This is a genomic window from Acidovorax sp. SRB_24 (genome assembly GCF_012931925.1).
In genome coordinates this window covers 26,427-84,097 of the sequence record NZ_MWOM01000010.1, presented here as the reverse complement: position 1 = coordinate 84,097, position 57,671 = coordinate 26,427, and the positions used below count along the sequence as shown (strand labels likewise).

Sequence of the window (57,671 nt, the reverse complement as noted above, 5' to 3'; positions counted from 1 at the left end):
TGCTAAAGTGACCGCCTCTTTTGCTGCCGCCCCTGCATGTCCGCTCCGTTTGAACACCACACGCCCATGATGGCCCAGTACCTTGCGCTCAAGGCCGGGTATCCCGAGACGCTCCTGTTCTACCGCATGGGCGATTTTTACGAGCTGTTCTTCGCCGATGCCGAGAAGGCCTCGCGCCTGCTCGACATCACGCTGACCCAGCGCGGGCAGTCGGCCGGCCAGCCGGTGGTGATGGCGGGGGTGCCCTTCCATGCGCTCGAAAACTACCTGGCGCGGCTCATCAAGCTCGGCGAATCGGTGGCGATCTGCGAGCAGATCGGCGAAGTGGGCGCCAGCAAGGGGCCGGTCGAGCGCAAGGTGGTGCGCGTGGTCACGCCCGGCACGCTGACCGATGCCGAACTGCTGTCCGACAAATCCGAGTCGCTGCTGCTCGCCGTGCACCAGGGCGCGCGCGCGCGCTGCGGCCTGGCGTGGCTGAGCGTGACGCAGGGCCGTGTGCACCTGGCCGAGTGCGCCAGCGACGAACTGGGCCCGTGGCTGGCGCGCATCGCGCCCAGCGAGCTGGTCTACAGCGCCGGCGTGACCGAGCGCTTCGAGCAGCAACTGCAGGCGCTGCGCCAGGGCGGCGCCTTCGCCTGCCCGCTGTCGCCGCGGCCCGACTGGCAGTTCGACGCCGGCCTGGGCGAGCGCACACTGCGCGAACACCTGGGCGCCGCCAGCCTGCAGGCCTGGGGCGCGCAGGACCTGGCCGAGGCGCACGCCGCCGCCGCCGCGCTGCTGCACTACGCCGAACACACGCAGGGCCGCCAGCTCACCCATGTGCACAGCGTGCAGGTGCAGCGCGCGGGCGAACTGATCGACCTGCCCGCGAGCACGCGGCGCAACCTCGAACTCGTCAGGACGCTGCGCGGCGAAGACGCGCCGACGCTGCTGTCGCTGCTCGACACCTGCATGACGGGCATGGGCAGCCGCCTGCTCAAGGCCTGGATGCTGGAGCCCCGGCGCGACCGCAGCGAAGCGCGCCAGCGCCTGGCCGCCACCACGGCGCTGCGCGGCGCCGGCAGCGGCGGGCCCTGGCAGGCGCTGCGCGCCGCGCTCAAGGGCGTGGCCGACGTGGAACGCATCACGGCGCGCACCGCGCTGCGCCAAGTGCGCCCGCGCGAACTCGTGGCGCTGGCCAAGACGCTACAAAAAGCGCAGCTGCTAGCGCAAGCTGGTCCTGCGTCTGAGCCGTTTTTGATCCAAATTTTTGCGGCACTGCAGCCGCCACCGGGCTGTGCCGAGCTGCTGCAGCGCGCCATCGCCGAAGAGCCCGCGGCCCTGGTGCGCGACGGCGGCGTGATCGCCGGCGGCTTCGACGCCGAGCTCGACGAACTGCGCGCCATCCAGACCGACTGCGACGCCTTCCTGCTGGCCCTGGAAACGCGCGAGCGCGCGCGCACCGGCATCGCCAACCTGCGCGTGCAGTTCAACAAGGTGCACGGCTTCTACATCGAGGTCACGCAGGGCCAGGCGAGCAAGGTGCCGGACGACTACCGCCGCCGCCAGACCCTCAAGAACGCCGAGCGCTTCACCACGCCCGAGCTCAAGGCCTTCGAGGACAAGGCCCTGTCGGCGCAGGAGCGGGCGCTCTCGCGCGAGAAGTGGCTGTACGAGCAGGTGCTCAACCAGCTGCAGGCGCATGTGCCGCAGCTCACCCGCCTGGCCCACGCGCTGGCCACGCTCGATGTGCTGTGCACCCTGGCCGAGCGCTCACTTACCTTGAACTGGTGCGCGCCTCAGTTCACGCCCGAACCCTGCATCGACATCGAGGCCGGGCGCCACCCGGTGGTCGAGGCGCGCCTGATGGAGACCGGCGGCGGCGCCTTCATTGCCAACACCACGCGCCTGAGCCTGAACACGCGCATGCAGGTCATCACCGGCCCCAACATGGGCGGCAAGTCGACCTACATGCGCCAGGTGGCGCTGATCGTGCTGCTGGCCAGCGTGGGCAGCCACGTGCCCGCCGCCAGTTGCCGCCTGGGGCCCATCGACGCCATCCACACGCGCATCGGCGCGGCCGACGACCTGGCCAATGCACAGTCCACCTTCATGCTGGAGATGCTCGAGGCCGCGCAGATCCTGCACGCCGCCACGCCGCACAGCCTGGTGCTGATGGACGAGATCGGCCGCGGCACCAGCACCTTCGACGGCCTGGCCCTGGCCAGCGGCATCGCCACGCAGCTGCACGATAAGACGCGTGCCTTCACGCTGTTTGCCACGCACTACTTCGAGCTGACCGAGCTGCCCGTCAAGGCACGCCACGCCGTCAACATGCACGTGGCCGCGGCCGAATCGGGCGCCGACATCGTGTTCCTGCACGAGCTGCAAAGCGGCCCGGCCAGCCGCAGCTACGGCATCCAGGTCGCCAAGCTCGCTGGCATGCCGGCGCCGGTGCTGCACCATGCGCGCCACGCGCTGGCCGCGCTCGAAGCGCGTGCCGGCGAGGGCGAGCTGCAGGTCGACCTGTTCGCCGCCCCGCCCGAGCCCGCGCAGGCCCACGGCCCCGGCCCGCTGGAGGCCGCGCTCGCCGCCCTCGAGCCCGACACCCTGAGCCCGCGCGAGGCGCTCGAGGCGCTCTACCAGCTCAAAAGGCTGGGCGCGAACTAAGGCCCGCCGCGCCACGCCGGGCACCGGCCCGCAGGCTGCGCTGCCGGCCAGGCGGTTTGGCATCAAATCTGCCTCTGACGCTTTCGGGACAAGCGCTGGCAGCTATTCTTTTGATACTAGGCAGGGGCGCCACGGCGGCCCGCCGCGGTGGCTGGGAACGGGTTCAGGTTCCCGGGGCGCGGCACTACACTGCCTGCCTCACCCTTTTCCTGCACCCCCATGACGTATTGCGTCGCCATCAAACTCAACGCCGGGCTGGTTTTCCTGTCCGACTCCCGCACCAACGCCGGGCTCGACCAGATCAGCTCGTTTCGCAAGATGATGGTCTACGAAAAGACCGGTGAGCGCTTCATGGTGTTGCTGTCGGCGGGCAACCTGTCGATCTCGCAATCGGTGCGCGAAATCTTGCAGACCACCCAGCTGACCGAGCGCGACGAAGCCGAGCCGCTCACCATCTGGAACGCCCGGAGCCTGTTCGACGCCGCGCGCGTGCTGGGCGCGGCCGTGCGCCATGTGCACGAGCGCGACGGTGCGGCGCTCAAGCGCGCGGGCGTGGACTTCAATGTCTCGCTGGTGCTGGGCGGGCAGGTCCGCGGTGAGGGCATGCGCCTGTTCCAGGTGTATTCGGCGGGCAACTTCATCGAGGCCACGCCCGAGACACCCTACTTCCAGGTGGGCGAATCGAAATACGGCAAACCCGTGCTCGACCGCGTGCTCACGCCCGACACGCCGCTCGACGAGGCGGCCAAGTGCGCGCTGGTGTCGATGGACAGCACGCTCAAGTCCAACCTCTCGGTGGGCCTGCCGCTGGACCTGGTGCTGTACGAAGCCGACCGCTTTGCCTCTGACAAGATCGTCTGCATCGACGAGAGCAACCCCTATTTCCGCATGCTGCACGACAGCTGGGGTGACAAGCTGCGCCAGGTGTTCGACAGCATCGAAGACCCCGAGTGGAGCGGCAGCACCAGCACCGTGCCCATCATGGTGCCCACCGCGCGCTGCAGGCCGCTGCAAAAAATCACCACCCCGCGCGACAAGCTCGTCTGAGCGCTGCGCTTCCCCTCCCATTCGGCCCCCTGTCCATGACCCAGATCGTCTTTTCGCACGGCAACAGCTTTCCGGCCGGCACCTACCGGCTGCTGTTCGATCACCTGCGCCAGCGCGGCTTTGGCGTTAGCGCCGTGGACCGCTTTGGCCACGACCCGCAGTACCCCGTGACCAGCAACTGGCCGCACCTGGTGCAGCAGCTGGCCGACTTTGCCGCCGCGCAGGTGCAGGCATTGCACGAACCGGTGTACCTCGTGGGCCACTCGCTCGGCGGCATCCTGAGCGTGATGGCGGCTGCCCGCCACCCGCAGCTGGTGCGCGGCGTGCTGATGCTCGACTCGCCGCTGATCGGCGGCTGGCGCGCCACCACCGTGGGCATGGCCAAGCGCGCGCAGGTGGTGGGCGCCGTCTCGCCCGGCCGCGTGAGCCGCCAGCGCCGCATGAGCTGGGCCAGCAACGAGGAGGCGCTCGAGCACTTTCGCAAGAAAAAGGCCTTTGCGCACTGGCACCCGCAGATGCTGCAGGACTATGTGGAGCACGGCCTGCACGACGAAGGCGGCCGCCGCGTGCTGGGCTTTGACCGCGCCGTGGAAACCGCCATCTACAACACCTTGCCGCACAACCTGGGCAGCCTGCTGCGCCAGAGCCCGCTGCGCTGCCCTGCGGCCTTCATTGGCGGGATCGCGTCGGTCGAGATGCGCCAGGTCGGCATGGCACTGACGCAGCGGGTGACGGCGGGTCGCATCACGATGCTCGACGGCGGCCACCTGTTTCCGATGGAGCAGCCCCTGGCCACGGCGGCGGCCATCGAGGCGTCGCTGCTGAATCTGGCCGCGCTGCCCCGCGCCTGAGCCCAGGCGCAGCGCTCAGCGGCAGCAGCGGTAGGCCACTCCGGCAGAAACGCTGTACGACGTGGCGCGCACGGTGAGCGGGCTGCGGCGCGCATCGCCGCGCAGCTGCGAAACGCCCACGCCGCCAAAGGCCACCCAGTGGCGGTTGAGCGCCACCATCAGGTCCATGCCCGCATCCACCCCGTACAGGCCGCCGCCCGGGTCAAAGAAAGGCAGAGGACTGGTCGTGCCGGCGGCCGAGGCCGGCACGCCAAAACGGCCGCGCATGTAGGTGCCGTCGGCAAATGCCGCACCCACGCCCATGCCCAGTTGGGTTTGCGCCGTGATCGGCAAGACATAGCGCAGGCCGACATTGCCCTGCGCGCCACCGCTGCGGCCCAGCAGGTCTTGCGACAGGCCCGCGCCCAGGGACCAGCGCTCGCTCAGGGCGTAGCCCAAGCCCAGGCGGCCGCGCAGGGTGGAGCGCACTTCGGGCAGTCCGGCCAGCCGCAGGGCGTCGGCGCTGCTGCGTCCACCGTCGATGCGCAGCGACGCACTGAAGCTCAAGCGCTCGCGCTGCGCCAGGGTGACGCTGGCGCCGCCCTCGCGCGATTCGATGCCGTAACCCATGAGGGAGCTGCCGCGCGACGAGCTCAGGCGAAAGCGTCCGTATTGCAGCGCCAGCACTGGCCGCAACGCGGTCTTGCGCTCGTCGCTGCCGGTGTACGCGGGACCCAGGCCCACCGCCGCACCGAGCACATAGTTGAGGCGGTTCGCTGCGCCCTCCGGCACCACCGGGTCCGGGCCGGGGTCGGGCACGGCCCGCAGCTCGGGGGGCAGGTCAGCAGCCGGCGCGATGGCCAGCACGGGCCCCGGCCCCTGCCCGGGCGCCGCCTCGGCCCCGCCCTGCGCCTGCGCCTGCGCGGACAGCCATCCCCCCAATCCGGCCGCCAGGCAGGCGGCCACGCCGGCAGCGCGGCGGGCGGAGGGGATGGAGGCGTTCATGGCCGCATTATGAGTCCGCCCAGCGCACCCAGCCCATCCACGCCGTGACGAGCACCACGACGCCAAAAACGATGCGGTAGTAGGCAAAGGCGACAAAGCTGTGCGTGCTGATGTAGCGCAGCAGCCAGCGCACGCACAGCCAGGCACTCAGGAACGAGAACAGCAGGCCGATGGCGAAGATCGGCAGATCGCTGGCAGACAGCAGGGCGCGCTCTTTGTAGAGGCTGTACACGCCGGCGCCGATCAGCGTCGGGATGGCCAGGAAGAACGAATAGTCGGTCGCCGCCTTGCGCGAGAGCCCCAGCACCATGCCGCCTATGATGGTGGCGCCGCTGCGGCTGGTGCCCGGCACCATGGCCAGGCACTGCACCAGGCCCACCTTCAGCGCATCGAGCGGCGTCATGTCGTCCACTTCCGGCACGCGCGTGGCGGTCGCCGGGCGCCGCTCGGCCCACAGGATGATGAAGCCGCCGACGATGAAGGTGCTGGCGACCACCACCGGGGTGAACAGATGCTCCTTGATGGCCTTGCCGAACAGCAGCCCCAGCACCACGGCGGGCAGGAATCCGATCAGCACATTGAGCGCAAAGCGCTGCGCCTGCCGCTCGGTTGGCAGCGCCACCAGCGTGGCCCGGAGCTTTTGCCAATAGACCAGGATCACCGCGAAGATGGCGCCGGTCTGGATGGCGATGTCGAACACCTTGGCCTTGGCATCGTCGAACCCGAGCAGCGAGCCCGCCAGGATCAGGTGCCCGGTCGAGGAAATGGGCAGAAATTCGGTCAGACCCTCGACCACTCCCATGATGGCGGCCTTGCCCCACAACACAACGTCCACTGGTACTCCTTGAAATAAGTGGTGGGATTATCCGCGTGCGCGCGGCTCACGCAGGCGCACCGCCCCACGGCGCCTGCCAGCCGCCGCCCAGCGCCTGCACCAGGCTGGCCGCGGCCAACTGCCGGCTGACCTGCAACTGGAGCAAGGCGCGGCGCGCCGACAGCGCCGACACCTGGGCCGTCACCACCTCGGTGTAGCTGACCTGGCCTTCGCGGTAGCGGTTGAGCAGTTGCTGCTCGGTGCGCTCGGCGGCAAACACCGCTTCCTGGCGCAGCGGCTCCTGCTCCTGCAGTGTGCGCAGCGCGCTGAGCTGGTCTTCGACGCTCTGGAAGGCGGTCAGCACCGTCTGGCGGTACAGCGCCACCTTGGCGTCACGGCCCGCCTCGGCGCCCTGCACGCGCGCGGCAATGGCGCCGGCATCGAACAGCGTCTGCGCGACCGAAACGCCCAGCGACCACACGGCGCCCGACGCCCCGAACAGCCCGCTGACGCTGGAGCCAGTGCGCCCGAGCGAGGCGCTCAGGCTCACGCTGGGAAAGTAGGCCGAGCGCTGCACGCCCACCTGCGCATTGGCCGCCGCCACCGCACGCTCTGCCGCAGCAATGTCGGGCCGGCGCTGCAGCAGCGTCGACGGAATGCCGGGCGGCACCGCGGGCACCGTGGTCTCCCACGGCGCCGGGGGCAGCGAAAAATCGGCCGGGGCCACGCCGGTCAGCACGGCCACCGCGTGCTCGAAACGGGCACGGTTCTGCCGCGCCGTCGCCAGGTCGGCGAGCGCGTTGGCACGCTGCGTCTGCGCCTGCAGCACATCGGTGCGAGCGACCACGCCGGCGGCGTAGCGGTTCTGCGTGATCTGCAGGCTGCGCTCGTAGCCCTCCACCGTGGCCAGCAGCAGGGCGATTTCGGCATCGGCCTCGCGCAACTGGAAGTAGGCCGCCACCAGCGCGCCGACCGCCGACAGGCGCGCGGATGCGAGGTCGGCCTCGCTCGCCTGCGCGCCGGCCGCGGCGCTGTCCACCGCGCTCCCCAGCCGCCCCCACAGGTCGGGCGCCCAGTCCGCCCCCAACGCCGCCTGCACGGCCGTGCCGCTGCGGCTGCTGCCGCCGCCGCCCGCGCGCGATGCGCCGGCCGACGCCCCCAGCGACGGAAACAGCGCCGCGCGCTGCTCGCGCACCAGGGCCTGCGCCTGGGCATAAGCGGCCACGGCGGCGGCGATGTTCTGGTTGGACAGCTGCACCTGCACGGCCAGGCGGTTGAGTTCGGCGTCCTGGAACAGCGTCCACCAGGGCCCGCGGTCGAGCGCATCGGCGGGGGCGGCGGGCTGCCACAGGGCCCCGGCCTCCTTGAACGCGACGGGGGTGGCGATGCCGGGGCGCTGGTACACCGGTGCCACGGAGCAGGCGGTAAGCGCCAGCGCCAGCGCCAGGCTGGACAGGCGCGCCGTGCGGGTGGCATAGGCCCTGGGCGGGAGAAGGCTTGCGTGAACAATCATGGGGGCTTTGCGTCAGGGGACCGCAGGGCTGCTCGAAGCGGTGCGGCTCAGTTGTTGTTCGTTGGGGGCGGGACGGCGCAGCTTGTCGAGCAGCACATAGACCACCGGCGTGGTCAGCAATGTCAGCAGCTGGCTGGCCACGAGGCCGCCGATGATGGCCACGCCCAGCGGCTGGCGCAGCTCGGACCCCTGGCCAAAGCCGATGGCCAGCGGCAAGGCGCCCAGCGCCGCCGCCAGGGTGGTCATGAGGATGGGCCGAAAGCGCAGCATGCAGGCCTCGCGCACGGCGGCCAGCGCCGTGAGGCCTTGGGCGCGCTCGGCCTCCAGCGCGAAGTCGATGATCAGGATCGCGTTTTTCTTCACGATGCCGATCAGCAGGAACACCCCGATCAGCGCAATGATGGTGAATTCCATCTTGAACAGCAGCAGTGCCAGCACCGCCCCGACGCCGGCCGAGGGCAGCGTGGTGAGCACCGTGAGCGGGTGGATCAGGCTCTCGTAGAGCACGCCAAGCACGATGTAGATCACCACCAGCGCCGCCAGGATCAGGAACAGCTGCTGCCCCTGCGACTGCTGAAAGCTCAGCGCCGTGCCCTGGAAGCTGCCGCGCACATTGGTGGGCATGGCAATGTCGGCCTCGGCCTGCGCAATGATCTGGCGCGCCTGGCCGAGCGAGGTGTTGGCCTCCAGATTGAAGGAGATGGTGGTGGCCAGCTCGCCGTCCTGGTGGTTGACCGAGGTCGGTGAGGCCCGCTCCACCACCCGCGCGATGGCGCTGAGCGGCACCATGGTGGACGGCGTATTGCTCAGCACCTGCCCGGTGGACGCCCCGCGCTGGCCCGGGTTGGCGGCCATGCCCACCGTGCCTGCGGGGTTGGCGGCGACAAAGATGTCGCCGAGCGCGGGCGGACCCTTGGTGTATTCGGGCGCCCATTCCATGATCACGGAATACTGGTTCAGTTCGCTGTAGATCGTGGCCACCGTGCGCTGGCCAAAGGCGTTGTAGAGCGCACTGTTCACTGCTGCGGCGCTGACGCCCAGGCGCGAAGCGCTGGCGCGGTCCACCTCGACATAGGTCTCGACGCCGTTGTCGGCCTGGTCGGTGTCCACATCGGTGAGCAGCGTTTCCTGGCGCAAGCGGTCGGCCAGGCGCGTGGCCCACAGCCGCATGTCGGCCAGGTTGTCGCTTTGCAGGGTGTACTGGTAGCTGGAGTTGCTTGAGCGCCCGCCCATGCGCAGGTCCTGCACCGGGTTCAGGAACACGCGCAGACCGGTGATCTGGTTGAGCTGTGGGCGCAGCCGGTCGATGACGGCCGGCGTGCCGTCGCTGCGCTGCCCCACGGGCTTCAAGTTGACGAACATGAAGCCGCCGCCGGCGCGGCTGCCGCCGGAAAAGCCCACCACCGTGTCCACGGCCGGGTCCTTGCGGATGATGTCGACCGCCTGGCGCAGCTTGCGCGCCAGGGCATCGGACGAGATGCTCTGGTCGGCCCGCAGGCCCGCATTGAGCTGGCCGTTGTCCTGCTGCGGGAAGTAGCCCTTGGGGATCTTGGCGAACAGGTAGACGTTGAGCCCGATCACGGCCAGCAGGACCAGCAGCACCAGCGCCTTGCTGGCCAGCGCCCAGTCGAGCGCGTGGCCGTAGCCGCGCAGCATGGCGTTGTAGCCGCGCTCGGCCCAGCGCGACAGCGCCGACGGCGGCTTGTCCTGTCCGGGCGCGCGCAGCAGCCACGCGCACATCATGGGCGTGGTGGTGAGCGACACCACGAGCGAGATCATGACCGCTGCCGACAAGGTGATGGCGAACTCGCGGAACAGCCGTCCCACCTGCCCTTCCATGAACAACAGCGGAATGAACACGGCCACCAGCGACAGGCTGATCGACAGCACCGTGAAACCGACCTCGCGCGCGCCCTGCAGCGCCGCCGCCATGCGGTCCATGCCGGCCTCGATGTGGCGCGTGGTGTTCTCGAGCACCACGATGGCGTCGTCGACCACGAAGCCGGTGGCCACGGTGAGCGCCATCAGGCTCAGGTTGTTGAGGCTGAACCCGAGCAGGTACATGATGGCGAAGGTGCCCAGCAGCGACACCACGGTGGCCACCGCCGGGATCACCGTGGCGCGCGCCTTGCGCAAGAACAGCCCGACCACCAGCACCACGAGCGCGATGGAGGCCATCAGCGTGAACTCGATTTCGCGCAGCGACGCGCGGATGGAGTTGGTGCTGTCCGACGCCACGGCGATGTGGATGTCCTGGGGCAGCTGCGCCTGCAGTTCGGGCAGCAGGGCACGCACGCCGTCCACGGTCTCGATGATGTTGGCGCCGGGCTGGCGCGTGACCAGCACGATGATGGCCGGCTCGCCGTTGAACAGGCCCAGGGTGCGCGTGTTCTCGACCCCATCGATCACCCGCGCCACATCGCCCAGGCGCACGGCCGCGTCGTTGCGCCAGGCCACCACCAGCGCGGCGTACTGCGCTGCCTTGCGGGCGGGGTCGGGGGTGTAGATCTGCAGGCGCCGGCCATCGCCTTCGATGGCGCCCTTGGGGCGGTTGGCGTTCGAGGCCTGGATGGCGGCGCGCACGTCTTCGGTGCTGATGCCGTAGCGGTTCAGCGCAAAGGGCAGCAGCTCAACGCGCACGGCGGGCAGCGAGCCGCCGCCGATCTCGACCTCGCCCACGCCCTCGACCTGCGAGAGGCGCTGGCTCACGATGTTGGAGACCGCGTCGTAGATGGCGCCCGGCGAGCGCGTGGGCGAAGTCAGCGCCAGGATGACCACGGGTGCATCGGCCGGGTTGCGCTTGCGGTACGTGGGGTTGCTGCGCAGCGTGGCCGGCAGGTCAACGCGCGCGGCGTTGATGGCGGCCTGCACTTCGCGCGCGGCGCTGTCGATGTTGCGGCTCAAATCGAACTGCAGGCTCACGCGCGCCGAGCCGTTGGAGCTGCTCGACGTCATCTCATTGACGCCGGCAATGATGCCCAGGCGGCGTTCGAGCGGCGTCGCCACGCTGGTGGCCATGGTTTCGGGGCTGGCGCCCGGCAGCGACGCCGACACCGAGATCGCCGGGTAGTCCACCTGCGGCAGCGGCGAGACCGGCAACAGGAAGAACGCGGCAATGCCCGCCAGCGCCAGGCCGATGGTCAGCAGCACCGTGGCTACGGGCCGCTCGACGAACGGGCGCGACAGGTTCATGGCGCTGCCCCGTGCTGCACGGGCGCTTGCGCCGTGCCGTGGCCCGTCCAACGCCGGCCCAGGCGGTCAAACGCCAGGTAGATGACGGGCGTGGTGAACAGCGTGAGCAGCTGGCTCAGGACCAGGCCGCCAAAAATGGCCAGGCCCAGCGGGCGCCGCAGCTCGGCGCCGTCGCCCCAACCCAGCATCAGCGGCAGCGCAGCAAACAGGGCGGCCAGCGTGGTCATCAGGATCGGACGAAAGCGCAGCAGCGCCGCCTGGTGGATGGCCTCCTGCGGGCCCATGCCCTGGTGGCGCTCGGCGTCGATGGCGAAGTCGATCATCATGATGGCGTTCTTCTTGACGATCCCGATCAGCAGGATGATGCCGATGATGCCGATCACTCCGAGGTCATTGCCCGAGACCATCAGCGCCAGCAGCGCGCCCACGCCGGCCGAGGGCAGCGTGGACAGGATGGTCAGCGGGTGGATGTAGCTCTCGTACAGCACCCCGAGCACGATGTAGACGCACACCATGGCCGCCAGGATCAGCCAGAGCTGGCTGGAGAGCGATTTTTCATAGGCGCCGGCCGCACCCAGAAACTCGATCGACAGCGCGGCGGGCATGCCCATGTCGCGCGCCGCCACCTTGATCGCGTCCACCGCGTGGCCCAGCGACACGCCTGCGGCCTTGTCGAAGCCCAGCGTGGCCGCCGGGTACTGCGCCACCCGCGTGATCTGCAGCGGGGCCAGCTGCTCGCGGATGGTGGCCACCGCATTCAGCGGGGTGGCGCCGCCGCCGCTGCGCAGTTGCAGCGTGCCCAGCGCGGCGGGGGAGTCGAGATGCTCCTGCTGCGCTTCAAGGATCACCCGGTACTGGTTGGTTTCCGTGAAGATCGTCGAGACGATGCGCTGGCCGAACGCGCTGTAGAGCGTGTCGTCCACCGCGCTGGCGGTGACCGACAGGCGCGAGGCCGTGTTGCGGTCGATGTCCACATAGGCCGACAGGCCTTGCGCGTCCGCATCGGTGGTGGCGTTGCGCACCTCGGGCACGCTGTGCAGGCGCTCGACGAGCTTGCGCGTCCATTCGTTGACCTGCGCCGCGTCCACGCCGCCGATCGAGAGGCGGTATTCCGTGGGCCCCGTTTCGGTGTCGATGGTCAGGTCCTGCGTGGGCTGCAGGTACAGCGTGACACCGGCCACGGCCTGCACGCGTTCGCGCAGACGCTGCATGGTGGCCTCCTGCGCGCCGCGCACAGGCTTCAAGTTGATGAGCATGCGTCCCGAGTTGAGCATGGTGTTGTTGGCCGCATCGACGCCGATGAAGGAGCTGAGCGACTGCACCTCGGGGTCTTGCAGGATGGCGCGCGCAGCCGCCTGCTGCAGGGCCTCCATGCGCTCGTACGACACGTCCTGCGAAGCCACGATGCGCGCCTGCAGCTGGCCCGTGTCCTGCGTGGGGAACAGCCCCTTGGGAATCACCACGTAGAGCAGCACGGTGAGCGCCAGCGTGAACAGCGCCACCACCAGCGTCGCGCCCTGGTGGCGCAGCACCCACTGCAGCCAGCGGTCGTAGCGGACCACCACGCGGTCGAAACCGCGCTGGATGGCGCCGCCCACACCGCGTGCGGCCGCGCCGTGCGGCTCGCTGCGCAGCCAGCGCGCCGACATCATGGGCACCAGCGTGAGGGAGACCACGGCCGAGATCAGGATGGTGATGGCCAGCGTGACCGCAAACTCGCGGAACAGCCGCCCCACCACATCGCTCATGAACAGCAGCGGAATCAGCACCGCGATCAGCGACACGGTGAGCGAGATGATGGTGAAGCCGATCTGCGTGGCGCCCTTGAGCGCGGCCTGGAACGGCGGCTCGCCCTCCTCCAGGTAGCGCGCGATGTTCTCGATCATCACGATCGCGTCATCGACCACGAAGCCGGTGGCAATCGTCAGCGCCATCAGGCTCAGGTTGTTGAGCGAGTAGCCCAGCAGGTACATCAGTCCGCAGGTGCCGATCAGCGAGATCGGCACCGCCAGGCTGGCGATCACCGTGGCGCGCAGGCTGTGCAGGAAGAAGAAGATCACCAGCACCACCATGGCCACCGCCAGCAGCAGTTCGACTTCGACGTGGTGGACCGAGGCGCGGATGCCCGTGGTGCGGTCGGACAGCACCTGCAGCTTGACCGACTGCGGCAGCGCGGCCTCCAGATCGGGCAGCTGCCGCTTGATGTTGTCGACGGTGGCGATCACGTTCGCGCCCGGCTGGCGCTGCACGTTCAGGATGATGGCCGGCGTCTCGTCGGCCCAGGCGCCCAGGCGGTTGTTTTCGGCGCTCTCGACCACGCGGGCCACGTTGACCATGCGCACCGGTGCGCCGTCCTTCCAGGAAATGATCAGGTTCTTGTAGTCATCGACGGTGAGCAACTGGTCGTTGGCGTTGATGGTGTAGGCGCGCTGCGGCCCGTCGAAGCTGCCCTTGGCGCTGTTGGCATTGGCGCTGGCGATGGCCGTGCGCAGCGTATCGAGGCCGATGCCGTACGAGGCCAGCGCCTTGGTGTCGGCCTGGATGCGCACGGCCGGGCGCTGCCCGCCCGCCAGCGTGACCAGTCCCACGCCCGGCACCTGGCTGATCTTCTGCGCCAGCCGGGTGTTGACGAGGTTCTGCACCTCGGTCAGCGGCAGCGCACCGGAGCTGATGGCCAGCGTGAGCACTGGCGCGTCGGCCGGGTTGACCTTGGCATACACCGGCGGCGCGGGCAGGTCGGTGGGCAGCAGCGACGCGCCGGCGTTGATGGCCGCCTGCACCTCCTGCTCGGCCACGTCCAGCGCCAGCCCCAGGCCGAACTGCAGCGTGACGATGGAGACCCCCGCCGCGCTGGTGGAGGCCATGCGCTCGAGCCCCGGCATCTGTCCGAACTGGCGCTCCAGCGGCGCGCTCACGGTGCGGCTCATGACCTCGGGGCTGGCGCCGGGGTACAGGGTCTGCACCTGGATCGTGGGGTAGTCGACCTCGGGCAGCGCCGACAGCGGCAGCAGGCGAAAGCCCACCAGGCCGGCCAGCACGATCGCTACCATCAGCAGCGCGGTGGCAACGGGTCTTTCGATGAACGGGCGGGACGGGCTCATGGCAAGCGGCCCGGCTCAGGGGTTCTGCGCCGGGCGCTGGCGGCGCTGGCCGCTGGCGGCGGCACCCGTGCCTGTTCCGGCCCCTGCGGCGCGCGCCCCGGCACCCTGCCCGCCCTGCCCGGGCAGCTGCACGGTGGCGCCGTCCTTGAGGCGGTCCCCGCCCTCTGTCACCACGCGCTCGCCCGCCTTGAGGCCGTCGGTGATGGCCATCTGGCCGCCGGCGGTCTGCCCGCGCTTTACCGGCCGCAGCGCCACCGTGCGGTCTTCGTTGATCACATAGACGAAGTCGCCATTGGCGCCGGTGCGCACCGCAGTCACAGGCACCACCACGGCCGACAGCGTGCGCAGCAGCAGCTGCACGTTCACGAACTGGTTCGGAAACAGCGCGCCGTCGGCGTTCTCGAAGCGCGCCTTCGCCTTGACGGTGCCGGTGGCCGTGTCCACGAGGTTGTCGAGCGTGGCAAAGCGCCCGCTGGCCAGCGCGCGCGTGCGCGCCCGGTCCCAGGCGGTGGCTGCCAGGGAGGCGGCGCCGGCGCTGGCCTGGATGTCCTGCACACGGTCCTGGGGCACGGAAAACTGCACATCGATCGGCGTGGTCTGGGTGATGGTCGCAATGCCGGTAGCGGTGCCCGAAGCCACGTAGTTGCCCGCGTCCACGCTGCGCAGTCCGATGCGCCCGGCCACCGGGGCGGTGATGCGCGTGTAGTCGAGGTTCAGGCGCGCGCTGCGCTCTTGCGCCAGGTCGGTCGTCACCGTGCCTTCGAGCTGCTTGACCAGCGCGGCCTGGGTGTCCACGTCCTGGCGCGCGATCGAGTCCTGCGACAGCAGGGTGCGGTAGCGCGCCAGCGTCAAGCGCGCGTTCTCCAGCTGGGCTTCGTCGCGCTGGCGCGTGCCCTGGGCCTGCAGCAGCGCCTGCTCGAAGGGGCGCGGGTCGATCCGCGCGACCAGCTGGCCCTTCTTGACCCACTGGCCTTCGGTGAACAGCACCTCGGTGAGCACTCCCGACACCTGGGGCCGCAGCGTCGCCGTGGTCACGGGCGTCACGGTGCCCAGCGCGTCGATCAGCACCGGAATGTCGGCTACCTTGGCCACGGCCGCGCCCACGGTCACCGTGGGCGCACGGCCACCGCCCGGCCCGCGGGGTGCGCCCCCGGCGTCGCCGTTGGCGCGCTGCACCAGGAACCAGGCCGCGCCCCCCAACACCGCCAGGGCCAGCAGCGCCAGCAGCGCCCCCAGCCAGCGGGCGCGCCGACCCGGCGGGCGGTGGCCGGGTGCGGGCGCGGGGGAAATGGAGGGCGCTTCGGGGTCGTGCGGATTCATGGCGGTCCTGTTCGTGTTCTGGGGGTGCAGTGCGTGCCGGCCCGGCATGCAACGCACCATCGTAGAACGACAAACCCGGCTTTGTTGCGACGCCATTGCGAAGATACGTAAACCTGGGGGCATCGGCGGGCCCGCAGCGCAGCGCCGCCACTGGCGCCGTGCCCGGGCGGTCCACGGCGCCGCGGCGGCATTTCGTCGCACGGCGCTGGCGCGCTGCGGCGCCCCTGGGCACAGTGCACAGCGTCACCTCGCCGAAAGACCGCCATGCCCATGACACCTGCCATCGCCATCCACCTCTGTGCCGCGCTGGCGGCCACGGCCCTCGGGCCCGTGGCGCTGTGGGCACGCCACGGCCGCACGCCGCGCCCACGCCTGCACCGTGCCTTTGGCTATGCCTGGGTCACGCTGATGCTGGCCACCGCACTGTCGGCCCTGTTCATCCGCGACCCCGCGCTGCCGAACATCGCCGGCTACACGCCCCTCCACCTGCTTGTGCCGCTGACACTGCTGGGCCTGGCGCTGGCCTTCCGGCACCTCGCACGGCGCAACATCGCGGGCCACCGCCAGGCCATGCAATGGACCTATGTGGGGGCCTGCCTCGTGGCCGGCGGCTTCACGCTGCTGCCCTCGCGCACCCTGGGCCGCCTGCTGTGGCCGCTGCTGCTGCCGGCCTGACGCCTTTTCCACCGCCCTTCCGCCACCTTGCGAGGACACGCCATGCACACCCCTTCTTCCCCCGATGCCATCGAGACCCTGGCACGCAAGCGCGCCGGCGCCCAGTTGGGCTGGATCGTCCATGCCTCCATCTACGTGGCGGTCAACCTGTTCCTGGCCGCGCTGTCGGCCCACCAGGGGCGCGCCTGGGCGCTGTTTCCCGCGCTCGGCTGGGGCCTGGGCCTGCTCGTCCACGGTGCGGCGGTCTGGCTGGCGCAGCCGGGCGGCACGCTGTACGCACGGCTGCTGGCGCGCGAGCGCACCCGCCTGCACAGCGCACGCCCCACCGACCGGCGCTGAGCCGCCCCACAATGGCGGGCACTTCCACCCGACGCGATTTCCGCATGCCGCATTTCGACCTTTCCGCACTGGCGCGCCACGGCCTGGTCACGACGGTGCTCTGCTGCCTCATCGCACTGGTGCTGGCGCTGGGGGGCCAGGGCGCCTGGGACGTGCAGTTGGCGTACGCCCTGTCGATCGGGCTGACCAGCTGGCTGGTCATTGACCTGGGCCGGCTGTGGCTGAGCCGGCACGCGGCCATTCCGTGGCCCGCGGGCTGGCGCGGCGGCGCCCTGGTGCTGGCCGGCATCGCCACCGGCATGGCCGTGGGCACGGCGCTGGGCAATGCCTACAGCGGCCGGCCCCTGGGCGGGCTGGACCTGTGGCAGCGCCACGGCGGCGCGGGCGCGCTGCTCATCACGGTGGCCGCCAGTGTCGGCATGTCGGTCTTTTTCTACCAGCGCGGCAAGTCGCAGCACCTGCAGGCGCAAATCGTCCAGGTGCAGCGCGACGCCGCCGAAGCCCGCCTCAAGCTGCTCGAAGCACAGCTGGAGCCGCACATGGTGTTCAACACCCTGGCCAATCTGCGCGCGCTGATCGCCACCGACCCCGTGCGTGCCCAGGACATGCTGGACCACCTGATCGACTACCTGCGCGCCACGCTCTCGGCTTCGCGCGTGCCGCTGCACCCGCTGGCCGAAGAATTCGAGCGCCTGCGCGACTACCTGGAGCTGATGGCCGTGCGCATGGGCGCGCGCCTGGCCTATGCGCTGGAGCTGCCCGACGATCTGCGCGCCGTGCCGGTGCCGCCGCTCCTGCTGCAGCCACTGGTCGAAAACGCGATCCGCCACGGGCTCGAACCCCAGGTGCAGGGCGGGCGCATCACCGTGCGCGCCAGCGTGATCTCTGGCGCGCCGCCCCGGCTGCGGCTGCAGGTGCAGGACAGCGGCGCGGGCCTTGGCCCACTCCCCGCACTCCCAGAGGCCCCGGGCCGCCACTTTGGCCTGGCCCAGGTGCGCGAACGCCTGGCCACGCTGCATGGCGCCGATGCCACTCTTGAATTGATAGCTGAAAGCGTAGGCGGGACCAACGCTACCATCACTTTTCCCTTGAAAACCTGAGCACATGAATACGCCCGCGCCGCGCGCCCTGATCGCCGAAGACGAACCGCTGCTGGCCGCGGCGCTGCAGCACGCACTGGCCCGGGCCTGGCCGGCGCTGCAGATCGCCGCCACCGTGGGCGACGGCCTGAGCGCCGTGCACACGGCGCTGGCGCTGCGCCCCGACGTGCTGTTCTTCGACATCCGCATGCCGGGCCTGAGCGGGCTGGACGCCGCAGCCGAACTGGCCGATGCCTGGCCCCAGGAACAGCCGTTTCCGGCGCTGGTCTTTGTCACCGCCTACGACCAGTACGCCGTGCAGGCGTTCGAAGCCCAGGCCGTCGACTACCTGCTCAAGCCCGTACAGGCGGCACGGCTGCAAAAAACAGTGCAAAAACTGCAGCAAACGCTTTCCCACAAAGCGCCTAAAGCTATGGATTTTGAAGCAACACTGGCCCAGCTGCGCCAGCTGCTTGCCGCCCCCGGCCTGGCGGGCATCGCCGCACCGCCCGCACCGCCGCTCACCGTGATCGCCGCCGGCCACGGCACGCAGATCCACATGGTGCCGGTCGATGACGTGCTGTACTTCGAGGCCGCCGACAAATACGTGCGCGTGCTCACCGCCGCGCACGAGTACCTGGTCCGCACGCCGCTCAAGGAGTTGGCCGCGCAGCTGCCGCCGCAGCAGTTCTGGCAGGTGCACCGCGGCACGCTGGTGCGCGCCAGCGCCATCGCCACCGTGGCGCGCGACGCCGCCGGCCGCCTGCAGCTAGCGCTGAAGGGGCGGCCGGAGCGGCTGACCGTGAGCCGCCTCTACGCCCACCTGTTCAAGGCGATGTAGGTCCCCCTGTCCGGGTCATTCGGCGGGCTCGGGCAGCGCAACCACCTCGGTCCACGGCACGCCGGGCAAGGTGCCGTAGTGCGCGACGACGATGGCGCGGCCCGGCTGCGCCGCGCTCGCTGCGAGCGCCTGGCACAGGTAGCGCACAGAAGGCTGGTCCAGCCCCGCCACCGGCTCATCGATCAGCGTGAGCGCCGCGCCCGAGGCCAGGGCCGCGGCCATCAGCACCTTGCGCTGGCTGCCGGCGGACAGCTGGTGCAGGGCCTTGTCCAGGTGCGGCTGCAGGCCCCAGCCCTGCACATGCGCGGCCAGCGCCGCGGCGTCCCAGGCGGCATGCTGCGCCGCCAGCTCGGCCCACCAGGCGCGCGCGCTCAGCGCATGCAGGGCGTCGGAGCGCGGGTCTTGCCAGAACACCTGGTGCCGGTAGGCCTGCGCCTGCGGGGCCACACGCACACCCCGCAGCACCCAGTGGCCCTGCTGGGCCGCCACCGCGCCGGCCAGCAGCCGCAGCAGCGTGGTCTTGCCGCTGCTGTCGCCGCCCTGCAGCAGCGTGGCGCCGCTGCGCACGCTCAGGCACCAGTCCGTGAAAAGTACGCGCTGCGGATAGCCAAAGCACAGGCCGTCGACCTGCAGCACTGGGCTTGCCTTGTCCATGAAATCTCCTTCGTGTTGGAACGGCGGGGCACGCCCATTCCCGCCGGCGCGGGTTTGCAGGACAATGCCTGCCCGCCCCATCCCATCCCATCCCTCTCAGGCATGCCATGACCCTGCGCTACCTCGATTTTGACTACAGCGAAGACGGCGAAGGCACAGGCACCTGGGATGCCATGGCCTCGGTGCTGCCCGCGCAGCTGAACGACCTGCTGGCCGAGGTGGCCCAGGTGCTGGACTGGGCGCACCGCGATTTTGCCGGGCAGCGCGGCCCCATCGAGGAAGGCGCGGACTGGGACTACGACCTGCAGTGCGTGCAGGAGGTGGTGACGCCGCAGGAACTCAGCTACGACGAGGCCACGCGCCAGATCACGGCGCACTGCGGCGCTCCCGGCGCGCCACGCTACACGCTCACGCTCTCGCTGTGCGGCAGGAAGGTGTTTGGCGAGACCTTGCGCCAGCGGTTCGGCCTGGACTAGCCGCGGTCCACCGCTCACGCCGCGGGCAGCGGCGCCACGGCCGCGGCGCTGGGCGACGGCAGGGGTGCCCGCGCCACCACCACATGCAGGCTGTCGCCCCCGGTGTCGGCCAGCGACAGCCACGCGCCTTCGGCCAGGGGGAAGGCACCGCGCGCGCGCGCGCGCTCAAGTTCGGCCGTCGCGCTGGCGGCGCACACAATGAATTCGTGCACGCGCCCGTCGCGCCGCAGGGTCACGGCGACGCTGGGCCAATGCGAAGGCAGGCGGGGCACGAAGCCCACCTGGCCGGGACGCACGCGCAGGCCGCAGATCGACTCGACCGCCGCACGGTGCATCCACGCGGCCGAGCCCGTGTACCAGCTCCAGCCGCCGCGCCCCACATAGGGGGCATGGGTGTAGACATCGGCCGCCATCACATACGGCTCGATGCCATAGACCGGCCCCTGGTCCGGATCGGCCGAACGGTGTGCCGGGCTCAGCTGCGTGAAGGTGCGGTAGGCCCCGTCGGCGTCGCCGAGCTGCGCCTGGGCCATCAGCTTCCAGACGCCGGCGTGCGAGTACTGGCCCCCGTTTTCGCGCACCCCGGGGGGATAGGCCTGGATGTAGCCGGCGTACGGTGTGGCGTGCTGCAGCGGCGGGTCGAGCAGGCGGTTGAGGCCATGCGCCTCGTCCACCAGCCAGCGCGCCGCCGACGCCATCGCGGTCTGCTGCTGCTCCGGCGTGGCGGCCCCCGACAGGACGCCCCAGGCCTGGGCGATAAGGTCGATGCGGCACTCGTGCGCGCGGTGCGTGCCCAGTGGCGTGCCATCGTCAAAAAACGCGCGTTGGAACCACTCGCCATCCCAGGCCCTGCCTTGCAACGCGGCCTGCCAGCCGCGCGCGGCGGCCTGCCAGCGCCGCGCGCGCTCGGGCTCGTTGCGCGCCAGCGCCACGGGCGCGAAGCCGCGCACGAGATCGCACAGGAACCAGCCCAGCCACACCGACTCTCCGCGCCCCTGATCGCCCACGCGGCTCATGCCGTCGTTCCAGTCGCCGCTGCCCATGAGCGGCAGGCCGTGGGCGCCGACCGCCAGGCTGCGGTCCAGCGTGCGCGCGCAGTGTTCGTACAGGCTGGCCGAGAGCGCGCTCACCTCGGGCACGAAGTAGGCGTCCTGCGCAGCAGCGGGCACCGGCGCGCCCTCGAGGAAAGGCACGGTCTCGTCGAGCACCGCAGCGTCGCCGGTCATGGCGACGTAGCGCAGCGCCGCATGCGGCAGCCACAGCAGGTCGTCGCTGCAGCGCGTGCGCACGCCAGCCCCCGTCGGCGCATGCCACCAGTGCTGTACATCGCCCTCGGCGAACTGCCGCGACGCCGCCAGCAGCAACTGCGCGCGCAGCATGCGCGGCGCCGCCACTGCCAGCGCCATCGTGTCCTGCAGCTGGTCGCGAAAGCCGAAGGCCCCGCCGGCCTGGTAGAAGCCCGCGCGCGCCCACAGGCGGCAGGCCACGGTCTGGTAGAGCAGCCAGCGGTTGGTCAGCGCGTCGAACAGCGCGTCGGGGGTGTGCACCGTCACGGCCCCCAGCAGTTCACTCCAGTGCGCGCTCACGGCGGCCTCGCGCTCGTCCGCCGTGTGCGCCAGGGCCTCGCGCGCCAGTGCCAGGGCGGCCTCGCGCGTGTCGCCATGGCCGAGCACGAACACGCACTCGCCCTGCGCGCCCCGGGGCAGCTGCAACGTGGTGGACGCGGCTGCGCACGGGTCCAGCCCGGTGCCCGCGCGCGCGCCGAAGTGGTCGGGCACGACGCGCTGGCCGCGGCTGTCGAACAGTTCGCGCCGGTCACACGTCCAGTCCACCAGCCGTGCATCGGCCGAACCCACGCGCTGCAGCGCAAAAAACGCAGTGCAGCCGCCAAACCCTGCGTGGCCGTCGCTTTGCGTGGCCAGCAGGACATCGGCGGCGGCGTCGCCCGCACGCGTGGCCGGCAGCGCTGCGCGTGCCGTGTGCACCGACTGCCGGTCCAGCCGCTGCGCGCCCATCACCCACTCGAGCATGCCGATGGCGCGAAGCTGCACAGGGCGCGCACCGCGGTTGCGCACCGCGATGCGCACCTGCTTGAGCGGGCGGTGGGCGTCCACGCACCAGCTGGCGAGCACCTCCACGTCGCCGCGCTGGTGGCGCAGCGTGGTGATGCCCTGGCCGTGCTCGACCGCATAGACGGTGTCGGCGCTGCCCGCGCCGGCGCCGACGTTCCAGACCTCGCGGCTGCGCAGGTCCTGCAGCCAGAAGCACTCGCCCCCGGGGTCGGTCACGGGGTCGTTGCTCCAGACGGTGAGCTGGTGCAGCCGGCTGTTGCCGGCCCAGCTGTAGCCTGCGCCCGCCTCGGACACCTGGGCGCCAAAACCCGGGTTGGCGAGCACATTGATCCACGGGCGCGCGGGGCGGCGCACGGGCGACACGTCAAAGCAGTAGTTGCCGCTCGCGCGGTCAAACCGCCCGGTCGGCGCGCCGCCGGACAGGGTGCCCAGGGCGACCGCGGGCAGAGCCACAGACTGCTCCATGCGCGCGTCCAGCGCCGCGTCGTGCCATTCGACCAGCTCGCGCACGTGGTGGGCGAGCGAGCGCCCGTCCGCATTCAGGCGCAGCCGCGCCAGCGCCGTGAACGTGGCCTGGTCGTCCGGGGTGACGTCGCTCGCATGCAGCACATGCAGGCCGCAAGCGCGCTCGGGCGCGGTGGAGCCGATGGCGTAGCGCTCGCGCAGCGCCTGCAGCTCCCGTTGCAAGGGCATCAGGTAGGACCAGGGTTCGGCATTGACGAGGATGAGGTCGCACGCCAGTCCACCCCATGACCACAGCCGCAGCGCCTGCACCAGGGAGCGCACCAGGCGCAGGCCATGCGTGGCGCTGATGTCGACCACGATGCACGGGCGGTCGCCCGAGATGCCATGGCGCCACAGCGTGCGCCGGTCGCAGCGCGGCGCCGCGCTGCCCGCGCCATACATCGGTGGCCGCGCGTGCAGCAGGGCGAGTGCGCTCGACAGGGTCTGGATGGCGCCACGGTCGTCGGCCGAAAGGGCCATTTCGCGCAGTCGCACGCTGGCAAACATGGCCGACATCAGTGCCGAGCGCTCGATGGCGGCCGGCTGGCGGTAGCGGTCCACCAGTGTCTCCAGCGCTTCGCGGCTGGCCGCGGCTGCCGTGGCCCAGGTGAGGCGCGCGCTGGAGTGGGCCGCCACTGTGATCTGCACCGACAGCGCGGCGATGGGGTCCAGGCCGGTGACGGCCGCGCCCGTCCCGCGCGCCGCTCCCTGCGCCAGGGGGTGGCCGGCGTCGCGGTTGCGGCCGAGCCAGCGGGCGCGATCGGTCTGCACCTGCACATGCGCCAGCGGATGGTCGCAATGGGCCATGAAATGCACCGCGTGCATGGGCTCCTGATGCTCGACATGGGGCTTGCGCGCCAGGTACAACGCCAGGTCTTCGGCATCCCATTCGGCCTGTACGAACAGGTTGGCAAACGCCGGGTGGGCTTCGTCGGCACGGGCCCCGAGCAGGGAGACCTCGAACATCGACAGCACCTCCAGCGTGATGGCCTGCGCGGTGGGGTTCCAGAGCTCGACGCGGCGCAGTTCGATGTCGTCCTCGGGGCTCACCCACACCGTGCAGCAGCTGCGCAGATCGGGCCACTGGGCATGCAGGCGCAGTTGATCGCTGTGGAAGGAGGCGTGGTAGTGGGCGTGCGGATCGGGCGCCGGGTGCTGGCTCAGCGACACGGGCGCGCCCGGGGCGTCGGTCCCGTGCCGGCGCAGATAGAGGAAGCTGCCGTGGGCGTCGCGCAGCGCATCGTCACGCCAGCGCGAGACGTCGGCCGCATTCCAGCGGCTCCAGCCCGCGCCATTGGCGCGCAGCGACACGCTGTAGCGGCCGTTGGACAGCAACAGCGTCGGCTGCAGCGCCCCGTCACCGGGCACCACGTCGCGCGTGGCGCTGGGGCCGGATTCGCTGCGCAGGAGCGCACGCGGCAGGGGCTCGGGGTCCTGCAAGCGCGAGACTTCGCGCGGCACGCGCTCTTGCAGCAGTGCGCCGACGGCGCACAGCCGCGCCTCGCCCATGGCCCAGCGCCGGGGCGCAGCGTCCAGGAGCACATTGGCCAAGGCCACGAGGACCATGCCCTGGTGGTGGGCCATGTAGGTCTGCACGCGGGTGACGGCACTGCCGTCGAGCTGGCGCTCGGCCGTGAAGTCCAGCGCATCCATGAAACCCATTTCGCTGCGTGCGTGCAGGCGTTCGAGCCGGCGCAGATTGGCCACCGCGGCGCCGGGCTCGTACATCGCGGCGAGTGCGCTCGCATACGGCGCCACCACCCGTTCGTCGGCCGGGGTGCGCCGCAGCGCCAGGCGCGGCACGCCCTGCGGCGCGTACTGGTAGGCCAAGGTGTGGTCGCTGGCGGCATAGGCCGACTCGGAAATGCCCCAGGGCATGCCGTGCACCTGTGCGAACGCACGCTGCTCGCGCACCGCCGAGCGCGCTGCGGTCTCCAGTACGCTGCCCGCGGGTTCGTCGATCACCAGGGCGGGCATGAGGTACTCGAACATCGAGCCCGACCACGAACGCAAACCCGCCCCCCAGCCCACGGCATAGAACGGCCGCCCCAGCGCACTCCAGTGGCTGGCCGGCACATCGCCTTTGGCAATGGCCCACAGGCTCGCCAAGCGCGACTCCGACGCCAGCAGGTCATAGAAACTCTCGTCGAGCTGCTCATCGGCCACGCGGTAGCCGATGTGGAACAGGCGCCGGCGCGGGTCGTAGAGAAAACCGAACTGCGCTGCCATGGCCAGGCCATGGCAGCGCGAGGCCAGCTGCTGCAGGCGCTGCCGGTGAATGCCCTCGCAGGCGGGCGCTGCAGCGCTGGCCATCTCGGTGCAGGCCCCGGCCAGCGCCAGCAGATGGCCGCAGAAGTTGCCGCTGTCCACGGTGGACACATAGCGCGGGTCCAGGGGCTCGAGCGTGTGCGTGCCATACCAGTTGAGGAAATGCCCGCGGTGGCGCGCCAGCAGCGCCAGCGTGGCCAGCGTGCGCTCGCAGCGCTCGAGCAGTTCCTCGGTGCCGATCCAGCCAAAGCGGCGCGCGCAGGCTACCGACAGCAGGTACATGCCGATGTTGGTCGGCGAAGTGCGCTGCGCCACCATGACGCGCGGCACCGTTTGCACGTTGTCGGGCGGCAGGTGGTGGGTCTGCGGCCCGACGTGGCGCACAAAGAATGTCCAGGTGTCGCGTGCCACACCCAGCAGGTACTCGCGGTCCGCCGTGCTGGGCGCCGGCGTGCGCCCTGCCTGCCAGGGCCGGCTGGCGCCCCAGATCCACAGCGGCGCCGCCGCCCACACAGCGCACAGGCCCAGCGCCAGCCACAGATGGGGCGCCGCCAGCGCCCACAGCAACGCGCCCAGTGCCGCAGCGGCCAGCGTGACCGGCGCATGGCGCAGGGCCAGCTGCGCCAGCTCCCCCTGGGCCGTGGCCTGCGCGCTGGCGGCCGTGGTCCATTGCAGCAGACCGCGCCGGCTGACCGCCATGCGCCACCATGCCGTGCCGATGGCGTGCGCCTGCTGCATGCCCTGCTGCAGCAGCACGGCCAGGCCCCACACCGTGCTTCCGAGCGCCCGGGCCACGTCGGCCAGGGCCTGGCGATAGAAATGCCCCAGGGCCAGGTCGTCGCGCCCCGGCGCCAGTCCAGCGATGGCCCCCAGCATGGGCCCAGCGCCATAGGCTGCGGCCACCAGGACCAGTGCGCGCCACGGGGAAACCGCCCCAGTGGCCAAGCACGCCAGCACCAGTGTCCCGGACATCGGCGCCATCAGCGAGCGGCGCAGGTTGTCCACCATTTTCCAGCGGTGGATGGCGAGCAGGTCAAAGCGGCGCCGCTGCGCCAGCACCGGCCACAGCTGCCAGTCCCCGCGCGTCCAGCGGTGCACGCGCGACGCGGCCACATCGGCGTGCAGCGGCGCGTCTTCCATCAGCGTGATGTCGCTCACGCCAGCGCAGCGCGCCAGCGAACCCTCCAGCAGGTCGTGGCTGAGAATCTGCTCGGGCGGCAGGCGCGCCGACAGCACGGCCTGCATGGCGCCAACGTGCAGCAAGCCCTTGCCGGAGAAGCTGCCTTCGGCGAACAGGTCCTGGTAGACCTCGGACGTGGCCGCGCTGTACGGGTCCACGCCACACTGCCCGGCAAACAGCCAATGGAATGGCGTGGCGGTATGGGCGTTGGGCAGCGGCGTGGTGAGGCGCGGCTGCAGGATGCCGTATCCGGACGCCACGCGGCGGCGCGCCACATCGACGCGCGGGCGGTTGAGCGGGTGCGCCGCCACGCCGACGAGCGCGCGCAATGTCCCGGGCGGCAGGCCGGTGTCGCTGTCGAGCGTGACCACGTAGGGCGTGCCGGCCACCGGGCGGGAACGGGCCCCGAGGTCCACAAAGGGCGAGTGCCCCTGCGTGGCCAGCAGGCCGATGAGCTGCTCGAGCTTGCCGCGCTTGCGCTCCCAGCCGATCCAGCGCTGTTCGGTCTCGGACCACTGGCGCTCCCGGTGCAGCAGCAAGAAACGCCGCTGCGCGACCTGGCCTTCGGCATCGGTGTCGGCGTAACGCTGCTCCAGCGCGTCGACGGCGTCGATGGCCAACTGCAGCAGCGCGCCGTCCGACGGCAGGGCCGCAGCATCGGCATCGGCGTAGTCGCTCAACAGCGCAAACTGGGCATGGGGCTCGCAGTTGGCCAGGTAATGCAGTTCCAGCTGGCGCGCCAGCGCCGCGATGCCGCTGGCATGGGTCAGCATCGCGGGAACGACCACCAAGACCCGGTGCTGTGGCGGCACGCCCTGGACCAGCGCCAGGCGCGGCAGGTGGCGCGGCGGCAGCGACTCGCTGATCAGCCGGTGGAGCACTGCAATCACGGTCTCGCTGGCGGGAAACAGGGCCAGCAATGCCAGCAGCGCCAGCCAGCCAGCGCCGGCCGCTGGCCGTGCCGAATGCCCGACGCACCACACCGCAAGCCCCACGCTGCCGGCTGCCGCAACGCCTAGATACGCCGGCACGATCGCGCGCCGCATCCGGGTCAGCCACTGGGCCTGCAACGCAGAGTCCAGGCCCAGCGCGCGCCGCAGTGCGGGCAGGCCCGGTCCCCGCAGCCAGTAGCCCGGCGCCTCGGTGGGTGCATCGCTGGGCTCGCCCCGAGGCATCGCGTCCGGAAGCGCGTGAGGCTTCATCAGGGCCAGCAGCGTTTGGGCCACCTCCAGCTCACTGTGCCCGCTGCGCCTTGCCAAGCGTTCAATGGCGTGCAGGCTCGTATCCTGGGTGTCGTCGCGCTCGGCGCAAAAGGTCGGTGAGCGCTGCAGTTGCCGCAAAAGCACGCTGGTGCGCGCAACCACGCTGCGCCAGTCGGTATTGCTCAGCAGGCGCAGCGAAGTGATGGCGTTGCGCACGCTCAGGTTGTCGGCGGCCTGCTCCGCATGCAGCTGGACCTGGGCATTGGCAGGCTCGGGCAATGCCTGGGCCAGCGCGTCGCGCACCTGCGCTGCCACTTCGGCCGAAACACCGTTCTTGCGCGGGTCCTGCCCACCCGCATCGAGGGCCAGGCGCTGCATGGCCTGCAGCACGAAAAGGCGGTCCACGCCGCGCTCGCGGAGGCTGTCGATCACCGGCTGCAGGCTGGCCGCAGCCTGGCTGCCATCGCTGCCCTGCAGCGTATCGCACCAGGCGTTGGCACATGCGCGGGCGGCCTTGGCAGCGGCGACGCGCTCGGCGAGGCGGCGCAGGTTCTCGACCAGCACCACGCGCAAGGACGTCGGCAAGGCCCACAGCTCCCCCAGCGTCAGTTCGCGCGTTTCCTGGTAAGCCTTCAGGAAATGCACCAGCAGGTCCTCGTCAAAGGCGCTGTCGGTGTGCGCCGCGAACGCCCAGGCAACGCCATAGATCCGCGGCAGGCCTGCCAGGTGCGCCTCGACCAGCACCGGCAGGTCCCGAAAGTAGCGCTGTGGCAGGCCTTCGTGGATTTCCTTCGTCTGCGCCATGACCACGTAGAAGTTGTCCAGCAGCCATTCGCCCGCCGGATTCACGTGGTGGCCGGTGGCAGCCTGCTGGGCGATGAAGTCGTGCGCTTCGTGCAGGACGCGCATGTTTTCGCGCATCCGGGGAAAGAACGGGGCCGCGCGGGCCCTCACACGGGCCTGGTGGGCCAAGGCCAGGCTGTGGCCATGCTGCGCGAAACGGGCTGCGCCAAAGATTTCGGCGCGTATGGGCGCCTCCACCGCCCCCCGGGCCGGATCCAACAAGGCCAGAGCCTGTGTTCCGGCAGAGGGAAGTTGCCGGGACAGGGGTGGCGGTTTCACTGACTGGAACGGATCAGAACAGGCACCACGCACTGGCCAGCGCCAGCACGGTGACCACGGTCAGCGTGGTCACGAAGCGCTGCGCCAAAAAGTGGTGGACGGATTCAGCTGCGCATGCGACGCGGTGCGAGAAACCGCTGCACTGCGCGCACTGGCGCAAATGCTCGGCCAACTGGGTGCGGCCCAAGCCCGAAAATGGGGGAAGGGATTTGGCTGACATGGTAGCTCCTCGGGGGAACAGGACAACGAAACAGCAACACCACCTGTGCCCATGAGTAGAGATGCTAGAAGGCCGCGGGCGGTGCGTCTGTCGGACAAGGCGCCAACCCGTAGAGAGACGGATCGACAGCCCCACCCCCAAAACGGTGCGTACAACGGTGCCGACGGCTGCTGTACACGGGTGCGCCGGCCAAACACCCCGATGCAGGGCGAAGCTGTGCGCAGTCTGAAGCGCGGATCCCGATGCGCCGACGGGGTCTTCAGTGCGGCACATCCCCCGGTGTACCGACGGGTGCGCCGACGCCCCACCCCGGCGCAGCGGATGCGGCGTGCGCCCCCTCGCGTTCGCTCTTGGCCTGTGCCACCGCCATGTCGCGCGGCAGGGCCACGCCGTTCTTCACGGCCAGCACCTCGGCCATGACGCTGACCGCGATCTCGGGCGGCGTCTTGCTGCCGATGTAGATGCCGATCGGGCCGCGCAGGCGCGCCAGGCTCTGCTCGGTCTGGCCGAAATGCGCGATCAGGCGCTCGCGCCGCGCGGCGTTGTTGCGCCGCGAGCCAATGCCGCCCACGTAGAACGCCTCGCTGCCCAGCGCTTCGAGCAGCGCCAGGTCGTCGAGCTTGGGGTCGTGCGTGAGCGCCACCACGCAGCTGCGCTGGTCGGGTTGGAAAGCGGTAACCACATCGTCGGGCATGTCGCTGAGCACCTGCGCGCCCGGCACGCTCCAGGCACCGCGGTATTCCGCGCGCGGATCGCACACGGTCACGGCAAAGCCGCAAAACAGCGCCATCGTGGCCAGGTACTCCGACATCTGGCCCGCGCCGATGATCAGCATGCGGTACCTGGGCCCAAAGGTGTTGGCGACCTGCGCCGCATCCATTTCGAGCGCAGCTGGCGCCTCGGCACGCGCCAGGATGGCGGCGCCGTCGGCCAGGCGAACGCTGCGCCGCACCATCTGGCCGGCGTCGAGCGCGCTCACCAGCTCGGCCAGACTGGCAGGGTCGGGGTCAAATTCGAGCAGCAGCTCCAGCGTGCCGCCACAGGGCAGGCCAAAGCGGTGCGCTTCGTCGGCGGTGACGCCGTACTTGGCAAACGCCGGCGGGCCGCTGGGCAGGACGTGCCCAGCGCCGCCCTCTGCCTGCCCGGAGCCTGCATAGGCGCGGGTGTAGCGGTCGACCAGGTCGTCTTCAATGCAGCCGCCCGACACCGAGCCCACCACGGCACCGGTCTCGCACAGCGCCATGATCGAGCCCTCGGGCCGCGGCGAAGAGCCCCAGGTGCGCACCACCGTGGCCAGCAGCGCACGCTGGCCGGCAGCGCGCCAGCCCTGCAGCGTGCGCAGCACCATGGCATCGAGGTTTTCCATGCCCAAGCCTCCTTTGAACCGGTTCAGGCCATCCACACAAGGGCGGCCAGCATCAGGACGATAAGCACGGCCAGCCAAGCCCAGGCCGGAATGCCAGTGCCAGTCCTGGTAGCGTGCGTTTGCGGCAGCGGTGCGCCGGACGGCTGGGCCTCGGCACCGCCCTGCGGTGTGGGCACGGCGCGCGGGTGGCGGCGCTGCATTTCAGCGCCAAAGCGCTGAAAGAAATCTTCCGCCAGACCCTTGGCCGCGCCGTCGATCAGGCGCTGGCCCAACTGCGCGATCTTGCCGCCCACGGTGGCGTGCACGCTGTAGTGCAGTTCGCAGCACTCCTGGCCCAGGGCATCGGGGGGCACCGGCGCCAGCCGCACCTGGGCCTGGCCCTTGCCGAAACCCGCCACACCACCCTGGCCATCGAAGGACAGGCAGTAGCTCTGCGGCGGCACGATGTCGCTGAGCGTGATCTTGCCGGCGAACTTGGCCGAGACCGGGCCGATCTTGAGCGCCATGCCCATGGCGTACTGGCCCTCGCCGCTGGTATCGAGCCTGTCGCAGCCGGGAATGCAGGCCTTGAGCACTCCGGGGTCGTTGAGCGCATCCCAGGCCTGCTGCTGGCTCACGGGAAGGGTGCGGCTGGCTTGCATTTCCATGGGGCTTCCTTTTTGGGGGGTTCTACCGTGCCCGCGCCGGCGCATGCAGCACCTGCGCCAGGCTGGCCGCCAGCTGCTGCAGGCTTTGCAGGTTGTGCACCGCGAGCATGGCGTCGGCCGCGCGGTGCAGCTCGGCAGCGCCGCGTGCACGGGGTTCATAGCCGCCAAAGCGCAGCAATGGGTTGAGCCACACCAGGCGCGCGCAGTGGCGCCGCAGCCAGGCCAGCTCCTGCGCCAGCGCCTGCGGCTCGCCCGTGTCCAGCCCGTCGCTGACCAGCAGCACCAGCGTGCGCCGGCCGACCAGGCGCCGCGCATGGCGCTGGCGCAGCTGCGCGAGCGCGGCCGCCAGCCGCGTGCCGCCGGCAAAGTCGGGGATGGCCCGGCTGGCCAGCGCGAGCATGGTGTCGGGGTCGGCATGGTCAAACGCCGGCGTGAGGTCGGTCAGCAGGGTGCCAAAGGCAAACACGTCGCGCCGCCCGGCGCCCGAGCCCGGCGCAGTGGCGGCGTGCAAGAAGGCCAGCAACAGGCGGGTGTAGCGCTCCATCGAACCCGACACGTCGAGCAGCACCAGAAGCGGCAGCGGCTGGCTCTGGCGCGCCAGGCGCGGCAGCTGCACGAGTTCACCGCCGGTGCGCGCAGCACGTTGCATCGCCAGTGGCCAGTCGGCGCGGGCGCCGCGGGGGCCGCGCTGGGTGCGGCGCGCGGCGTAGCGCGGCAGCGGCAGGGGCACGCGCTGCGCCAGGCGCTGCACCAGCAGGTATTCGCTGGCCGAGAGCTGGTTGAAGTCGGCTGCCTTGAGGCGTTCGCGTTCGCTGGCCGTCATGGCGGCGTCGAAATCGACCTTGTCGTCTTCGCGCGCTGCTGCAGCACGCGCTGCGCGCACCGGTGCCAGCGCTTCGGCCACGCGCGGGCGGCGCTTGGCGGGCTCGGCCCGGCTCTCGGCGCTGGGCAGCATCTGCGCAAGCAGCTTTTGCGCCACATTGGGGTTGCGAAAGTAGCTGTCGAACAGCTCGCGGAACACCAGCCGGTCCTGCTCGCGCCCCACCAGCACGGCCTCGAGTGCGGCACCGAAATCGGCGCGCGCCAGTCCCACCAGCATCGCGGCTTCCTGCGCCAGCGCGATTCGCGTGGCGTCCGCGGGCACGCCGGCGCGGCGCAGCGCGCGCGCAAACCCGGCGAGGTTGTCGGCGAACTTGCCGCGCCGTGCGTCGCCCAGTGGGCTGACCCCGCCCGGCACGTTCAACGGCAAGTGCGCGGCGGCCGGCATGTCAGTCGGGGGCGAGGAGCTGCGCCGCCATGTCCGGCGTCAGGGCCGCCACGTCTTCGCGCTGCTTGAACAGGATGCCCGCGGTGTCCTGCACCACTTCGGGATCGACCACCAGGGTGTCGAGCGCCACCAGCGCCTTGGCCCACTCCACCGCTTCGGCAATGCCGGGCGCGCGCTGGAAGGCGTTGGCAAAAGGCTGGCTGCGCAGGCGGGCGACGAAGTCGGCCACCTGTTCCGACAGGCGCGCGCTGGCGCCTGGCACCTGGGCGCGCACGATGGCGAGTTCGCGCTCGCGGTCCGGGTAGTCGAGCCAGTGGTACAGACAGCGGCGCTTGACGGCATCGTGCAGATCGCGCGTGCGGTTGCTGGTGAGCAGCGTGACCGGCGGTGCCTGGGCGCGCACCGTGCCGAGTTCGGGAATGCTGACCTGGTATTCGCCAAGGTATTCGAGCAAAAACGCCTCGAAGGGCTCGTCGGCACGGTCGATTTCGTCCACCAGCAGCAGGGCGCCGGGCGCCGGCGTGCGCAGGGCCTGGAGCAGCGGGCGGCTGAGCAGATAGCGCTCTTGGTAGATTTCGCGCTCGATGCGTTCGGCATCCAGTGCGCCCTGCCCTTCCGCGGCGCGCATGTGCAACAGCTGCGCGGCGTAGTTCCATTCGTACAAGGCTTCGCGCTGCTCCAGGCCGTCGTAGCACTGCAGGCGGATCAGGGGGCGGCCCAGGGCGCGCGCCAGCGCCTGTGCCAGCGCGGTCTTGCCCACGCCGGGCTCGCCTTCGAGCAGCAGCGGGCGCTGCAGCGCCAGCGCAAGCCAGGCGGCGGTCGCCAGGCGGCGGTCGGCAAAGTAGCCCTGGGCCTGCAGCGCCTGCGCCAGCGCATCGATGGTTGCGGGTGCCAGGGACCGTGGGTCTGCATTCATTTGCTACATTTTCTATAGCTACCAGCGCTTACTGGGAAAGCGCTTGCGCCTGTTTTGAATCAAAATGTGCACTGCCGGCAGCGTCAACCCAGCATGTGCGCCACGGCGCGCTGCGCCAGCACGCTGATGAGCTGCGCGCGGTACGCCGGGCTGGCGTGGATGTCGTTGCCCAGCTCGGCGTGGTCGACACGCACGGCAGCGGCCGATTCGGGCGTGAAGCTCTGGTTCAGCGCGGCTTCGAGTGCCGCCTGGCGAAACACGCTGCTGGCGGCGCCGGTGACCGCGACGCGCACCCCGGCCTGCGTCTGCGCCACGAACACGCCCACCAGCGCAAAGCGCGACGCGCCCTGGCGGAACTTGATGTAGGCGGCCCGCTGCGGAATCGGGAAGCGCACGGCCGTGATCAGCTCGCCCTCTTCCAGCGCCGTGGTGTACATGCCCACGAAGAAGTCGTCGGCGGCGATGTCCCGGCGCTGGGTGACCACCGTGGCGCCCAGCGCCAGCACCGCGCTGGGGTAGCAGGCGGCCGGGTCGTTGTTGGCCAGCGAGCCGCCCAGCGTGCCGCGCGCGCGCACCTGCCGATCGCCGATGTGCTCGGCCTGGTCGGCCAGCGCGGGAATGGCGGCCCGCACCTCGGCGCTGTCGGCCACCGCCTGGTGGCATGCCATGGCGCCGATGACGAGCTGGTCGCCGTCGCGGTGGATGCGGTCCAGGCCCGGGATACGGCCCAGGTCGACCAATTGGCCGGGGTTGGCCAGGCGCAGGCGCAGCGCGGGCAGCAGGCTTTGCCCGCCGGCAAGGGGGCGCGCGCCGGCTGCGGCTTGCGCAGCCGCAGCGTCCAGCGTGGCCGGGGCGTCGTAGGTAAAGGCGTACATGCTGGAATCTCCTTAGACCTGTGCGTTCTGGATGGCCTGCCACACACGGTGCGGCGTCGCGGGCATGTCGAAATCCTTCACGCCCAGGGGCGCCAGCGCGTCGAGCACGGCGTTGATGACCGCAGGCGGCGAGCCAATCGCCCCGGCTTCGCCGCAGCCCTTGGTGCCCAACGGGTTGTGCGTGCACGGCGTGCAGACATGGCCCAGCGTGAACTGCGGGATGTCGCCCGCGCGCGGCAGGGCGTAGTCCATGAAGCTGCCCGTGAGCAGCTGCCCGGTTTCGCGGTCGTAGACGCAGTTCTCCATCAGCGCCTGGCCAATGCCCTGCGCCAGCCCGCCGTGCACCTGGCCCTCGACGATCATCGGGTTGATGATGGTGCCGAAGTCGTCCACGGCGGTGAAGCGGTCCACGCGCACCACGCCGGTCTGCGGGTCCACCTCGACCTCGCAGATGTAGGTGCCTGCCGGGAAGGTGAAGTTGGTCGGGTCGTAGAACGCCGTTTCGTTCAGGCCGGGCTCGAGCTTGTCGAGCGGGTAGTTGTGCGGCACGTAGGCGGTGAGCGCGATCTGCGCGAACGGGATCTTCTTGTCCGTTCCCTTCACGGTGAATTCGCCGCCCGCAAAGTCGATGTCGGCATCGCTGGCTTCCATCAGGTGCGCGGCGATCTTTTTCGCCTTGGCCTCGATCTTGTCGAGCGCTTTCATGATGGCCGCGCCGCCGACGCTGATCGAGCGCGAGCCATAGGTGCCCATGCCGAAGGGCACGCGCCCGGTGTCGCCGTGGACGATGTCGACGTTTTCCACGGGAATCCCCAGGCGCGCGGCCACCACCTGCGCAAAAGTCGTCTCGTGCCCCTGGCCGTGGCTGTGCGAACCCGTGAACACCGTGACGCTGCCGGTTGGGTGCACGCGCACTTCGCCGCATTCAAACAGGCCGGCGCGCGCGCCCAGCGCCCCGGCGATGTTCGAGGGCGCAATGCCGCAGGCTTCGATGTACGACGAGTAGCCGATGCCGCGCCGCAGGCCCCTGGCTTCGCTGGCCGCGCGGCGCGCCTCGAACCCCGCGACATCGGCGAGTTCCTGCGACTGCGCCATGCAGGCTTGGTAGTCGCCAACGTCGTACTGCAGCGCCACCGGCGTCTGGTAGGGAAAGCTGGTGATGAAGTTGCGCTTGCGGATATCGTCCTGCGTGAGTCCCAACTCCCAGGCGCAGCGTGACACCAGGCGCTCGAGCAGATAGGTGGCTTCGGGCCGGCCCGCCCCCCGGTACGCATCGACCGGCGTGGTGTTGGTGAACCAGGTATCCACCTCGACGTACACCTGCGGCGTGCTGTATTGGCCCGCCAGCAGTGTGGCGTACAGGATGGTGGGCACGGCGCTGGCAAAGGTGCTGAGGTAGGCGCCCAGGTTGGCATCGGTGTGCACCCGCAGAGCCAGGAACTTGCCCTGCGCATCCATGGCCATTTCGGCATGGCTCACATGGTCGCGCCCGTGCGCATCGGTCAGGAAGGCCTCGCTGCGCTCGGCCACCCATTTGATGTTGCGGTTGAGTTTTTTCGACGCCCAGGTCAGGCACACGTCTTCGGCGTACAGAAAGATCTTGGAGCCAAAGCCGCCGCCCACATCGGGCGCTATCACGCGCACCTTGTGTTCGGGCAGCCCCAGCACGAAGGCCGTCATGAGCAGGCGTTCGACGTGCGGGTTCTGGTTGCTGACGTACAGCGTGTATTCGCCGTTCGCCCTGCTGTACGAGCCAATGGCGGCGCGCGGTTCGATGGCGTTGGGGATCAGCCGGTTGTTGACCAGGTCGAGCTGCGTGACGTGCGCAGCGTTGGCAAACACCGCCTCGACGGCGACCTTGTCGCCCAGGGCCCATTTGAAGCAGTGGTTGTCTTCGGCGATGTCGTGCACGACCGCCCCCGCCACGGCGCCCGCGGCCGCATCGGCCACGTTGACGACCGCCGGCAGCACCTCGTAATCGACTTCGACGCGCTCGGCGGCATCGCGCGCCTGTTGCAGCGTCTCGGCCACCACCATGGCGACCTGGTCGCCCACGTGGCGCACCTTGCCCTGCGCCAAGATGGGGTGCGGAGGCTCCTTCATGGGCTCGCCATTGGTGCTGGTGATCAGCCAGCCGCACGGCAGACCGTTGATGTGGTCGGCCGCCACGTCGGCACCGGTGAACACGCCCAGCACACCGGGCAGTGCCTTGGCGGCCTCGGTGTGGACGCTGTTGACCCTGGCATGCGCGTGCGGCGAGCGCACGAACACGGCAAAGCTCTGCGCCGCCAGCACCACGTCGTCGGTGTACTGGCCGGCGCCCGTGAGAAAGCGGTAGTCCTCCTTGCGGCGGACCGGTTCGCCGATGTGCGGCAGCTTGGAAAAGTCGGATGCACCCATGGTTGTGTCTCCCTGTACGGCCTGCAACTCAATTGGCGGCCATGGCCTGCTGGCCCCGCTGCACGGCCTTGACGATGTTCTGGTAACCGGTGCAGCGGCACATGTTGCCGTCGAGCAATTCGCGGATCTGCGCCTCGCTGGCGTGGGGGTGGTGCTGCACCAGGTCCAGCGCGCTCATCACCATGCCGGGCGTGCAAAAACCGCACTGCAGGCCGTGGCACTCCTTGAAGGCTGCCTGCATGGGGTGCATGGTGCCGTCGGGTGCGGCCACGCCCTCGATGGTCTGCACGTCAGCGCCCTGTGCCTGCGCAGCCAGCATGGCGCACGATTTGACGGCACGGCCGTCGACGATCACGGTGCAGGCACCGCACTGGCTGGTGTCGCAGCCCACGTGCGTGCCGGTGAGCTGCAGGTGCTCGCGCAGCGCATGCACCAGCAGGGTGTGGGGGGGAACGTCAATACTGGCTGGGCGGCCGTTGACCGTGAACTGGACTTGCATCTCGCTGTCTCCTCTGGAGGTGATGGCTGGATTGGCAAGGCGCATCTTCTGCCCCACCCGGGCCGCCATCCCTAGGGACAACCCTAGATTTCTGCCGCGGCCCGCAAGGTATTCTCAAAATGAAACATGCTGCGGCGCACCTGCGCGAATGCCCTGCAGCCTGCGCTCGGTCGCCGCCGCCCGCGGCCCCGGCGTCCACCCCGGGGGTACCGATGTTCGCGCCCGACTTACACACGCCCGCCGACCGCAGCGCCCTGATCGCCCAGGCCCGGCGCGCCCTGCTGCAGGCCGGCGCACCGGCCGAGGCCTGCGGCGTGGCGCCCTGGATCGTCCGATCCTGGCAGCGCTGCCTGGCCCGCGGGCGCCAGCCCGGCGAGGCGGTGGTGTTCGATGCCGTGAACGCCAGCACCCTGCGCCGCAGCACCGACGCTCACAGGACGTTGCTGCGCGCAGCGCGCCCCGTGCAGGCGCAGCTTGCACGCGCCGTGGCGGGCATGCGCTGTTTCACGCTGCTGACCGATGCGCATGGCGTGGTGGTCGATGTGCAGGGCCCCCTCGACCGCGCCGATGCCCGCGCACGGGCCATTGGCCGCGTGGGGCTGGACCTGTCGGAAGCTGCCGTCGGCACCACCGCCATTGGCGCGGCGCTGGCCGAGCTGCAGCCCGTGTGGCTGCACCGCGGCGAGCATTTTTTCGATGGCAACAGCAGCTACAGCTGCGCGGGCGCACCGCTGCAGGGTCCGCGCGGCGAATGCGTGGGCATGCTCGACCTGACCGGCGTCGACGTGCCCGAGCGCCCCGAGCTGCGCCATCTGGTGGCGCGGTCGGCCCGCGCCATCGAAGACGCGCTGCTGCTGCAGCTGCCGCACGCCCTGCTGCTGCGCCTGAACTGGCCCGGTGCGCCACTGGGCGGCGAAGCCGACGGTCTGCTCACGCTCGACGCCGAGGGTTTTGTGGTGGGCTGCAACAGCCTGGCACGGCAACTGCTGCCGCTGGCGGCCGCGGGCCAGCGCCTGCACTGCGCCGATTGGCTGGCGCTGCCCTGGCCGCTGGTGTTCGACGCAGCGCACTGCCACCTGGCTGCGCCGCTGGACCTGCCGCTGTGGTCGGGCCTGCGCCTGCAGGGCCTGGCGCAGCCGCATGCCGATGCCGCCCGGGTATACGGCACCGCTAGAGCCACGCACGCGCGCTTGCGCGACGCAGAAACCGCGCTGATCCGCAAAGCGGTGCAGGACGCGCGCGGCAACGTGGCCGACGCCGCGCGCGCTCTGGGCATCAGTCGCGCCACGGTCTACCGCAAACTGCAGCCCGCACGCAGTGCGCCACGCAGCCGCTGACGCCACACGGCGCAGCGCCCTGAGCGCTTTGAAGGGGGCGGCCTGCACCGTACAGGCACCGCACCGCAGACCTTGGAGCATGTCGGGGATAACACCAATCACGCCCGTCACGCACCCGTCAGTCTCGGCCGGTATTGCTCCGTAGAATCGCGCGTTCGTAACAATTTGCTGATTCGCCCGCCATGGAGCGGTGGCGGATCTTTTTTTGTGCACGCAGGCTTTTTCGGAGACCCCATGCAAGCCCTCATCAGACTCTCCAGAGGCATCGACTGGCTCAACGGCCAGGTCGGTAAATACGTTATCTGGCTCATCCTCGCGTCCACCGTCATCAGCGGCGTCAATGCCGTGGTGCGCAAGGCGTTCAACTACAGCTCCAATGCCTTCCTCGAAGTGCAGTGGTACCTGTTTGCGGCAGCATTCCTGCTCGCGGCCGGCTACACGTTGCTGCAGGGTGAGCACGTCAAGGTGGACGTGGTATCGAGCCGCCTGTCCAAACGCACGCAAATCTGGATCGACGTCGTTGGCTTTGCCTTCTTCCTCACGCCCATGTGCCTGGCGGTGCTGTGGTATGGCATTCCGTTCTTCCTCAAAGGCTACCTGTCGGGCGAAATGTCCAACAACGCCGGTGGCCTGGTCCGCTGGCCCGTCTACGCCATGATGCCGCTGGGTTTTGGCCTGCTGATGCTGCAGGGCCTGTCCGAGCTGATCAAGCGCCTGGCCTTCCTGCAGGGCCTCATGGACGACCCCACCGCCAAGAAAGCGGAAAAGACCGCCGAGGAGGAGCTTGCCGAATCGATCCGCCGCCTGGCCGAGGCCGCCAAAGGCAACGGTACCACCGCCCACAAGGCCGACTGAGCGGAGCACATTCCATGGAATTCTTCACCCAAAACCTCGCGCCGATCATGTTCGGCGGGCTCATCGTCTTCCTGCTGCTTGGCTTCCCGGTCGCGTTCAGTCTGGGCGCCTGCGGTCTTTTCTTCGGCTTCATCGGCATTGAAATGGGTGTGCTGCCCGAGGCCTTGATGCAGGCACTGCCGCTGCGCATCTTCGGCATCATGCAGAACGACACCCTGCTGGCCATCCCGTTCTTCACGCTGATGGGCCTGATCCTGGAGCGCAGCGGCATGGCCGAGGACCTGCTCGACACCATCGGCCAGCTGTTCGGCCCGGTGCGCGGCGGCCTGGCGCTCGCGGTGATCTTCGTCGGCGCGCTGCTGGCGGCCACCACCGGCGTGGTGGCCGCCTCGGTGATCTCGATGGGCCTGATCTCGCTGCCCATCATGCTGCGCTATGGCTACGACCGGCGCATTGCCACCGGCGTGATTGCCGCCTCGGGCACGCTGGCGCAGATCATTCCCCCCTCGCTGGTGCTCATCATCCTGGCCGACCAGTTGGGCCGCAGCGTGGGCGACATGTACAAGGGCGCCTTCATTCCCGGCTTCATGCTGACGGGCATGTATGCGTTGTACGTATTCGCACTGGCCATCTTCAAACCGAGCTGGGTCCCGGCTTTGCCGCCCGAGGCGCGCACCATCCGCGAAGACGACGGCAAGAGCGGCCTGCCCTCGCTGCTGGTGCTCACCGTGGTGTCGGTGGGGGCCTCGTTGTTCTTTGCCCACCACATCGTCGACGTGCACAGCTGGTGGACCGGCGAAGCCGTGACCAGCGTCCCCAAGGACGAAACCATCGTCGTGTCGATGTGCGTGGGCGTGGCGCTGGCCTTTGTGCTGTCCATGGTCAACAAGGTCACGCGCATGGGCCTGCTCTCGCGCATGGCTGAGCGCGTGACCTTCGTGCTGATCCCGCCGCTGCTGCTGATCTTCCTGGTGCTGGGCACCATCTTCCTGGGCGTGGCGACGCCCACCGAAGGCGGGGCCATGGGCGCACTGGGGGCCTTCACCATGGCCATGGTGCGCGGGCGCCTGAGCTTCTCGCTGCTCAAGCAGGCGCTCAACACCACCACCAAGCTGTCGTGCTTCGTGGTGTTCATCCTGATCGGCTCGACCATCTTCAGCCTGGTGTTCCAGGGCGTGGACGGCCCGCGCTGGGTCGAGCACCTGCTCAGCGGCCTGCCCGGCGGCGAGGTCGGCTTTCTGATCGTGGTCAACATCATGATCTTCTTCCTGGCCTTCTTCCTCGACTTCTTCGAGCTGTCGTTCATCGTGGTGCCTCTGCTGGCGCCCGTGGCGGACAAGCTCGGCATCGACCTGGTCTGGTTTGGCGTGCTGCTGGCCGTGAACATGCAGACCTCGTTCATGCACCCGCCGTTCGGCTTTGCGCTGTTCTACCTGCGCAGCGTCGCGCCCGCCGTGGCCTACACCGACAAGCTCACGAAGAAGCTGATCCAGCCGATCACGACCATGCAGATCTACTGGGGCGCCGTGCCCTTCGTGCTGATCCAGATCGTCATGGTGGGCCTGATCATTGCCTTCCCCGGCATCGTCTCCAGCGGCCTGGACAAGCCCGAGGTGTACGACATGGAGAAGATCCAGCAGCAGATGGAATCGGACATGCTCCACTCCGACCCGCAGGACCACCCGCAGGACGACCCCTTCGCCACGCCGCCCGGCCCGCAGGAGCCATCAGGGACGGAGCCGCCTGCGGACGACCCGCTCAAGGCGGCGCAAGACGCGGTGCAGCGCGACAGCAAGTGAGCCCAGCGTCCAGGCGCTGAAGCCCCCAAATCCAGGCCCCATGCAATGGGGCCTTTTTTATGGTCTTTTGAGGCTCAAACCCTTGCTGGACCAGCGCATCAAGCTATCTTTTTGACAGCAATGCTGAAACATCTGCACCCAGGCAGGGCCTGAACCCAACAAAAAAAGCCCCGCAGAGCGGGGCCGAAAGGGTGGCAGTGAGCCACCCGGGGGGATCCAGGGTCCTACAGCTTCTGGCGCTGCATGAAGTTGTCGAAGCTGGCCTCCGCAAAGCGGAACCACAGCACCTGGTCGCGCTGGAAGTTGCGGTAGTCGCCATAGATCTTCTTCCAGTCGGGGTTCTTTTCGCTCAGCTCGGCGTACAGCTCCATGGTGGCCTTGAACGAGGCATCCATCACCGACTGCGGGAACGCCAGCACCTTGGTCTTGGCGCCCACGAGCTGCTTGAGCGCGCCCGGGTTGCGCGCGTCATAGCGGCCCTGCGTCACCACATGGGCTTCGTGGGCGGCCGCCTGCACGATGGCCTTGTATTCGCTCGAGAGGCCATTGAAGGCCTTGTCGTTGATGTAGAACTCCAGGTTCAAGCTGCCTTCCCACCAGCCGGGGTAGTAGTAATACGGTGCCACCTTGTTGATGCCCAGCTTCTGGTCGTCGTAGGGTCCGATCCACTCGGCCGCGTCGATCGTGCCCTTCTCCAGCGCCTGGTAGATTTCTCCGCCGGGAATGTTCTGTGGCACGCCGCCCATGCGCTCGATGACCTTGCCGGCAAAGCCCCCCACGCGGAACTTCAGGCCCTTGATGTCGGCCGGCGACTTGACCTCCTTGCGGAACCACCCGCCCATCTGCGCGCCGGTGTTGCCACCGACGAAGTTGACGATGTTGTACTTGGCATAAAACTCACGCATCAGCTTGCCGCCGTTGCCGTCGACGATCCACGCCGTGAGCTGGCGCGAGTTCATGCCGAACGGAATCGCACCGCCAATGGCAAAGGCCTCGTTCTTGCCGAAGAAGTAGTACGGCGCGGTGTGTGCGATCTCTACGGTGCCGTTCTGCACGCCATCGACCACGCCAAACGCCGGCATCAGCTCACCGGCGGCATGCACCGAGACCTCGAACTTGCCGCCCGACATCTCCTTGACCGCTTTGGAGAACACATCGGCCGAACCGAAAATGGTGTCCAACGATTTGGGAAAGCTCGACGCCAGCCGCCAGCGGACCACCGGCTGCGCATGGACCACCGGTGCCACACCGGCGGCCAGCACGCCGGCGATGCCGGCATTCTTGATAAGGGAGCGACGATCCATGGCAATTCTCCTGAAGAAAGGTAATGAAGGGCTGGCCCGGTACGGCAAGCCAAAAAAATGGCGACCCTGTCCGCCGTGCAAGGGGACTGGGTCGCCGGTCATGGGTGCGGACATGCAGTGAAATGCTGGACCCGTACGCCGTTCGGTGCGGAAGGCTTACAGCTTCACAGAAGACATGTAGTTGTCGAAGCGCAGTTCAGAATAGCGCGCCCACAGCAATTGGTCGCGCTGGAAGGCACGCATGCTCTGGTGGATCTTCTTGAACTCGGCCGACTTGGCCTCGTGCTCGGCAAACACTTCCATTGACGCTTTGAAGCCGGCGTCCATGAGTTCCTTGGAGAAGGCCTTGAGCTGGGTCTTCGCGCCCACCAGCTTCTTCAAGGCGATCGGGTTGACCGCATCGTACTTGGCCGTCATGTCGCGGGCGGCCACGGCTGCAGCGGCGTCGACGATGGCCTGGAACTCGGGCGTCAGCGCGGCATAGGCCTTGTTGTTGATGAAGAATGCCAGCTCGGCGCCGCCTTCCCACCAACCGGGGTAGTAGTAGAACGGCGCCACCTTGTTGAAGCCGAGTTTTTCGTCGTCGTAGGGGCCGACGAACTCCACGGCGTCGAGCGTGCCCTTTTCGAGTGCCTGGTAGACATCGCCCGCGGGCATGTTCTGCGCCACCACGCCGAGCTTCTGCATGGCTTCGCCAAACAAGCCGCCGCCCATGCGCATCTTCAGGCCTTTCAGGTCGGCGGTGGTCTTGATTTCCTTGCGGTACCAGCCGCCCATCTGCGTGCCGGTGTTGCCGGCGCTCAGGCTCTTGATGTTGTAGTTGGCATAGAACGCGTCCATGAGCTTGCGCCCACCGCCGTGCTCCATCCACGAATCCATCTGGCGCGCGTTCAGGCCGAAGGGCACGGCGCAGCCGAATGCAAAGATCGAGTCCTTGCCGGTGAAGTAATAGGGCGCCGTGAGCGCCATTTCTACCGTGCCGTTTTGCAGCGCATCGACCACGCCAAACGCCGGCATCAGTTCGCCCGCGGCGTGCAGCGACACCTCAAACTTGCCCCCCGAGAGGGCCTTGACGGTCTTGGCGAACATTTCGCCGCTGCCATAGATCGTGTCCAGCGACTTGGGGAAGCTGGCGGCGATGCGCCAGCGCACTGCCGCCTGGGCATGCACCGCCGGTGCGACACCTGCGGCCAGCACACCCGCGACGCCAGCGTGCTTAAGGATTGAACGACGATCCATGAAAAATACTCCGGAAAGGAAAGGCCAAAAAGAAAACGCCACGCATGACGGTGGCGTGACGAAACAATGTATCAGCGGTGGAACATTGTAAAAACTTGCATCGCCGCCAGGCCTGCGGGTTTTCCCGCGACACGGGCCTGCTGGCCCAACGCGTTCAGCGTTTTGCAAGCCTCAAGGGAGATCGCCAGACAAAGCCTGCCCCTCCCCCGGGCAGGCTTCGCGGCACCGATCAACAGCCGCGTTCGCTCTGCAGAAAACGGGCGCGCACGGAGCGCTCTATGCCGGCAGCGTCGAGGCCCTGCAGCGCCAGCAACTGGGCCGGATCGCCATGCTCGATGAACACGTCGGGCAGGCCCAGTTGCAGCACCGGGCGCAGCACCTGCGCGGCGCTCAGGGCCTCCAGCACCGCGCTGCCGGCGCCGCCCAGGATGGCGCCCTCTTCCAGCGTGACCAAGGCGTCGTGCTCGCCCGCCACCTCCAGCAGCAGGTCCACGTCGAGCGGCTTGGCCCAGCGCATGTTGACCACCGTGGCGTCGAGCGCCTGGGCCGCCTGCAGCGCCGGGTACAGCAGCGTGCCGAAGGCCAGGATGGCGATCCGCGGCGTGCCTTGCGGGCCGGTGCCCTGGCGCGTGCGGCGCACTTCGCCCTTGCCGAAGGGCAGCCCCTCGAGGCTGGTCAGCGGCTCCACGCCCACGCCCGCGCCGCGCGGGTAGCGCACCGCCACGGGCTGGTTCTGCGCAAACGCGGTGCTGAGCAGCTGGCGGCATTCGCGCTCGTCGGCCGGGCAGGCCATGGCCATGTTGGGAATGCAGCGCACGAACGCGATGTCGTAGGCGCCGGCATGCGTCGCGCCGTCGGCGCCCACGAGGCCCGCGCGGTCGAGCGCGAACACCACGGGCAGGTTCTGCAGCGCCACGTCGTGGATCAACTGGTCGTAGCCGCGCTGCAAGAAGGTGGAGTAGATCGCCACCACGGGCTTCACGCCCTCGCAGGCCATGCCGGCGGCGAAGGTCACGGCATGCTGCTCGGCAATGCCCACGTCGTAGTAGCGTTCGGGAAAGCGGCGCTCGAACTCGACCATGCCCGAGCCCTCGCGCATGGCCGGCGTGATGCCCACCAGGCGGCTGTCCTGCGCGGCCATATCGCACAGCCACTGGCCGAACACCTGGGTGAAGGTCTGCTTGGGCGGGGCTTTGCTCTTGACCAGGCCGACGGCCGGATCGAACTTGCCCGGACCGTGGTAGGCCACGGGATCGGCCTCGGCGAGCTTATAGCCCTGGCCTTTCTTGGTGACCACGTGCAGGAACTGCGGCCCCTTGAGACCCTTGATGTTCTCCAGCGTGGGAATGAGCGAGTCCAGGTCGTGGCCGTCGATGGGGCCGATGTAGTTGAAGCCGAACTTTTCGAACAGCGTCGCCGGCACCACCATGCCCTTGGCCTGCTGTTCCAGCCGCTTGGCCAGTTCGAGCAGCGGCGGCACCGGGCCGAGCACCGTCTTGCCGACGTTCTTGGCCGCGGCATAGAACTGCCCGCTCATGAGCTGGGCCAGGTAGCGGTTGAGCGCGCCCACCGGCGGGCTGATGCTCATGTCGTTGTCGTTGAGGACCACGAGCAGGTTGCAGTCGGCGACGCCCGCGTTGTTGAGCGCCTCGAAGGCCATGCCCGCCGTCATGGCGCCATCGCCGATGATGGCCACGGCGTGGCGGTTTTCGCCCTTGCGCTTGGCGGCCAGGGCCATGCCCAGCGCCGCCGAGATGCTGGTGCTCGAATGCGCCGTGCCAAAGGTGTCGTATTCGCTCTCGGCGCGCTGCGGAAAGCCCGACAGGCCACCGAGCTGGCGCAGCGAGGCCATGCGCTCGCGCCGCCCGGTCAGGATCTTGTGCGGGTAGGTCTGGTGGCCCACGTCCCACACCAGCCGGTCGCGCGGCGTGTCGAACACATGGTGCAGGGCCACGGTCAGCTCCACGGTGCCCAGGTTGGAGCTGAGGTGCCCGCCCGTCTGCGCGACGCTTTCGATCACAAACGCGCGCAGCTCGGCGGCCAGCACCTTCAGGTTGGCACGGGACATGCGGCGCAGGTCCGCCGGGTCATTCACGGTCTGCAGCAGGGGAAAGGACGTTGTGGGCATTGCTATCGATTAAATAGCTGTCAGCGCTTTCCGGGCAAGCGCCAGCAGTCAATTGGATGAAAACCACCGGCCTCAATGGGACCGGTTCACCACCATGTCGGCCAGGGCCGCCAGCGCGCCGCGCTCGGGCAGGCCGGTGGCGTCGAGCGCCGCGTGGGCGTCGTGCAGCAGCTCCTGGGCATGGGCGCGCGCGCCCTCCAGCCCGAGCAGGGAGACGTAGGTGGGCTTCTCGTGGGCGGCGTCCTTGCCGGCGGTCTTGCCCAGCGTGGCCGAGTCCGCGGTCACGTCCAGGATGTCGTCCACCACCTGGAACGCCAGGCCGAGCGCTGCGCCATAGGCCTGCAGGCCCGCCAGTGCGGCGGCGTCGGCGCGCCCGCAGGCCGCGCCCATCATCACGCTGCCCTGCAGCAGGGCGCCAGTCTTGAGGCGGTGCATCTGGCGCAGCTGGTCTTCATCGAGTGCCAGGCCGACGCTCGCCAGGTCGATCGCCTGCCCGCCGGCCATTCCGGCCGAGCCCGCGGCACGCCCCAGCAGGCGGCACAGCGCGGCCTGCACCGCGGCGGGCACGGCCTGGCCCTCGGGCGTGAGCAGCTCGAAGGCCAGCGCCTGCAGCGCGTCGCCCGCAAGCAGCGCGCGCGCCTCGCCGAACTGCACGTGCACCGTGGGCTTGCCGCGGCGCAGCACGTCGTTGTCCATGCACGGCATGTCGTCGTGCACCAGCGAATAGGCATGGATCAGCTCGACCGCGCAGGCCGCGCGCAGCGCGGCATCGTCGAGCGGCACTTGGCGCACGCCGCCATCGGCGGCGGCCACGGCGTCGCGCGCGGCCAGCACCAGCAGCGGGCGCAGGCGCTTGCCACCGTCGAGCACGGCGTAGCGCATGGCCTCGCCCAAGCCGGCGGGGGCATCGGTGCCAACCCAGCGCGAGAGCGCCTGCTCCACCTGCTGCAAACGGGCCTGGCTCCAGCCCGGCAGGTCAAACACGGGGGCGCTGCGTGCGCTGCGCAGGCCGTTCATTCTTGGGTCCATGGCTGCAGCACGCCGTCGTCCAGCACCTTGATCTGGTCTTGCACGGCTTCGAGGCGGTCGCGGCAGAAGGCCAGCAGCACGGCCCCGCGCTGGTAGCCGGCCAGCAGTTGGTCCAGCGGCATCTGGCCAGATTCGATGCGGCCCACCAGCTGCTCCAGTTCTTCCAGCGCAGCCTCGTAGCTGGCCGGGTCGTCGGTCTTGGGTTTGGGCATGGGAGGACGGGTCAGGCGAAGGTAAAGCGGCCAATTTTAGGCCGATACCGTGCACCTCCCCGGTGCGCGGCCTGGCGCCGGCGCGCGCCGGCGCCAATACACGGATGGGTTTCACGGGAATGGCGCGTCCAATAACCCCACCTCCTATAATCCCATTCCTCTTGTAGCCGGCGCCAAGCCGGTTTATTTTTTTCCTCCAGCGCCCAGTGCGCGTTCTCCCTGTGGGGAGTCTTTAGGTCAGGTCACCCATGTCTGATTTAAGTCTTCGACTGCAGCAGGCCGCAAGCCAACTACCAGTTTCAAGCTACTTCGACGAGGCGCTGTTCCAGCGCGAGCAGGAACTGCTCTTCCAGCGCGGGCCCCGCTATGTGGGGCATTCCTTGAGCGTGCCCGAAGTGGGTGACTACCACGCCCTGCCCCAGGAGGGCGAGGGCCGCGCGCTCGTGCGCAACCCCCACGGCGGGGTCGAACTGATCTCCAACGTCTGCCGCCACCGACAGGCCATCATGCTGAAGGGACGCGGCTCGCTGCAGGCGCAGCAAAAGGGCAGCGCGGGCGGCAACATCGTCTGCCCCGTGCACCGCTGGACCTACAGCCCCGGCGGCGAGTTGCTGGGCGCGCCGCATTTCACGCACGACCCCTGCCTGAACCTGCGCAACTACCCGCTGCGCGAGTGGAACGGCCTGCTGTTCGAGGACAACGGCCGCGACATCGCCGCCGACCTGGCCCGCATGGGGCCGCGCGCCGACCTGGGCTTCGAGGGCTTTGCGCTCGACCGCATTGAGCTGCACGAGTGCCACTACAACTGGAAGACCTTCATCGAGGTCTATCTGGAGGACTACCACGTCGGGCCCTTCCACCCCGGCCTGGGCAATTTCGTCACCTGCGACGACCTGCAGTGGGAGTTCCAGAAGCAGTTCTCGGTGCAGACCGTGGGCGTGGCCTCGACCTTCGGCCAGCCGGGCTCGGATGTCTACAAGAAATGGCACGAGGTGCTGCTGAAGTACCGCGAAGGCAAGCTGCCCGAGCGCGGCGCGATCTGGCTGACCTACTACCCGCACATCATGGTCGAGTGGTACCCGCATGTGCTCACCGTCTCCACGCTGCACCCGGTCAGCCCCGGCAAGACGCTGAACATGGTGGAGTTCTATTACCCCGAAGAAATCGCCGCCTTCGAGCGCGAATTTGTCGAGGCGCAGCAGGCCGCCTACATGGAGACCTGCCTCGAAGACGACGAGATCGCCGAGCGCATGGACGCCGGCCGCAAGGCCCTGTTCGAGCGCGGCGACAACGAGGTCGGCCCCTACCAAAGCCCCATGGAAGACGGCATGCAGCACTTTCACGAGTGGTACCGCGACGCCATGGGCGCCGCCGTGCCGCAGCGTTAAACGCCACACGCCCCGCCAGCACTCCTATTACAATAGCTGCGAGCGCTTGTCTGACAAGCGTTTGCAGCTATTTTCACTTCCAAATCTCCCCACATGCAAGCCCTCTGGATGGTTCTGGCCGCGTTCCTGTTTGCCAGCATGGGCGTGTGCGTCAAGATCGCGTCGGCGCATTTCAGCTCGGCCGAGCTGGTCTTCTACCGCGGCATCATCGGCATGGTGGTCCTGTGGCTGCTGGCGCGCTCGCAGGGGGTCCGTCTGGCCACGCGCTACCCCGGCATGCACGCCTGGCGCAGCCTGATCGGCGTCACCTCGCTGGGCGCCTGGTTCTATGCCATTGCCCATCTGCCGCTGGCCACGGCCATGACGCTCAACTACATGAGCAGCGTCTGGATCGCCGCCTTCCTGGTCGGCGGCACGCTGCTGGCCTGGCGCCCCACCGACGCTGCGGCGCGCCCCGCGCTGCAGGGGCCGCTGGTGCTCACGGTGCTGGCAGGTTTTGTCGGCGTGGTGATGATGCTGCGCCCCAGCATCGGCCAGAGCCAGGAGCAGGTGTTCGCGGGGGTCGTCGGGCTGCTGTCGGGCATGTCGGCCGCCTTTGCCTATATGCAGGTCGTGGCGCTGTCGCGCCTGGGCGAGCCCGAGACGCGCACGGTGTTTTACTTCGCCGTCGGCTCCACGCTGGCCGGCGGCGCGGCCCTGCTGCTGACCGGCACCTCGCCCTGGCCGGGCCTTGCCGCCGGCCTGTGGCTGCTGCCGATCGGCGTGCTGGCCGCGGGCGGGCAGCTGTGCATGACGCGCGCCTATGCCCATGCGCGCACACAGCGCGGCACGCTGGTGGTGGCCAACCTGCAGTACTCGGGCATCGTCTTCGCGGCGTTCTATGGCGTGTTGCTGTTTGGCGACCAGATCCCGCCCATCGGCTGGCTCGGCATGGCCCTCATCATGGGCAGCGGCATCGTGGCCACCGTGCTGCGCGCACGCGCCGCCCCGGGCGCCCCCGCCGAGGAACACTAGAGCCTGTTGACAGCTTGGGTTTTGCGCAATCTGGACACAATGGGGGCCATCGCCTTTCACTGCGCAGAACCCCCATGACCTACACCACCCTGATCTCCGCCCCCGAACTGCAGGCCCTGCTCGCCAGCGGCTCGCCACTGATGGTGTTCGACTGCAGCTTCGACATGGCCCAGCCCGGCGAGGGCGAGCAGCAGTACCTGGCCGCCCACATCCCCGGCGCCGTGTACGCGCACCTCGACCACGCCCTCAGCGCCCTGCACGGCACGCCGGGCGCCGACGGCAGCATCACCGTCACGCAGACCGACACGCCGGCCTCGGGCGGGCGCCACCCGCTGCCCAGCCGCGAGAAGTTCGCGATCTGGCTGTCCAGCGTGGGCTTTGCCAACGGCATGCAGGCCGTGGTGTACGACCGCAATGGCTCGGCCTTTTGCGGCCGGCTGTGGTGGATGCTCAAGTGGGTGGGCCACGACGCCGTCGCCGTGCTCGACGGCGGCCTGCCGGCCTGGCAGGCGGCCGGCGGCGCCGTGGCGCAGGGCAGCGAGCCTGCCCATTTCCAGACGAACTTCCGCCTCGGCGAGCCGCTGCGCCGCCTGGCCAGCGCCGAGCAGGTGCTGGCGCACATGCAGGAGCCCGGGCAGACCGTGATCGACGCGCGTGCCGCACCGCGCTTCCGCGGCGAGATCGAGCCGCTCGACCCCGTCGCGGGCCACATCCCGGGCGCGCTGAACCGGCCGTTCGCCGACAACTTCGGCCCCGACGGGCGCTTCAAGAGCGCGGCCGTGCTGCGCGCGGAGTTCGAGGCCCTGCTGGCCGGGCGGGCGCCCGAGGGCGTGGTGCACCACTGCGGCAGCGGCGTTACGGCCAACCCCAATGTGCTGGCCATGGAGCTGGCCGGGCTCGGAAAAACCACGCTGTTTGCCGGCAGCTGGAGCGAATGGTGCAGCGACCCGGCTCGCCCGGTCGAGCGCGGCTGAAGGGGCGCAGCGGCGCCGCCGCAGCAGGCCCTGCCTTCGAGCGCAGGTGTGGCAGCCTGCACCGCGTGTAGGGCAAACTCCTACAAGGGCGGCCACCCGACCAGACACGCGGCATAGCCACGCCCCGACTTAATTTTTGATTGGGGCGAATTCACAATCCATTTCAACGGATCGCGCAACGCAACAGGCAGCGCGGCCCGAACCGAAAAAGGATTGCACCATGACGAACGAACAACTGCTGGCCGAGATCCGCGAAGCCAACCTGACCTACCTGATGCTGGCCCAGACCCTGATCCGCCAGGACAAGGCCGAGGCAGTGTTCCGTCTGGGACTGAACGAAGACGCTGCCGATATTCTCGTCTCGCTGTCGGCCGCGCAAGTGATGAAACTGGCCAGCAGAAACACCCTTCTTTGCAGCTTCCGGGTGGACGACAACCTGGTGTGGAGCCTGCTGACCAACCACAACACGCCCAAGAAGGTCGGCAACGAGGCCACCAACACGCTGCACGCCAACATCCTGATGGCCAGCCGCGTCTCGGAAGTGCTCTGAGCACACCGCCCCATCCACCGCCCTTTCAGAAAAGCCGACATGACCGCCAGCGCCGCCCCCGAAGCCAAGACCTCCGCCCCAACTGCCGCCAAAAGCGCGGTCAAGGCCCCCGCCAAGAGCGTGCTCCAAGAATCCCGGCAGATCGAGCGCGCCGCCAAGCTGATCGAGATGGGGGCGCGCATGCAGGTGCTCGAATCGGAGACTTCGCTGTCGTACGAGCGCCTGATCCGGCTCTACAAGGAAGTCGCAGGCAAGTCGCCGTCCAAGGGGCAACTGCCGTTTTCGACCGACTGGTTCCTGACCTGGCAAGAGAACATCCACAGCTCGCTGTTCCTCAACATCTACGAGTACCTCTCCAAGGGCGTGGACCTCGATGCCGTGGACCTGCTGACCAAGGCCTACCGCCTCTACACCGAGCAGATCGAGATCGCCCAGGTCGAGCCCCTGCTGTCGTTCACGCGGGCCTGGCGCCTGATCAAGTTCGTCGATGCCGGCATGCTCACGCGCACCCAATGCGCGCAGTGCCACGGCCAGTTTGTCACCGAGCTGTACGAAAACCGCCACTACACCTGCGGCCTGTGCAACCCGCCGGCGCGTGCCGGCAAAAGCAAGAGCGCGGGCTCGCTGATGCTGCACTGAGCGCATGGCGGCAGCCCCCCGCCGCTGTTTTTGAAGCCTTTTTGCCCTCTTGCGCCCATCAGGCAAGCGCATAAAGCTATAAAATCAATAGCATCTCCTGGCGACTGTCCCGGCGGGCGCCAGCGGCCTGGACACGGAGAGCGGCCGCTGTGCAATGCGGCGCAGGCCTACGCAGCCGCGCCACGCCGCGGCCCCACAATGCCGCGATGACCCATGCACTGACTTCCCCCGTCCCGCCGGCCGCAGGTGCGGATGCGCTGGACCCCGGTGCCTCTGCGGCCCCCGCCAGCGCGCCGCCGTCCGAGGCCAAGGCCCTGGACACCCACACCGATGCACCGCTCGAGCCCGAGCCCGAACCGCCACCCGCGTACCAGTTCAACGCGCCCGTGGACGTGCGCAGCCTCTCGCTGGCGCTGCTGGCGCTGTTTGCCGGCATTGCCGTGCTGCACTGGGCCGCCGCGGTGTTCATCCCGGTGGCCGTGAGCGTGCTGCTGACCAGCGCGCTCTCGCCGCTGGTCACGGTGCTGCAGCGCTGGCACATCCCGCGCTGGCTGGGCGCGGCATTCTTGCTGCTGGGCATCGTCGGCGGGCTCGGCGCCACCGCCTGGCAGCTGAGCGACGGCGCGTCGCAGGTGGTCGAGTCGCTGCCCGTGGCCGCCAAGAAGGTGCGCGACAAGCTGCGCGAGCAATCGGGAAACAAAACCCCGAGCACGCTCGAGACGGTGCAAAAGGCGGCCACCCAGATCGAGCAGGCTGCCGCCGAAAATGCCGCCCCGCCGGCGACCAAGCGCGGCGTGCAGCGTGTGCAGATCGAGAGCGCCCCGCTCAACATCCGCGCCTACCTCTGGAGCGGCACCATGGGCCTGCTCTCGGCCGTGGGCCAGTTCACCGTGGTGGTGTTCCTCACATTTTTCGCGCTCGCCTCGGGCGATGTGTTCCGGCGCAAGCTCGTGCGCATTGCCGGCCCGAGCCTGGAGCGCAAGAAGGTGACGGTGCACGTGCTCAACGAGATCTCCGGCCAGATCCAGCGCTACCTGCTGGTGCAGGTGCTCACCAGCGTGATCGTCGGTGTGGCCACGGGCCTGGCCTATGCGGCGCTGGGCCTGCAAAACCCCGCGGTGTGGGGCGTGTTCGCGGGGGTGCTGAACCTGGTGCCCTACATCGGCTCCATCATCGTCACCGGAGCCTCGGCGCTGGTGGCGTTTCTGCAGTTCGGCACCTTCGACATGGCGCTGGCGGTGGGTAGCGCCTCGCTGGTCATCCACACGCTGGTGGGCAACCTGCTCACGCCATGGCTCACCAGCCGCACCAGCAGCATGAGCCCGGTGGCCGTGTTCGTCAGCGTGCTGGCCTGGGGATGGCTCTGGGGGCTGTGGGGGCTGTTGCTGGGCATTCCCATCATGATGGGCGTCAAGGCCATCTGCGACCGCGTGGAAGACCTGAACGCCGTGGGCGAGCTGCTGGGCAACTGACACCGCGCGCGGTGCGGACCGTGCGGCGTGCACTGCACCTGCGCCGGACCGCACGCACTGGATACAAGCCAAATTGGCCTCCAGCGCTTATTCAGCAAGCGTTTGAAGCTATCATTACGATAGCTGATGCCCGACCGGAAAGCCGCCCCACCGGCGTCGCCCGGGCCGCTCAACCGGTGTTGCGCAAACCTGCCGCAATGCCATTGATCGAAATGTGGATGCCGGTCTGCACGCGCTCGTCGCTCTGCCCCGCGCGCCAGCGCCGGATCAGCTCGACTTGCAGGTGGTGCAGTGGGTCGATGTACGGAAAGCGGTGGCGGATCGAACGCGCCAGTGCGGTGTTGTGCGCCAGGCGCTGCCTGTCGCCCGTGATGCGCGTCAGCGCGTCGGCCGTGCGGTGCCATTCCTGCTCGATGGCGGTGAACACCTTCTTGCGCAGGCGCGCATCCGACACCAACTCGCTGTAGCGCGAGGCCAGCGCGAGGTCGCTCTTGGCCAGCACCATGTCCATGTTCGACAGCAGCGTGCTGAAGAACGGCCACTGGCGGTGCATCTTGCGCAGCAGCGCCAGCTGCGCCTTCGGGTCCTGGCCGGGCGCGTTGACGAACGCCTCGACCGCCGCGCCAAAGCCGTACCAGCCCGGCAGCGTGAGCCGGCACTGGCCCCAGCTGAAGCCCCACGGAATGGCGCGCAGGTCTTCGATCTTCTGCGAGGGCTTGCGCGAGGCCGGGCGCGAGCCGATGTTGAGCTCGGCGATCTCGCGGATCGGCGTAGCGCTGAAGAAGTAGTCGGTGAAGCCCGGGGTGTCGTAGACCAGCGCGCGGTAGGCCGCCATGCTCGCCTGCGACAACTGCGCGGCCGCGTCGAGGAACGCCGGCGTGGCCGGCTTCGTGGGCTGCAGCAGCGTGGCTTCAAGCGTGGCGGCGACCAGCGTCTCGAGGTTGCGCCGGCCGATCTCGGGGTTGGCGTACTTCGAGGCGATCACCTCGCCCTGCTCGGTCAGGCGGATCTGGCCGCGCACCGTGCCCGGCGGCTGCGCCAGGATGGCCTGGTAGCTCGGTCCGCCGCCGCGCCCGACGGTGCCGCCGCGCCCGTGGAACATGCGCAGGCGGATCGGCGTGGCGCCGGTGGACAGCGCATCGAACAGCGCCACCAGCGCGATCTCGGCGCGGTACAGCTCCCAGTTGCTGGTGAAGATGCCACCGTCCTTGTTGCTGTCCGAATAGCCCAGCATGATGTCCTGCTCGCCGCCGCCGCGGCGCACCAGCGCGGCCACGCCGGGCAGCGCATAGAACTCGCGCATGATGGGCGCGGCGTTGCGCAGGTCCTCGATGGTCTCGAACAGCGGCACCACGATCAGGTCGGCCTGGGCCTGCGCATCGAGCGTGCCGCGCACCAGGCCCACTTCCTTTTGCAGCAGCAGCACTTCGAGCAGGTCGCTGACGGCCTCGGTGTGGCTGATGATGTAGTGGCGGATGGCGTCCGCGCCGTAGCGCTGGCGCATCTGGCGCGCGGTCTCGAAGATCGCCAGCTCGGCCTGGGTGTGCGCCGTGTACTGCGCGCCGATGACGCGCAGCGGCCGCGCGTCCTGCAGCAGGCGCATCAGCACATCGCGCCGGGCCTCTTCGGGCAGCGCGGCGTAGTCGGGTGCAATGCGCGCCACGGCCAGCAGCTCGGCCACCACGCGCTCGTGCTGGTCGGAGCTTTGGCGCAGATCGACCGTGGCCAGGTGGAAGCCGAACACCTCGACGGCGCGGATCAGCGGGTGCAGGCGCGGCGCCGCCAGCGCCGCGCCGTGGTGTGCCTGCAGCGAGGCCGCGATGGTGTGCAGCTGCGCCAGGAATTCGACGGCATCGCCATAGGCGTTTTGCGGCGCCACGGCGTGGCGCGCGGCCTCGCCGCCACTGAGCTGCTGCAGCGTCGCGGCCAAGCGCGCATAGACACCGGTGAGCGCGCGGCGGTAGGGCTCGTCCTGGCGGTGCTCGCTGGTGTCGGGCGAGCTCTCGGCGAGCTGCTGCATCTCGGGCGTCACGCCCACCAGGTGGGCCGACATCGACAGCTCACTGCCCAGCAGGTGCACCTCGGTCAGGTAGTGGCGCAGCGCCACCTCGCTCTGGCGGCGCAGGGCCTGCACCAGGGTGTCGGCTCCGACGTTGGGGTTGCCGTCACGGTCGCCGCCGATCCACTGGCCCATGCGCAGGAAGCTGTGCACGTGCGGCACGCCCAGTTCGCGCTCGAGGTCGGCATAGATCCTGGGAATCTCGCGCAGGAAGGTGGCTTCGTAGTAGCTGAGCGCGTTCTCGATCTCGTCGGCCACCGTGAGCTTGGTGTAGCGCAGCAGCCGCGTCTGCCACAGCTGGGCGACGTGGGCACGCAGCTGGGCCTCGTTGGCCGCCAGTGCGCGCGGCGTGAGCGCGTCCTTGGCCGCGTTGTAGAGCTGGGCGCGCTCGGCGATGTCGTCGCGCGCGGCGAGCAGCTGCGCGATGCTGCGCTCGGCGTCGAGGATGCTCTTGCGCTGCACTTCGGTCGGGTGCGCGGTGAGCACCGGCGCGACGTAGCTGCTCGCCAGGGTCTGGGCCACGGTGCCCGGCGCGATGCCGGCCCAGCGCAGGCGCGAGAGCGCCACCTCGATGCTGCCCTCCTGCGTGTCGCCGGCGCGCTCGCGGATGGTGCGGCGGCGGATGTGGTGGCGGTCCTCGGCCAGGTTGGCCAGGTGGCTGAAGTAGGTGAAGGCGCGGATCACGCTCACCGTCTGGTCGGCCGACAGGCCCTTGAGCAGCTTCTTGAGCGCCTTGTCGGCCTCCTGGTCGGCGTCGCGGCGAAACGCCACCGAGAGCTGGCGCACCTGCTCGATCAGGTCGAACGCGGCCACGCCCTCCTGCTCGCGGATCACGTCGCCCAGGATGCGCCCGAGCAGGCGGATGTCCTCGATCAGGGGCTGGTCCTTATCTGTTTTTTTCACGCTCACGCAAGTGTCTCCTGGGGCGCCACGGCAAGGGTGGCGGGGGGTGGCTGCTGCAGCGCAGCATGCTAGCATTCCCGCATCCTCTTCTCTGCGTGACGCTGCCCGTGAATTCCCAACTTCCCCCCGTCGTGATCGCCACGCGCGAAAGCCGCCTGGCTCTGTGGCAGGCCGAACATGTGCAAGCGCGGCTGCGCGCACGCGGCCACGCCGTGTCGCTGCTGGGCATGACCACGCTGGGCGACCAGATCCTGGACCGGTCCCTGAGCAAGGTCGGCGGCAAGGGGCTGTTCGTCAAGGAGCTCGAAACCGCGCTCGAAGACGGCCGCGCCCACATCGCCGTGCACTCGCTCAAGGACGTGCCGATGGAGCTGCCGCCCGGCTTTGCGCTGGCCTGCGTGATGGAGCGCGAAGACCCGCGCGATGCGTTTGTCTCTCCGCGCTATGCCGCGCTCGCCGAGCTGCCCGAGGGCGCCGTGGTCGGCACCTCGAGCCTGCGCCGCCAGGTGCTGCTGCAAGCGCTGCGCCCCGACCTGAAGATCGCGCCGCTGCGCGGCAACCTCGACACGCGCCTGCGCAAGCTCGACGAGGGCCAGTACGACGCCATCGTGCTGGCCGCCGCGGGCCTCAAGCGCCTGGGCCTGCACGGGCGCATCCGCGCCGTCTTCGAGCCCGCCGAGATGCTGCCCGCCGCGGGCCAGGGCGCCCTGGGCATCGAGGTGCGCAGCGACCGCCACGACCTGGTCGAGGCGCTCGCGCCGCTGGCCCACCTGCCGACCTGGATCACGGTGACGGCCGAGCGCGCCGTCAGCCGCTGCATGGGCGGCAGCTGCTCGATGCCGCTGGCCGCCCATGCGCGCCTGGAAGGCACGACGCTGCACCTCGACGCCGCCTGGGGCGACCCCGACGGCCGCAGGCCGCTGGTGCGCGCCCACGCCCGCGGCACGGCGATTGCGCTGGAGCAGGCCAACACCCTGGGCGAAGCCGTGGCGGCGCAGCTGCGCGCCGGCGGCGCAGGTTGACCCAGGCCGTGGCCGCGCCGCGCACCCTCGTCACCCGCCCCGAGCGCGAGGCGCTGCAGTGGGTCGCTGCGCTGCAGGCGCGCGGCCTGGCCGCGCAGGCCCTGCCGCTGATCGCCATCGCCGCGCCCGCCGACGCCGCGGCGCTGCAAGCGGCGCGCGAGCGTGCCGCAGGCTACCGCGCCATCATGGTGGTCAGCGGCAATGCGGCCCAGCATTTTTTTGATCCAAAAACGGTTCAAACCCTTGCTGGACAAGCGCAAGCAGCTATCAAAACAAGAGTCTGGTCGCCCGGCCCTGGCACGGCGCAGACGCTGCAGGCCCTGGGCCTGGCGGCGGACTGCATCGACCAGCCGGCCGCCGACGCCGCGCAGTTCGAGTCCGAGGCGCTGTGGGCGCAGGTCCATGGCCAGGTCGCGCCGCGCGACCGCATCCTGGTCGTGCGCGGCGCCGAAGCCGGTGCCCCCGCCGACGGCTCGGGCCGCGAGTGGCTCGCCCAGCAGCTGCGGGCCGCGGGCGCCGAGGTGGACTTCGTTGTCGCCTACACGCGCTGCGCGCCCGAATTCACCGCCGCGCAGCGCGCGCTGGCGCAGCAGGCGGCGCACGACGGCTCGCTGTGGCTGCTGAGCAGCTCGCAGGCGCTCTCGCACCTGTGCGCCGCCCTGCCGGGCCAGGCCTGGGGCCAGGCACGGGCCCTGGCCACGCACCCGCGCATCGCGCAGGCCGCGCGCGCGGCCGGTTTTGGCTGCGTGCGCGAATGCCGGCCCGCGCTGGCCGATGTGGCTGCCTCGATAGAATCGGCCCCATGAGCGCCGCGCCCACCCCCGACCTGCCCGCAGCAGAGCCTTTCCCCCCGTCGGCGGCCGTGCCAGCGCCGCAGACTTCGGCCCCGGGCGCGCCCCGGATCGCGCTGTACGCCGTGGGCGCGGTCGCCGTGGCCGCCCTCGTCAGTGCCAGCCTGCTGTGGCAAAAGCTCAGCACGATCCAGGAACAGCTGGCGCGCCAGAGCGCCGACGCCGGCACCCAGGCGATCGAGGCGCGCACCATGGCGCGCCAGGCCCGCGACCAGGTCAGCCAGGCGCTCGCGCGCCTCACCGTGGCGGAAACCCGGCTCAGCGAAGTCGCCCTGCAGCGCAGCCAGCTCGAAGAGCTGATGCAAAGCCTGTCGCGCTCGCGCGATGAAACCCTGGTGGTGGACATCGAGTCGGCGGTCCGCATGGCGCAGCAGCAGACGCGGCTTACGGGCAGCCTGGAGCCGCTGGTGGCCGCGCTCCAGAATGCCCAGCAGCGCATCGAGCGCGCCGCCCAGCCGCGCCTGGCGCCGGTGCAGCGCGCCATCGGCCGCGACCTCGACCGCATCGCCAGCACCAACGTGACCGACACCGCCGGCCTGCTCGCGCGCCTGGACGACCTGGTGCGCCAGGTGGACGACCTGCCCGTGCAGAACGCCGTGGCGCTGGCCGCCGCCACCCGGCGCATGAACGCGCGCGTCTCCGGCGACAGCGCCGAGCCCGCCCCCGCCGACCTGCCGTGGTGGCAGGCCGCGCTGCTGCGCAGCTGGGAAGTAGTGCGCGACGAAGCCCGGGGCCTGGTGCGCGTGAGCCGCATCGACCAGCCCGAAGCCATTTTGCTGGCGCCCGACCAGACCTTCTTCCTGCGCGAGAACCTCAAGCTCAA

The 57,671-nt window shown here is 69.6% G+C and carries 42 protein-coding genes; 20 read left to right on the top strand and 22 right to left on the bottom strand.

The window, feature by feature from the left end; genetic code table 11:
* Positions 1-36: 36 nt before the first annotated feature.
* The 3 genes from mutS (at position 37) to B2J89_RS05480 (ending at position 4,547) form a co-directional block, all read left to right on the top strand.
* Positions 37-2,649, top strand: a complete 2,613-nt coding sequence (gene mutS, locus B2J89_RS05490) for a DNA mismatch repair protein MutS (protein ID WP_169168223.1) — start codon at positions 37-39, stop codon at positions 2,647-2,649.
* A 219-nt stretch (positions 2,650-2,868) separates the two neighbouring features.
* The gene (locus B2J89_RS05485; protein WP_169168222.1) at positions 2,869-3,696 is read left to right on the top strand and encodes a proteasome-type protease; all 828 of its coding nucleotides are present in this window, start codon (positions 2,869-2,871) and stop codon (positions 3,694-3,696) included.
* Between the two features lie 35 nt (positions 3,697-3,731).
* Positions 3,732-4,547, top strand: coding sequence for an alpha/beta fold hydrolase (locus tag B2J89_RS05480; protein WP_169168221.1), 816 nt, complete (start codon positions 3,732-3,734; stop codon positions 4,545-4,547).
* 15 nt (positions 4,548-4,562) lie between these two features.
* Here the strand turns inward: B2J89_RS05480 and B2J89_RS05475 are convergent, their stop codons facing one another.
* From B2J89_RS05475 to B2J89_RS05450, 6 genes are read right to left on the bottom strand one after another with little or no spacing between them, the layout of a single operon-like run.
* Entirely contained in the window at positions 4,563-5,531 is a 969-nt protein-coding gene (locus B2J89_RS05475) for a MipA/OmpV family protein (RefSeq protein ID WP_169168220.1), read from the bottom strand.
* Between the two features lie 7 nt (positions 5,532-5,538).
* Positions 5,539-6,366, bottom strand: a complete 828-nt coding sequence (locus B2J89_RS05470) for an undecaprenyl-diphosphate phosphatase (protein ID WP_169168219.1) — start codon at positions 6,364-6,366, stop codon at positions 5,539-5,541.
* 46 nt (positions 6,367-6,412) lie between these two features.
* Complete coding sequence (locus B2J89_RS05465; RefSeq protein ID WP_169168218.1) at positions 6,413-7,858, bottom strand: efflux transporter outer membrane subunit; 1,446 nt, start codon at positions 7,856-7,858, stop codon at positions 6,413-6,415.
* 12 nt (positions 7,859-7,870) lie between these two features.
* Positions 7,871-11,050, bottom strand: a complete 3,180-nt coding sequence (locus B2J89_RS05460) for an efflux RND transporter permease subunit (RefSeq protein ID WP_169168217.1) — start codon at positions 11,048-11,050, stop codon at positions 7,871-7,873.
* Entirely contained in the window at positions 11,047-14,151 is a 3,105-nt protein-coding gene (locus tag B2J89_RS05455) for an efflux RND transporter permease subunit (RefSeq protein ID WP_169168216.1), read from the bottom strand. The genes B2J89_RS05460 and B2J89_RS05455 overlap by 4 nt, the downstream gene beginning before the upstream one ends.
* Before the next feature lie 15 nt (positions 14,152-14,166).
* Positions 14,167-15,471, bottom strand: coding sequence for an efflux RND transporter periplasmic adaptor subunit (locus B2J89_RS05450; RefSeq protein WP_169168215.1), 1,305 nt, complete (start codon positions 15,469-15,471; stop codon positions 14,167-14,169).
* A gap of 264 nt (positions 15,472-15,735) precedes the next feature.
* On the opposite strand from B2J89_RS05450, the gene B2J89_RS05445 reads away from it, so the two are divergent.
* From B2J89_RS05445 to B2J89_RS05430, 4 genes are read left to right on the top strand one after another with little or no spacing between them, the layout of a single operon-like run.
* The gene (locus tag B2J89_RS05445; protein ID WP_169168214.1) at positions 15,736-16,146 is read left to right on the top strand and encodes a DUF2306 domain-containing protein; all 411 of its coding nucleotides are present in this window, start codon (positions 15,736-15,738) and stop codon (positions 16,144-16,146) included.
* A 42-nt stretch (positions 16,147-16,188) separates the two neighbouring features.
* Positions 16,189-16,485, top strand: a complete 297-nt coding sequence (locus tag B2J89_RS05440; protein ID WP_169168213.1) for a 2TM domain-containing protein — start codon at positions 16,189-16,191, stop codon at positions 16,483-16,485.
* Between the two features lie 44 nt (positions 16,486-16,529).
* The gene (locus B2J89_RS05435; RefSeq protein WP_205763718.1) at positions 16,530-17,585 is read left to right on the top strand and encodes a sensor histidine kinase; all 1,056 of its coding nucleotides are present in this window, start codon (positions 16,530-16,532) and stop codon (positions 17,583-17,585) included.
* A gap of 4 nt (positions 17,586-17,589) precedes the next feature.
* Complete coding sequence (locus B2J89_RS05430) at positions 17,590-18,405, top strand: LytTR family DNA-binding domain-containing protein (RefSeq protein ID WP_169168211.1); 816 nt, start codon at positions 17,590-17,592, stop codon at positions 18,403-18,405.
* Positions 18,406-18,420: 15 nt separating this feature from the next.
* On the opposite strand, the gene B2J89_RS05425 is transcribed toward B2J89_RS05430, so the two are convergent.
* Entirely contained in the window at positions 18,421-19,059 is a 639-nt protein-coding gene (locus tag B2J89_RS05425) for an ATP-binding cassette domain-containing protein (RefSeq protein WP_169168210.1), read from the bottom strand.
* Positions 19,060-19,166: 107 nt separating this feature from the next.
* Between B2J89_RS05425 and B2J89_RS05420 the strand changes: the two genes are divergently transcribed.
* Positions 19,167-19,535, top strand: coding sequence for a hypothetical protein (locus tag B2J89_RS05420; protein WP_169168209.1), 369 nt, complete (start codon positions 19,167-19,169; stop codon positions 19,533-19,535).
* Between the two features lie 14 nt (positions 19,536-19,549).
* On the opposite strand, the gene B2J89_RS05415 is transcribed toward B2J89_RS05420, so the two are convergent.
* The 9 genes from B2J89_RS05415 to B2J89_RS05375 all read right to left on the bottom strand — a co-directional run bounded on the left by B2J89_RS05415 (position 19,550) and on the right by B2J89_RS05375 (position 36,073).
* Positions 19,550-27,670, bottom strand: coding sequence for a GH36-type glycosyl hydrolase domain-containing protein (locus B2J89_RS05415; RefSeq protein WP_169168208.1), 8,121 nt, complete (start codon positions 27,668-27,670; stop codon positions 19,550-19,552).
* 226 nt (positions 27,671-27,896) lie between these two features.
* Positions 27,897-28,103, bottom strand: a complete 207-nt coding sequence (locus B2J89_RS05410; protein WP_169168207.1) for a hypothetical protein — start codon at positions 28,101-28,103, stop codon at positions 27,897-27,899.
* Positions 28,104-28,362: 259 nt separating this feature from the next.
* Positions 28,363-29,469 carry an XdhC family protein gene (locus B2J89_RS05405; RefSeq protein ID WP_169168206.1) on the bottom strand — a complete coding sequence of 369 codons (1,107 nt, stop codon included), beginning with the start codon at positions 29,467-29,469 and terminating at the stop codon, positions 28,363-28,365.
* Positions 29,470-29,492: 23 nt separating this feature from the next.
* Complete coding sequence (locus tag B2J89_RS05400; protein ID WP_169168205.1) at positions 29,493-30,116, bottom strand: CoxG family protein; 624 nt, start codon at positions 30,114-30,116, stop codon at positions 29,493-29,495.
* A gap of 22 nt (positions 30,117-30,138) precedes the next feature.
* The gene (locus B2J89_RS05395; RefSeq protein ID WP_169168204.1) at positions 30,139-31,383 is read right to left on the bottom strand and encodes a VWA domain-containing protein; all 1,245 of its coding nucleotides are present in this window, start codon (positions 31,381-31,383) and stop codon (positions 30,139-30,141) included.
* A 1-nt stretch (position 31,384) separates the two neighbouring features.
* Positions 31,385-32,299 (bottom strand): MoxR family ATPase, encoded by a 915-nt coding sequence (locus tag B2J89_RS05390; RefSeq protein ID WP_169168203.1) that lies wholly within the window; start codon positions 32,297-32,299, stop codon positions 31,385-31,387.
* Between the two features lie 83 nt (positions 32,300-32,382).
* Complete coding sequence (locus B2J89_RS05385) at positions 32,383-33,174, bottom strand: xanthine dehydrogenase family protein subunit M (protein WP_169168202.1); 792 nt, start codon at positions 33,172-33,174, stop codon at positions 32,383-32,385.
* 12 nt (positions 33,175-33,186) lie between these two features.
* Positions 33,187-35,574, bottom strand: a complete 2,388-nt coding sequence (locus B2J89_RS05380; protein WP_169168201.1) for a xanthine dehydrogenase family protein molybdopterin-binding subunit — start codon at positions 35,572-35,574, stop codon at positions 33,187-33,189.
* Positions 35,575-35,602: 28 nt separating this feature from the next.
* A complete protein-coding gene (locus B2J89_RS05375) occupies positions 35,603-36,073 on the bottom strand; it encodes a (2Fe-2S)-binding protein (RefSeq protein ID WP_169168200.1) in 471 nt (156 codons plus the stop codon).
* Between the two features lie 212 nt (positions 36,074-36,285).
* Between B2J89_RS05375 and B2J89_RS05370 the strand changes: the two genes are divergently transcribed.
* The 3 genes from B2J89_RS05370 to B2J89_RS05360 all read left to right on the top strand — a co-directional run bounded on the left by B2J89_RS05370 (position 36,286) and on the right by B2J89_RS05360 (position 40,064).
* On the top strand, positions 36,286-37,410 hold the full coding sequence (locus tag B2J89_RS05370; RefSeq protein ID WP_169168238.1) for a helix-turn-helix domain-containing protein: 1,125 nt from the start codon (positions 36,286-36,288) through the stop codon (positions 37,408-37,410).
* A 234-nt stretch (positions 37,411-37,644) separates the two neighbouring features.
* On the top strand, positions 37,645-38,265 hold the full coding sequence (locus tag B2J89_RS05365) for a TRAP transporter small permease subunit (RefSeq protein ID WP_169168199.1): 621 nt from the start codon (positions 37,645-37,647) through the stop codon (positions 38,263-38,265).
* Between the two features lie 14 nt (positions 38,266-38,279).
* Positions 38,280-40,064: a TRAP transporter large permease subunit gene (locus tag B2J89_RS05360; RefSeq protein WP_169168198.1), complete on the top strand. Its 1,785-nt coding sequence runs from the start codon at positions 38,280-38,282 to the stop codon at positions 40,062-40,064.
* 224 nt (positions 40,065-40,288) lie between these two features.
* Here the strand turns inward: B2J89_RS05360 and B2J89_RS05355 are convergent, their stop codons facing one another.
* The 5 genes from B2J89_RS05355 to xseB all read right to left on the bottom strand — a co-directional run bounded on the left by B2J89_RS05355 (position 40,289) and on the right by xseB (position 45,976).
* Positions 40,289-41,368, bottom strand: coding sequence for a TRAP transporter substrate-binding protein (locus B2J89_RS05355; RefSeq protein WP_169168197.1), 1,080 nt, complete (start codon positions 41,366-41,368; stop codon positions 40,289-40,291).
* A 156-nt stretch (positions 41,369-41,524) separates the two neighbouring features.
* A complete protein-coding gene (locus B2J89_RS05350) occupies positions 41,525-42,607 on the bottom strand; it encodes a TRAP transporter substrate-binding protein (RefSeq protein WP_169168196.1) in 1,083 nt (360 codons plus the stop codon).
* Between the two features lie 229 nt (positions 42,608-42,836).
* On the bottom strand, positions 42,837-44,735 hold the full coding sequence (gene dxs, locus B2J89_RS05345; RefSeq protein ID WP_169168195.1) for a 1-deoxy-D-xylulose-5-phosphate synthase: 1,899 nt from the start codon (positions 44,733-44,735) through the stop codon (positions 42,837-42,839).
* Between the two features lie 72 nt (positions 44,736-44,807).
* Positions 44,808-45,752 (bottom strand): polyprenyl synthetase family protein, encoded by a 945-nt coding sequence (locus tag B2J89_RS05340; RefSeq protein WP_206041685.1) that lies wholly within the window; start codon positions 45,750-45,752, stop codon positions 44,808-44,810.
* Positions 45,749-45,976 carry an exodeoxyribonuclease VII small subunit gene (gene xseB / locus B2J89_RS05335; protein ID WP_169168193.1) on the bottom strand — a complete coding sequence of 76 codons (228 nt, stop codon included), beginning with the start codon at positions 45,974-45,976 and terminating at the stop codon, positions 45,749-45,751. The genes B2J89_RS05340 and xseB overlap by 4 nt, the downstream gene beginning before the upstream one ends.
* A gap of 248 nt (positions 45,977-46,224) precedes the next feature.
* Between xseB and B2J89_RS05330 the strand changes: the two genes are divergently transcribed.
* From B2J89_RS05330 to B2J89_RS05305, 6 genes are all read left to right on the top strand, one after another.
* A complete protein-coding gene (locus B2J89_RS05330) occupies positions 46,225-47,364 on the top strand; it encodes an aromatic ring-hydroxylating dioxygenase subunit alpha (RefSeq protein ID WP_169168192.1) in 1,140 nt (379 codons plus the stop codon).
* Positions 47,365-47,457: 93 nt separating this feature from the next.
* On the top strand, positions 47,458-48,378 hold the full coding sequence (locus tag B2J89_RS05325; RefSeq protein WP_169168191.1) for a DMT family transporter: 921 nt from the start codon (positions 47,458-47,460) through the stop codon (positions 48,376-48,378).
* Positions 48,379-48,452: 74 nt separating this feature from the next.
* The gene (locus tag B2J89_RS05320; RefSeq protein WP_169168190.1) at positions 48,453-49,352 is read left to right on the top strand and encodes a sulfurtransferase; all 900 of its coding nucleotides are present in this window, start codon (positions 48,453-48,455) and stop codon (positions 49,350-49,352) included.
* Positions 49,353-49,572: 220 nt separating this feature from the next.
* Positions 49,573-49,902 (top strand): flagellar transcriptional regulator FlhD, encoded by a 330-nt coding sequence (gene flhD / locus B2J89_RS05315; protein ID WP_169168189.1) that lies wholly within the window; start codon positions 49,573-49,575, stop codon positions 49,900-49,902.
* A 39-nt stretch (positions 49,903-49,941) separates the two neighbouring features.
* Positions 49,942-50,541, top strand: coding sequence for a flagellar transcriptional regulator FlhC (gene flhC, locus B2J89_RS05310; RefSeq protein ID WP_169168188.1), 600 nt, complete (start codon positions 49,942-49,944; stop codon positions 50,539-50,541).
* A 206-nt stretch (positions 50,542-50,747) separates the two neighbouring features.
* A complete protein-coding gene (locus B2J89_RS05305; protein WP_169168187.1) occupies positions 50,748-52,013 on the top strand; it encodes an AI-2E family transporter in 1,266 nt (421 codons plus the stop codon).
* Between the two features lie 169 nt (positions 52,014-52,182).
* On the opposite strand, the gene ppc is transcribed toward B2J89_RS05305, so the two are convergent.
* The gene (gene ppc, locus B2J89_RS05300) at positions 52,183-54,975 is read right to left on the bottom strand and encodes a phosphoenolpyruvate carboxylase (protein ID WP_371809037.1); all 2,793 of its coding nucleotides are present in this window, start codon (positions 54,973-54,975) and stop codon (positions 52,183-52,185) included.
* Between the two features lie 65 nt (positions 54,976-55,040).
* Here ppc and hemC point away from each other — a divergent pair, with 65 nt between their 5' ends.
* From hemC to B2J89_RS05285, 3 genes are all read left to right on the top strand, one after another.
* Entirely contained in the window at positions 55,041-55,997 is a 957-nt protein-coding gene (hemC, locus tag B2J89_RS05295; protein WP_169168185.1) for a hydroxymethylbilane synthase, read from the top strand.
* An 8-nt stretch (positions 55,998-56,005) separates the two neighbouring features.
* The gene (locus B2J89_RS05290; RefSeq protein WP_169168184.1) at positions 56,006-56,803 is read left to right on the top strand and encodes a uroporphyrinogen-III synthase; all 798 of its coding nucleotides are present in this window, start codon (positions 56,006-56,008) and stop codon (positions 56,801-56,803) included.
* The coding region (locus tag B2J89_RS05285) for a uroporphyrinogen-III C-methyltransferase (protein ID WP_240964744.1) at positions 56,800-57,671 on the top strand (872 nt) is incomplete at its 3' end. The genes B2J89_RS05290 and B2J89_RS05285, both read left to right, overlap by 4 nt.

What these genes read in the sequence shown, in the direction of transcription:
- B2J89_RS05390 (WP_169168203.1), bottom strand. Translation starts at nt 32,299, where the DNA reads ATGAATGCAGACCCACGGTCCCTGGCACCCGCAACCATCGATGCGCTG.
- B2J89_RS05350 (WP_169168196.1), bottom strand. Translation starts at nt 42,607, where the DNA reads ATGGATCGTCGTTCAATCCTTAAGCACGCTGGCGTCGCGGGTGTGCTG.
- B2J89_RS05455 (WP_169168216.1), bottom strand. Translation starts at nt 14,151, where the DNA reads ATGAGCCCGTCCCGCCCGTTCATCGAAAGACCCGTTGCCACCGCGCTG.
- B2J89_RS05440 (WP_169168213.1), top strand. Translation starts at nt 16,189, where the DNA reads ATGCACACCCCTTCTTCCCCCGATGCCATCGAGACCCTGGCACGCAAG.
- B2J89_RS05400 (WP_169168205.1), bottom strand. Translation starts at nt 30,116, where the DNA reads ATGGAAATGCAAGCCAGCCGCACCCTTCCCGTGAGCCAGCAGCAGGCC.
- B2J89_RS05370 (WP_169168238.1), top strand. Translation starts at nt 36,286, where the DNA reads ATGTTCGCGCCCGACTTACACACGCCCGCCGACCGCAGCGCCCTGATC.
- B2J89_RS05305 (WP_169168187.1), top strand. Translation starts at nt 50,748, where the DNA reads ATGACCCATGCACTGACTTCCCCCGTCCCGCCGGCCGCAGGTGCGGAT.
- B2J89_RS05430 (WP_169168211.1), top strand. Translation starts at nt 17,590, where the DNA reads ATGAATACGCCCGCGCCGCGCGCCCTGATCGCCGAAGACGAACCGCTG.
- B2J89_RS05330 (WP_169168192.1), top strand. Translation starts at nt 46,225, where the DNA reads ATGTCTGATTTAAGTCTTCGACTGCAGCAGGCCGCAAGCCAACTACCA.
- B2J89_RS05485 (WP_169168222.1), top strand. Translation starts at nt 2,869, where the DNA reads ATGACGTATTGCGTCGCCATCAAACTCAACGCCGGGCTGGTTTTCCTG.
- B2J89_RS05325 (WP_169168191.1), top strand. Translation starts at nt 47,458, where the DNA reads ATGCAAGCCCTCTGGATGGTTCTGGCCGCGTTCCTGTTTGCCAGCATG.
- B2J89_RS05355 (WP_169168197.1), bottom strand. Translation starts at nt 41,368, where the DNA reads ATGGATCGTCGCTCCCTTATCAAGAATGCCGGCATCGCCGGCGTGCTG.
- B2J89_RS05395 (WP_169168204.1), bottom strand. Translation starts at nt 31,383, where the DNA reads ATGCCGGCCGCCGCGCACTTGCCGTTGAACGTGCCGGGCGGGGTCAGC.
- B2J89_RS05385 (WP_169168202.1), bottom strand. Translation starts at nt 33,174, where the DNA reads ATGTACGCCTTTACCTACGACGCCCCGGCCACGCTGGACGCTGCGGCT.
- B2J89_RS05420 (WP_169168209.1), top strand. Translation starts at nt 19,167, where the DNA reads ATGACCCTGCGCTACCTCGATTTTGACTACAGCGAAGACGGCGAAGGC.
- B2J89_RS05410 (WP_169168207.1), bottom strand. Translation starts at nt 28,103, where the DNA reads ATGTCAGCCAAATCCCTTCCCCCATTTTCGGGCTTGGGCCGCACCCAG.
- B2J89_RS05360 (WP_169168198.1), top strand. Translation starts at nt 38,280, where the DNA reads ATGGAATTCTTCACCCAAAACCTCGCGCCGATCATGTTCGGCGGGCTC.
- B2J89_RS05460 (WP_169168217.1), bottom strand. Translation starts at nt 11,050, where the DNA reads ATGAACCTGTCGCGCCCGTTCGTCGAGCGGCCCGTAGCCACGGTGCTG.
- mutS (WP_169168223.1), top strand. Translation starts at nt 37, where the DNA reads ATGTCCGCTCCGTTTGAACACCACACGCCCATGATGGCCCAGTACCTT.
- B2J89_RS05445 (WP_169168214.1), top strand. Translation starts at nt 15,736, where the DNA reads ATGCCCATGACACCTGCCATCGCCATCCACCTCTGTGCCGCGCTGGCG.
- B2J89_RS05320 (WP_169168190.1), top strand. Translation starts at nt 48,453, where the DNA reads ATGACCTACACCACCCTGATCTCCGCCCCCGAACTGCAGGCCCTGCTC.
- flhD (WP_169168189.1), top strand. Translation starts at nt 49,573, where the DNA reads ATGACGAACGAACAACTGCTGGCCGAGATCCGCGAAGCCAACCTGACC.
- B2J89_RS05425 (WP_169168210.1), bottom strand. Translation starts at nt 19,059, where the DNA reads ATGGACAAGGCAAGCCCAGTGCTGCAGGTCGACGGCCTGTGCTTTGGC.
- B2J89_RS05380 (WP_169168201.1), bottom strand. Translation starts at nt 35,574, where the DNA reads ATGGGTGCATCCGACTTTTCCAAGCTGCCGCACATCGGCGAACCGGTC.
- B2J89_RS05475 (WP_169168220.1), bottom strand. Translation starts at nt 5,531, where the DNA reads ATGAACGCCTCCATCCCCTCCGCCCGCCGCGCTGCCGGCGTGGCCGCC.
- B2J89_RS05480 (WP_169168221.1), top strand. Translation starts at nt 3,732, where the DNA reads ATGACCCAGATCGTCTTTTCGCACGGCAACAGCTTTCCGGCCGGCACC.
- flhC (WP_169168188.1), top strand. Translation starts at nt 49,942, where the DNA reads ATGACCGCCAGCGCCGCCCCCGAAGCCAAGACCTCCGCCCCAACTGCC.
- dxs (WP_169168195.1), bottom strand. Translation starts at nt 44,735, where the DNA reads ATGCCCACAACGTCCTTTCCCCTGCTGCAGACCGTGAATGACCCGGCG.
- B2J89_RS05365 (WP_169168199.1), top strand. Translation starts at nt 37,645, where the DNA reads ATGCAAGCCCTCATCAGACTCTCCAGAGGCATCGACTGGCTCAACGGC.
- B2J89_RS05405 (WP_169168206.1), bottom strand. Translation starts at nt 29,469, where the DNA reads ATGGAAAACCTCGATGCCATGGTGCTGCGCACGCTGCAGGGCTGGCGC.
- B2J89_RS05465 (WP_169168218.1), bottom strand. Translation starts at nt 7,858, where the DNA reads ATGATTGTTCACGCAAGCCTTCTCCCGCCCAGGGCCTATGCCACCCGC.
- B2J89_RS05450 (WP_169168215.1), bottom strand. Translation starts at nt 15,471, where the DNA reads ATGAATCCGCACGACCCCGAAGCGCCCTCCATTTCCCCCGCGCCCGCA.
- B2J89_RS05435 (WP_205763718.1), top strand. Translation starts at nt 16,530, where the DNA reads ATGCCGCATTTCGACCTTTCCGCACTGGCGCGCCACGGCCTGGTCACG.
- B2J89_RS05375 (WP_169168200.1), bottom strand. Translation starts at nt 36,073, where the DNA reads ATGCAAGTCCAGTTCACGGTCAACGGCCGCCCAGCCAGTATTGACGTT.
- B2J89_RS05415 (WP_169168208.1), bottom strand. Translation starts at nt 27,670, where the DNA reads ATGCGCGTCCTGCACGAAGCGCACGACTTCATCGCCCAGCAGGCTGCC.
- B2J89_RS05340 (WP_206041685.1), bottom strand. Translation starts at nt 45,752, where the DNA reads ATGAACGGCCTGCGCAGCGCACGCAGCGCCCCCGTGTTTGACCTGCCG.
- hemC (WP_169168185.1), top strand. Translation starts at nt 55,041, where the DNA reads ATGCTAGCATTCCCGCATCCTCTTCTCTGCGTGACGCTGCCCGTGAAT.
- xseB (WP_169168193.1), bottom strand. Translation starts at nt 45,976, where the DNA reads ATGCCCAAACCCAAGACCGACGACCCGGCCAGCTACGAGGCTGCGCTG.